General features: G+C 70.9%; 42 protein-coding genes, 1 tRNA gene and 1 rRNA gene. 26 read left to right on the top strand and 18 right to left on the bottom strand.

Annotated features, from left to right (window positions below; all coding sequences use genetic code 11):
- The 3 genes from rrf to ACFV9W_RS34990 all read left to right on the top strand — a co-directional run.
- Positions 1-93: ribosomal RNA gene (gene rrf, locus ACFV9W_RS35000) — 5S ribosomal RNA — on the top strand; the annotation flags it as partial.
- A gap of 118 nt (positions 94-211) precedes the next feature.
- The gene (locus ACFV9W_RS34995) at positions 212-877 is read left to right on the top strand and encodes a DegT/DnrJ/EryC1/StrS family aminotransferase (protein ID WP_385769331.1); all 666 of its coding nucleotides are present in this window, start codon (positions 212-214) and stop codon (positions 875-877) included.
- Positions 878-962: 85 nt separating this feature from the next.
- Positions 963-1035: transfer RNA gene (locus ACFV9W_RS34990), tRNA-Thr, on the top strand.
- 81 nt (positions 1036-1116) lie between these two features.
- Here ACFV9W_RS34990 and ACFV9W_RS34985 read toward each other — a convergent pair.
- Positions 1117-3738: a SpoIIE family protein phosphatase gene (locus ACFV9W_RS34985; protein WP_385769327.1), complete on the bottom strand. Its 2622-nt coding sequence runs from the start codon at positions 3736-3738 to the stop codon at positions 1117-1119.
- Between the two features lie 380 nt (positions 3739-4118).
- On the opposite strand from ACFV9W_RS34985, the gene ACFV9W_RS34980 reads away from it, so the two are divergent.
- From ACFV9W_RS34980 to ACFV9W_RS34935, 10 genes are all read left to right on the top strand, one after another.
- Entirely contained in the window at positions 4119-9683 is a 5565-nt protein-coding gene (locus ACFV9W_RS34980; protein ID WP_385769325.1) for a HAMP domain-containing protein, read from the top strand.
- A gap of 274 nt (positions 9684-9957) precedes the next feature.
- The gene (locus ACFV9W_RS34975; RefSeq protein WP_385769324.1) at positions 9958-10638 is read left to right on the top strand and encodes a two-component system response regulator; all 681 of its coding nucleotides are present in this window, start codon (positions 9958-9960) and stop codon (positions 10636-10638) included.
- Between the two features lie 138 nt (positions 10639-10776).
- Entirely contained in the window at positions 10777-13536 is a 2760-nt protein-coding gene (locus ACFV9W_RS34970; RefSeq protein ID WP_385769322.1) for a DNA translocase FtsK, read from the top strand.
- A 217-nt stretch (positions 13537-13753) separates the two neighbouring features.
- Positions 13754-14605 (top strand): helix-turn-helix domain-containing protein, encoded by an 852-nt coding sequence (locus ACFV9W_RS34965; protein WP_385769320.1) that lies wholly within the window; start codon positions 13754-13756, stop codon positions 14603-14605.
- 76 nt (positions 14606-14681) lie between these two features.
- Positions 14682-16154 carry a 30S ribosomal protein S12 methylthiotransferase RimO gene (gene rimO, locus ACFV9W_RS34960; protein WP_385769318.1) on the top strand — a complete coding sequence of 491 codons (1473 nt, stop codon included), beginning with the start codon at positions 14682-14684 and terminating at the stop codon, positions 16152-16154.
- Complete coding sequence (gene pgsA, locus ACFV9W_RS34955; RefSeq protein ID WP_385769316.1) at positions 16151-16831, top strand: CDP-diacylglycerol--glycerol-3-phosphate 3-phosphatidyltransferase; 681 nt, start codon at positions 16151-16153, stop codon at positions 16829-16831. The genes rimO and pgsA overlap by 4 nt, the downstream gene beginning before the upstream one ends.
- Positions 16828-17397, top strand: coding sequence for a CinA family protein (locus ACFV9W_RS34950; protein WP_385769314.1), 570 nt, complete (start codon positions 16828-16830; stop codon positions 17395-17397). The genes pgsA and ACFV9W_RS34950 overlap by 4 nt, the downstream gene beginning before the upstream one ends.
- Before the next feature lie 109 nt (positions 17398-17506).
- On the top strand, positions 17507-17887 hold the full coding sequence (locus ACFV9W_RS34945; RefSeq protein WP_188336490.1) for a helix-turn-helix domain-containing protein: 381 nt from the start codon (positions 17507-17509) through the stop codon (positions 17885-17887).
- Positions 17888-18117: 230 nt separating this feature from the next.
- Entirely contained in the window at positions 18118-18591 is a 474-nt protein-coding gene (locus ACFV9W_RS34940) for a Dps family protein (RefSeq protein ID WP_385769312.1), read from the top strand.
- Between the two features lie 131 nt (positions 18592-18722).
- Positions 18723-19058 carry a hypothetical protein gene (locus ACFV9W_RS34935; RefSeq protein WP_385769310.1) on the top strand — a complete coding sequence of 112 codons (336 nt, stop codon included), beginning with the start codon at positions 18723-18725 and terminating at the stop codon, positions 19056-19058.
- Here ACFV9W_RS34935 and ACFV9W_RS34930 read toward each other — a convergent pair.
- The 3 genes from ACFV9W_RS34930 to ACFV9W_RS34920 form a co-directional block, all read right to left on the bottom strand.
- Positions 19006-19782 carry an SDR family NAD(P)-dependent oxidoreductase gene (locus ACFV9W_RS34930; protein WP_385769308.1) on the bottom strand — a complete coding sequence of 259 codons (777 nt, stop codon included), beginning with the start codon at positions 19780-19782 and terminating at the stop codon, positions 19006-19008. The two genes, ACFV9W_RS34935 and ACFV9W_RS34930, sit on opposite strands and share 53 nt — an antisense overlap.
- 123 nt (positions 19783-19905) lie before the next feature.
- Positions 19906-20712: an Fpg/Nei family DNA glycosylase gene (locus ACFV9W_RS34925; protein WP_385769306.1), complete on the bottom strand. Its 807-nt coding sequence runs from the start codon at positions 20710-20712 to the stop codon at positions 19906-19908.
- Between the two features lie 127 nt (positions 20713-20839).
- A complete protein-coding gene (locus tag ACFV9W_RS34920; protein ID WP_385769304.1) occupies positions 20840-25672 on the bottom strand; it encodes an ATP-dependent helicase in 4833 nt (1610 codons plus the stop codon).
- An 87-nt stretch (positions 25673-25759) separates the two neighbouring features.
- Between ACFV9W_RS34920 and ACFV9W_RS34915 the strand changes: the two genes are divergently transcribed.
- Genes ACFV9W_RS34915 through ACFV9W_RS34905 form a run of 3 tightly spaced genes read left to right on the top strand, consistent with a single transcriptional unit; the run spans position 25760 to position 27734 of the window.
- Complete coding sequence (locus ACFV9W_RS34915; RefSeq protein ID WP_385769302.1) at positions 25760-26728, top strand: AraC family ligand binding domain-containing protein; 969 nt, start codon at positions 25760-25762, stop codon at positions 26726-26728.
- Positions 26671-27429 (top strand): AzlC family ABC transporter permease, encoded by a 759-nt coding sequence (locus tag ACFV9W_RS34910; RefSeq protein ID WP_385769329.1) that lies wholly within the window; start codon positions 26671-26673, stop codon positions 27427-27429. The genes ACFV9W_RS34915 and ACFV9W_RS34910 overlap by 58 nt, the downstream gene beginning before the upstream one ends.
- On the top strand, positions 27426-27734 hold the full coding sequence (locus ACFV9W_RS34905) for an AzlD domain-containing protein (protein WP_385769300.1): 309 nt from the start codon (positions 27426-27428) through the stop codon (positions 27732-27734). Before ACFV9W_RS34910 ends, ACFV9W_RS34905 begins: the two co-directional genes overlap by 4 nt.
- On the opposite strand, the gene ACFV9W_RS34900 is transcribed toward ACFV9W_RS34905, so the two are convergent.
- Both ACFV9W_RS34900 and ACFV9W_RS34895 read right to left on the bottom strand, forming a co-directional pair.
- Positions 27724-29013 carry an MFS transporter gene (locus tag ACFV9W_RS34900; protein ID WP_385769298.1) on the bottom strand — a complete coding sequence of 430 codons (1290 nt, stop codon included), beginning with the start codon at positions 29011-29013 and terminating at the stop codon, positions 27724-27726. The two genes, ACFV9W_RS34905 and ACFV9W_RS34900, sit on opposite strands and share 11 nt — an antisense overlap.
- Positions 29013-30416, bottom strand: a complete 1404-nt coding sequence (locus ACFV9W_RS34895) for an alkyl sulfatase dimerization domain-containing protein (protein WP_385769296.1) — start codon at positions 30414-30416, stop codon at positions 29013-29015. Before ACFV9W_RS34895 ends, ACFV9W_RS34900 begins: the two co-directional genes overlap by 1 nt.
- A gap of 156 nt (positions 30417-30572) precedes the next feature.
- Here ACFV9W_RS34895 and ACFV9W_RS34890 point away from each other — a divergent pair, with 156 nt between their 5' ends.
- Positions 30573-31751, top strand: coding sequence for a PucR family transcriptional regulator (locus ACFV9W_RS34890; protein ID WP_385769294.1), 1179 nt, complete (start codon positions 30573-30575; stop codon positions 31749-31751).
- A gap of 14 nt (positions 31752-31765) precedes the next feature.
- Here ACFV9W_RS34890 and ACFV9W_RS34885 read toward each other — a convergent pair whose 3' ends face one another.
- Complete coding sequence (locus ACFV9W_RS34885) at positions 31766-32716, bottom strand: hypothetical protein (RefSeq protein ID WP_385769292.1); 951 nt, start codon at positions 32714-32716, stop codon at positions 31766-31768.
- Positions 32717-32795: 79 nt separating this feature from the next.
- Here ACFV9W_RS34885 and ACFV9W_RS34880 point away from each other — a divergent pair, with 79 nt between their 5' ends.
- Positions 32796-32990 (top strand): DUF3046 domain-containing protein, encoded by a 195-nt coding sequence (locus ACFV9W_RS34880; RefSeq protein WP_385769290.1) that lies wholly within the window; start codon positions 32796-32798, stop codon positions 32988-32990.
- Between the two features lie 57 nt (positions 32991-33047).
- Complete coding sequence (locus ACFV9W_RS34875; RefSeq protein ID WP_385769288.1) at positions 33048-34274, top strand: AI-2E family transporter; 1227 nt, start codon at positions 33048-33050, stop codon at positions 34272-34274.
- Between the two features lie 6 nt (positions 34275-34280).
- Here ACFV9W_RS34875 and ACFV9W_RS34870 read toward each other — a convergent pair whose 3' ends face one another.
- Both ACFV9W_RS34870 and ACFV9W_RS34865 read right to left on the bottom strand, forming a co-directional pair.
- Positions 34281-35048 (bottom strand): hypothetical protein, encoded by a 768-nt coding sequence (locus ACFV9W_RS34870; RefSeq protein WP_385769286.1) that lies wholly within the window; start codon positions 35046-35048, stop codon positions 34281-34283.
- 83 nt (positions 35049-35131) lie between these two features.
- On the bottom strand, positions 35132-36052 hold the full coding sequence (locus ACFV9W_RS34865) for an aminoglycoside phosphotransferase family protein (protein WP_385769284.1): 921 nt from the start codon (positions 36050-36052) through the stop codon (positions 35132-35134).
- A 243-nt stretch (positions 36053-36295) separates the two neighbouring features.
- Here ACFV9W_RS34865 and recA point away from each other — a divergent pair, with 243 nt between their 5' ends.
- Both recA and recX read left to right on the top strand, forming a co-directional pair.
- Positions 36296-37417 carry a recombinase RecA gene (gene recA / locus ACFV9W_RS34860; RefSeq protein ID WP_385769282.1) on the top strand — a complete coding sequence of 374 codons (1122 nt, stop codon included), beginning with the start codon at positions 36296-36298 and terminating at the stop codon, positions 37415-37417.
- A gap of 6 nt (positions 37418-37423) precedes the next feature.
- Positions 37424-38203, top strand: coding sequence for a recombination regulator RecX (gene recX, locus ACFV9W_RS34855; RefSeq protein ID WP_385769280.1), 780 nt, complete (start codon positions 37424-37426; stop codon positions 38201-38203).
- Between the two features lie 134 nt (positions 38204-38337).
- Here the strand turns inward: recX and ACFV9W_RS34850 are convergent, their stop codons facing one another.
- From ACFV9W_RS34850 to ACFV9W_RS34815, 8 genes are all read right to left on the bottom strand, one after another.
- Positions 38338-38742: a rhodanese-like domain-containing protein gene (locus ACFV9W_RS34850; RefSeq protein ID WP_385769278.1), complete on the bottom strand. Its 405-nt coding sequence runs from the start codon at positions 38740-38742 to the stop codon at positions 38338-38340.
- Positions 38739-39323, bottom strand: a complete 585-nt coding sequence (locus ACFV9W_RS34845; RefSeq protein WP_385769276.1) for a cysteine dioxygenase — start codon at positions 39321-39323, stop codon at positions 38739-38741. Before ACFV9W_RS34845 ends, ACFV9W_RS34850 begins: the two co-directional genes overlap by 4 nt.
- Before the next feature lie 90 nt (positions 39324-39413).
- A complete protein-coding gene (locus tag ACFV9W_RS34840) occupies positions 39414-39503 on the bottom strand; it encodes a putative leader peptide (protein WP_385769274.1) in 90 nt (29 codons plus the stop codon).
- A gap of 60 nt (positions 39504-39563) precedes the next feature.
- The gene (locus ACFV9W_RS34835) at positions 39564-41267 is read right to left on the bottom strand and encodes an FAD-dependent monooxygenase (RefSeq protein WP_385769272.1); all 1704 of its coding nucleotides are present in this window, start codon (positions 41265-41267) and stop codon (positions 39564-39566) included.
- Positions 41268-41479: 212 nt separating this feature from the next.
- Positions 41480-42490 carry an amino acid ABC transporter permease gene (locus ACFV9W_RS34830; protein WP_385769270.1) on the bottom strand — a complete coding sequence of 337 codons (1011 nt, stop codon included), beginning with the start codon at positions 42488-42490 and terminating at the stop codon, positions 41480-41482.
- On the bottom strand, positions 42487-43134 hold the full coding sequence (locus ACFV9W_RS34825) for an amino acid ABC transporter permease (RefSeq protein ID WP_385769268.1): 648 nt from the start codon (positions 43132-43134) through the stop codon (positions 42487-42489). Before ACFV9W_RS34825 ends, ACFV9W_RS34830 begins: the two co-directional genes overlap by 4 nt.
- Before the next feature lie 143 nt (positions 43135-43277).
- Positions 43278-44198 (bottom strand): glutamate ABC transporter substrate-binding protein, encoded by a 921-nt coding sequence (locus ACFV9W_RS34820; RefSeq protein WP_385769266.1) that lies wholly within the window; start codon positions 44196-44198, stop codon positions 43278-43280.
- 91 nt (positions 44199-44289) lie between these two features.
- A complete protein-coding gene (locus ACFV9W_RS34815; RefSeq protein ID WP_326021164.1) occupies positions 44290-45069 on the bottom strand; it encodes an amino acid ABC transporter ATP-binding protein in 780 nt (259 codons plus the stop codon).
- A 247-nt stretch (positions 45070-45316) separates the two neighbouring features.
- Here ACFV9W_RS34815 and ACFV9W_RS34810 point away from each other — a divergent pair, with 247 nt between their 5' ends.
- Both ACFV9W_RS34810 and ACFV9W_RS34805 read left to right on the top strand, forming a co-directional pair.
- Entirely contained in the window at positions 45317-46003 is a 687-nt protein-coding gene (locus ACFV9W_RS34810; RefSeq protein WP_385769263.1) for a response regulator transcription factor, read from the top strand.
- A 21-nt stretch (positions 46004-46024) separates the two neighbouring features.
- The gene (locus ACFV9W_RS34805; protein WP_385769261.1) at positions 46025-47539 is read left to right on the top strand and encodes a sensor histidine kinase; all 1515 of its coding nucleotides are present in this window, start codon (positions 46025-46027) and stop codon (positions 47537-47539) included.
- Here ACFV9W_RS34805 and ACFV9W_RS34800 read toward each other — a convergent pair.
- Complete coding sequence (locus ACFV9W_RS34800) at positions 47518-48513, bottom strand: TAXI family TRAP transporter solute-binding subunit (protein WP_385769259.1); 996 nt, start codon at positions 48511-48513, stop codon at positions 47518-47520. The genes ACFV9W_RS34805 and ACFV9W_RS34800 overlap by 22 nt on opposite strands.
- A 145-nt stretch (positions 48514-48658) precedes the next feature.
- On the opposite strand from ACFV9W_RS34800, the gene miaB reads away from it, so the two are divergent.
- The 3 genes from miaB to ACFV9W_RS34785 are packed head-to-tail and all read left to right on the top strand — an operon-like array spanning position 48659 to position 51297.
- A complete protein-coding gene (gene miaB, locus ACFV9W_RS34795; RefSeq protein WP_385769257.1) occupies positions 48659-50182 on the top strand; it encodes a tRNA (N6-isopentenyl adenosine(37)-C2)-methylthiotransferase MiaB in 1524 nt (507 codons plus the stop codon).
- A 22-nt stretch (positions 50183-50204) separates the two neighbouring features.
- On the top strand, positions 50205-50600 hold the full coding sequence (locus tag ACFV9W_RS34790) for a hypothetical protein (protein ID WP_385769256.1): 396 nt from the start codon (positions 50205-50207) through the stop codon (positions 50598-50600).
- A 10-nt stretch (positions 50601-50610) separates the two neighbouring features.
- Entirely contained in the window at positions 50611-51297 is a 687-nt protein-coding gene (locus tag ACFV9W_RS34785) for a class III extradiol dioxygenase subunit B-like domain-containing protein (protein WP_385769254.1), read from the top strand.
- The last annotated feature ends 52 nt before the right edge of the window (positions 51298-51349 follow it).

Here is a 51349-nt window from a genome sequence, read left to right as displayed (position 1 = left end):
ACGCCCGGTTACATTCCGAACCCGGAAGCTAAGCCTCACAGCGCCGATGGTACTGCAGGGGGGACCCTGTGGGAGAGTAGGACGCCGCCGAACTAATTTTGATAAAGAGCTGATCCCCGAACCTTTTGGTTCGGGGATCAGCTCTTTTTTGTTGCTCGTCACCTGTCGTTCACGTCGCGTGGGCACGATCCCTGACATGGGCACAGTTGAAATGCTGCGAGCCGCAGGCGTCGGGACCGGGGACGAGGTCATCGTGCCGGCGTTCGGGAACGCCGAGGTGGCCGAGGACGTCGTGCTGGCGGGGGCCATGCCGGTCTTCGCCGACATCCACCCGGAGACGTACTGCATCGATCCCTCCCACGTGGCCGCCTCCGTGAGCACACGGACGGCCGCGGTCGTCGCCGTGCATCGCTTCGGCCACCGAGCCGATCTCGCCGGGCTGCGGGAGCTGGGCCGGCGGCACGGCCTGCTCGTGCTCGAGGAGCCGGGCGAGTCCGAGAAGTCGTACGACGAGGTGGCTCAACGCCGTGTGCGCGCCGCCTATTTGAGTGCGCGGCTCACCGGCGTACGGACGCCTGTCGGGCAGGAGGGGCACACGTATCAGCAGTACGTCGTGCGGGTGCCCGGTAATGGGCGGCCGGACCGGGACGCCTTCGCGCGGGTGTTGCGGGGGAAGGGCGTCGAGTGCCGGGTGCCGGTGAAGACGCCGGTGCACCGGCTGCCGGGTTTCCGGTGCGATGTGGCGCTTCCCGAAACCGAGCTGGCCGCCGACGAGACGCTCGCGCTGCCGATCGAAGCGGCGATGTCGCGGCGGCAGTTGCAGCGCGTCGTGCATGCCTGCAACGCATTGGGCGGATTGCTGCAGCCGGCCTTCTAGAACCGTCCTGGTGGGTGGTTCGGAGGGGCCTCAACATCAGGTAAGCTTAATGTCGTTGCCGAGCGGGAAACCGCGAAAGCGACAGGCCCCTATAGCTCAGTCGGTAGAGCGTCTCCATGGTAAGGAGAAGGTCAGCGGTTCGATTCCGCTTGGGGGCTCGTGAATTGAAGGCCTCCGCCCATCGGGCGGGGGCCTTTTTCGTATCCCCCGCCCCTGCCGCCCCCCCCCGGGGGGGCCTGTCAGTCGTGGTGCAGGCCCGGGACGCGCATCGCGAGGATCGCCATGTCGTCCGACGGGGCGTCCGCGGCGAAGCGCTCCACGGCGCGCATGATGCGGGCGGCGACAGCGCCGGCCGTGAGGCCCGTACAGGTGGACAGGACGTCCGCCAGGCCGTCGTCGCCGAGCATGCGGCTGCCCTCGCGGCGCTCCGTGATGCCGTCCGTGACGCAGAGCAGGACATCGCCCGGGTCGAGCGTCAGCGTCTGCTCGTACAGCTCCAGGTCGTCCATGACGCCGAGCAGCGGCTGGGGCTCCGCGTACGGCTCGACCGTGCCGTCCTGGCGGAGGCGGAGGGGGAGCGGGTGGCCGGCGCAGACCATCTTCACGATCGCCGAGCCGTCCTCCTGCGGCCACAACTCCCCGTAGAGCAGGGTGAGGAAGCGGCTGCGGGCGCCCTCGTCGAGGATCGCCGCGTTCAGGCGCTCCAGGACCGCCGGGCCGCCGAAGCCCTCGCGGGCGAGCAGGCGCAGGGCGTGGCGGGCCAGGCCGGTGACGGCCGCGGCCTCCGGGCCCGTGCCGCAGACGTCGCCGATGGCGAAGCCGTACGCGCCGTCCCGGATGGGGAACAGGTCGTAGAAGTCGCCGCCCACCTCGTTGCCCTCGCCGGCCGCGCGGTAGATGACCTCCACCTCGACGCCGGGGACGTCGGGGAGCTCCGGAGGCAGGAGGCTGCGCTGGAGGGACTGGCTGATCGCCATGCGCTCCGAGTACAGGCGCGCGTTGTCGAGGGCCAGGGCCGCCCTGCGGCTCAAGTCCTCGGCCAGCTCCAGGATTTCCTGGCGGAAGTGTTCGTCCGTCGGCTTGCCGAGGGTCAGCATGCCGATGACGCGGTTGCGGGCGACCAGGGGGAGGACGACGGTCTCGCCGCCGACTGCGGAGGCCGTCTGGAGCGTCGTGCCGATGCCCGAGCTGACGCTCGCCGGTTCGCCGAGGCCCAGGCTCCTCATGGACGTACGCAGCGCCGCTTGATGGGCGGCTTCCGCCGGGGCGGCCCAGACGCGGGCGCCCGGGGTCGGGACCGGGTCCGGGGGCGCGATCTTCGAAAGGAGCGCCTTGAGGCCGTCGATGCGCTCCTCGTCCTCGTGCAGCACATAGGAGAGGTACGGCTCCGATGCCTGGTCGGCGATCGTGTAGACCGCGCACCAGGTGGCGAGGGTCGGGACCGTCATCTGGGCCATGAGCGCCAGGGTTTGGTCCCTGTCGAGCGTGCCCGCCAGAAGGTCGGAGGCCTCGACAAGGAAGCTGAGCGAACCGCGGCGGAGCTTTTCCAGCTCTCCCAGGCGGGCCGATTCCACGGCCAGCGCGATGCGGTCGGCGGCGAACTGCAGGCGCAGCGCCTCTTCGTTCGAGTAGCGGTCCGGGGCCTCCGCCGCGACGCCCAGTGAGCCCGTGAGGCGGCCCTCGACCTTGAGCGGGACCGTGACGACCGAGCGCATGCCCGTGCCGTTCAAGAGCGGGACCGCGCCCGGGACTTGGGTGAGGTCCTCGTGCACGGCGGGCATCCGGGCCGAGCCGTAGCGGTTGGGGCCGACCTCGACGGGCACGCGCGCGAAGCGCTGCCGCGCGGAGGGCAGACCGGTCGAGGCGCGGACCTCGAGCTCCGTCTCGTCGTCCGTGGCGAGCAGCAGGAACGCGGAGTCGCCGTCGAGCATGTCGCGGGCGCGCTCGACGGTGCGCTGGAGCAGCCCGTCGAGGTCGTCGGGCGCCGGCGAGCCGATGAAGACCTCGAACGGGTCGGAGCCCTGGCTCTCGGAGTGCGACGCCGGGTCGGGGGAGGGGAGGCGCAGCGGGGTCTGGAGGACCGCACGCTCGTGGTCGCGCACCAGGAGGCAGACGGTCGACGGGTCGCCGTCGGTGTCGCGGACGCGCAGGTGCGAGGCGTACACGGGCGTCACGCGGCCGTTGGCGGTGCGGATGCCGTAACTGCCCTCCCAGCGCGAGAGTTGGAGGGCGTCGACGATGCCCGTGCTGGTGCCGGGGGTGTGCGGCCAGGCCGCGAAGTCCGTGAGGGGTTTGCCGGTGACCTGCTCGGCCGCGTATCCGAAGAGCTCCTCCGCGTCTTCGTTCCACCCGGTGATCGCGCCGACCCGGTCGATCTGGACGACGGCCACGCGGACCCGCTCGTCCGCGAGCGGGAGGAGGTCGGTGGGGAGGTTGGGGCCCGCGGCGCGGGTGCCCACCGAGCGCTCGGGGAGGTCGAGTTGGAACCAGACCCGCTTGTGCGTGGCCGAATAGTCGACGCCCCAGCGGCCGGCGAGCGCGGCGCAGAGCTGGAGGCCGCGGCCGCCCTCGCGGTCCGGGCTGCCCATGTTCATGGCGGACGCCTGCAACGGAATCTCGCGCTCCGGGTACCGGTCGGAGACCTCGATGCGGACGTGGTCCTCACTTCGCAGGCACAGAACCTCCGCGGATGTGCCCGCGTGAACCACGGCATTTGTCACGAGTTCGCTGGTCAGAACGACGGCGTCGTCGATGATGTCCGCATGGCCCCACCCCTGGAGGGTGTCGCGTACGAAGGAGCGGGCGGTCGCGACGGAGCGTCCGACCGGCTCGAAAGTGGCAGCCGCGCGCGCGGTGATCACAGAACTCCCTGTACGAGTTGTACTCGATGTCCGAGTGTCGAGGCCCAGGTCTCCCGTACCCATGTCTCGGCCGCCCCTCCGATGCCCGCTCGTTTTCCGCCACCGCCCAGGCCGGGCAGACCGGGGTGGGTGGACAGCCGCATGCAAGGTTACTTACCTTCGCCGTCACTGCGGATGCCGGTCGTCTGTGTTTCCGCCCGGAGGGTGTGCGGACGGTGTGCGAAGCTGCCGAACTGTTATGGCCTGGTTCAGCCATGGTGAAACACTGGGCAAGCTTCCATAGAAGAACGCATTGAAGTGCCGATGCGGCGGTAGAAGCGAATCCGAGAAACACCCGAGCAACCCGAGCAGTACAGGTCGATCCCTGCGGGAGGGACACAGTGGAGTCTGGCGCAGCGACGCGAAGCAAGAAGGCGCGCGCAGAAGGCGGACAGTCCCTGACAAAACAGCGCAAAACGCGCGGTGGCAGCGGCACGACGACGGTGGATACCGCGGCGTTGAACCGGCTGCTCGCAGGTCTGGTCGCGATGAGAGACGGAAATTTCCGCAAGCGCCTGACCGTCAGTGGCGACGGGGTGATGTCGGAGATCGCGGCTGTCTTCAATGAGGTGGCCGACCGAAATCTGCACCTTACGGGCGAGATGTCACGGGTGCGCCGCATGGTCGGGCGCGAGGGCAAGCTCACCGAGCGGCTCGAGACGGGCGCCTGTGAGGGCTCCTGGGCCACCGCGATCAATGCGTCCAACGCGCTCGTGGACGACCTCGTACGGCCCGTCTCCGAGGTCGGGAGGGTGCTCTCGGCGGTCGCGGACGGCGACCTGTCGCCCCGTATGGAATTGCGGGCCCAAGTGCCGGAAGGGAAGCCTGAGGGGCACGGGCATCCGCTGCGGGGCGAATTTCTGAAGGTCGGCCGGACCGTCAACAACCTGGTCGATCAGCTCTCCACGTTCACCGACGAGGTCACGCGGGTGGCCAGCGAGGTGGGTACCGAGGGCAAGCTCGGTGGACAGGCACGCGTACGTGGAATGTCCGGTTCGTGGAAGGATCTCACGGATTCGGTCAACACAATGGCGTACCGGCTGACCGCACAGGTACGTGACATTGCTCTCGTCACCACCGCGGTGGCCAAGGGCGACTTGTCCCGGAAGGTCACGGTTCACGTCGCGGGCGAGATGCTCGAGCTGAAGAACACCGTGAACACGATGGTGGACCAGCTGTCGTCGTTCTCGTCCGAGGTCACGCGTGTGGCGCGGGAAGTGGGCACGGAGGGTGAGCTCGGCGGCCAGGCCCAGGTGCCCGGTGTGGCCGGGGTGTGGAAGGACCTCACCGATTCGGTGAACCTCATGGCCGGCAACCTGACCGCGCAGGTGCGTGGAATCGCACAGGTCACGACGGCGGTCGCCAACGGTGATCTGTCGCAGAAGGTCACGGTGTCGGCGCGCGGCGAGGTCGCCCAGTTGGCCGAGACCATCAACCAGATGACGGAGACCCTGCGTACCTTCGCGGACGAGGTCACGCGGGTGGCGAACGAGGTCGGCGCCGAGGGGCAGCTCGGCGGCCAGGCCAATGTGCCGGGAGCCGCCGGCACGTGGAAGGACCTCACCGATTCGGTGAACACGGTTTTCCGGAACCTCACAACTCAGGTTCGGGACATCGCGACCGTCACGACGGCGGTGGCGAACGGTGATCTGTCGCAGAAGGTCACCGTCGACGTCGCGGGCGAGATGCTCGAGCTGAAGAACACCGTGAACACGATGGTGGACCAGCTGTCCGCCTTCGGTTCCGAGGTCACGCGGGTGGCCCGGGAGATCGGTGTCGAGGGTGAGCTCGGTGGTCAGGCGCTCGTGCCCGGCGCGGCCGGTACGTGGAAGGACCTGACCGACTCCGTCAACACCGCGTTCCGCAACCTCACCGGGCAGGTGCGCAACATCGCCCAGGTGACGACGGCGGTGGCGAACGGTGATCTGTCGCAGAAGGTCACCGTCGACGTCTCCGGCGAGATGCTCCAGCTGAAGAACACCGTGAACACGATGGTGGACCAGCTGTCGAGCTTCGCCGACCAGGTGACCCGCATGGCGCGTGACGTGGGCACGGAGGGCCGCCTCGGCGGTCAGGCCCGCGTGGACGGCGTGAGCGGCACGTGGAAGGAGTTGACCGACTCCGTCAACTTCATGGCCGGAAACCTGACTTCACAGGTGCGGCAGATCGCTCAGGTCACGACGGCGGTCGCGCGGGGTGACCTGTCGCAGAAGATCGACGTGGATGCCCGCGGCGAGATCCTGGAGCTGAAGAACACCATCAACACGATGGTCGACCAGCTCTCCGCCTTCGCGGACCAGGTGACCCGCGTGGCCCGTGAGGTGGGCACCGAGGGCCGTCTGGGAGGCCAGGCGCAGGTGCCCGGCGTCGCAGGCGTGTGGCGGGATCTGACGGATTCCGTGAACGGCATGGCCGGCAACCTCACGGCTCAGGTGCGCAACATCGCCCAGGTGGCCACGGCGGTGGCGCGGGGTGACCTGTCGCAGAAGATCGACGTGGATGCCCGCGGCGAGATCCTGGAGCTGAAGAACACCCTCAACACGATGGTGGACCAGCTCTCCGCCTTCGCCGAGCAGGTGACCCGGGTGTCCCGCGAGGTGGGTACGGACGGCATCCTCGGCGGCCAGGCCGAGGTGCAGGGTGTGTCGGGTACGTGGAAGGACCTGACGCAGTCCGTGAACGGCATGGCCAACAACCTGACGCTTCAGGTGCGGAACATCGCCGAAGTGACCACGGCTGTGGCGCGCGGCGACCTCTCCAAGAAGATCACCGTCGACGCCAAGGGCGAGATCCTCGAACTCGTCACCACGGTGAACACGATGGTGGACCAGCTGTCCTCGTTCGCCGAGCAGGTGACGCGGGTGGCCCGTGAGGTGGGCACCGAGGGGCAACTGGGCGGCCAGGCAAGGGTTCCGGGTGTCACGGGCATCTGGAAGGACCTGAGCGACAACGTGAACCTCATGGCCAACAACCTGACCATGCAGGTGCGCAACATCTCCCAGGTCGCCAACGCGGTGGCCAACGGTGACCTGACCCGTCAGGTCACCATCGAGGCGCGCGGCGAGGTCGCGCAGCTCGCCGACACGTTCAACACGATGGTGCGGACCCTGAGTTCGTTCGCCGACCAGGTCACCAAGGTGGCCCGCGAGGTGGGCACGGACGGCATCCTCGGCGGCCAGGCCCGCGTACCCGGAGTGTCCGGTACGTGGAAGGACCTGACCGAATCCGTGAACGGCATGGCCTCGAACCTGACCGGACAGGTGCGCAACATCGCGATGGTCACGACGGCCATCGCCAAGGGCGACCTGACCAAGAAGATCGACATCGACGCGCGCGGTGAGATCCTCGAGCTGAAGACGACGATCAACACGATGGTCGACCAGCTGTCGTCGTTCGCGGAGCAGGTGACCCGGGTGGCCCGTGAGGTGGGCACCGAGGGGCAGCTGGGCGGCCAGGCGCGGGTGCGCGACGTGGACGGCACGTGGCGCGACCTGACCGAGTCCGTGAACGAGATGGCCGGAAACCTGACCCGTCAGGTGCGTGCCATCGCGGCCGTCGCCACCGCGGTGACCCGCGGCGACCTCAACCTCAAGATCGACGTCGACGCCGCGGGCGAGATCCAGGTCCTCCAGGACAACATCAACAAGATGATCTCGAACCTGCGCGACACCACGATCGCCAACGAGGAGCAGGACTGGCTCAAGGGCAACCTGGCCCGCATCTCGGGCCTGATGCAGGGCCGCCGCGACCTCGACGACGTGGCGGGGCTCATCATGAGCGAGCTGACGCCGGTCGTGTCGGCGCAGCACGGCGCGTTCTTCCTGGCCCTGCCGCTGGACGACAGCGCCGACGCGACGGTGGCGGACGAGGACGCGTACGAGCTGCGCATGTGCGGGAGCTACGGCTACTCCATGGGCTCCATGCCCACCGCGTTCCGGCCCGGCGAGACGCTCATCGGGACGGCCGCACAGGAGCGGCGCACGATCCTCGTGGACAACGCGCCCAGCGGCTACCTGAAGATCGCCTCGGGGCTCGGTGAGGCGCCCCCGGCGCAGGTCATCGTGATCCCCGTGCTGTTCGAGGACACCGTGCTCGGTGTGATCGAGCTGGCGTCGTTCACGCCGTTCACGCAGATCCAGAAGGACTTCCTGAACCAGATCGCGGAGATGATCGCGACGAGCGTCAACACGATCTCCGTCAATACGAAGACGGAGGTCCTGCTGCGGCAGTCGCAGGAGTTGACGGAGCAGCTCCGTGAGCGTTCCGCCGAGCTGGAGAACCGGCAGAAGGCCCTCCAGGCGTCCAACGCCGAGCTGGAGGAGAAGGCCGAACTGCTCGCCCAGCAGAACCGGGACATCGAGGTGAAGAACACCGAGATCGAGGACGCGCGGCAGGTCCTGGAGGAGCGCGCCGAGCAGCTCGCCGTCTCGATGCGCTACAAGAGCGAGTTCCTCGCCAACATGTCGCACGAGCTGCGCACGCCGCTCAACTCGCTGCTCATCCTTGCCAAGTTGCTGGCCGACAACGCCGACGCGAACCTCACCCCGAAGCAGGTCGAGTTCGCCGAGACGATCCACGGAGCGGGCTCCGACCTGCTCCAGCTCATCAACGACATCCTCGACCTGTCGAAGGTCGAGGCGGGCAAGATGGACGTCTCGCCGACGCGCATCGCCCTGGTGCAACTTGTCGACTACGTAGAGGCCACGTTCCGGCCGCTGACCGCGGAGAAGCAACTCGACTTCTCCGTAAGGGTGTCGCCGGAACTGCCCACTACGTTGCACACCGACGAGCAGCGGCTCCTTCAGGTGCTGCGCAACCTGCTCTCCAACGCGGTGAAGTTCACCGACTCCGGTGCCGTCGAACTCGTCATCAGGCCGGCGGGCGCCGACGTACCGAACGCGATCCGCGAACAGCTGCTGGAAGCGGGCTCGTTGACGGAGGTGGACGGCGATGTGATCGCCTTCTCGGTCACCGACACCGGCATCGGCATCGCGGCCAGCAAGATGCGCGTCATCTTCGAGGCGTTCAAGCAGGCCGACGGGACGACGAGCCGCAAGTACGGAGGTACGGGCCTCGGCCTGTCCATCAGCCGCGAGATCGCCCGCCTCCTGGGCGGCGAGATCCACGCGCAGAGCGAGCCCGGACGCGGCTCGACCTTCACGCTGTACCTGCCGATGCACCCGAGCGAACTGCCGCCCCAGGGGTACGCGCAGCTCGCGCCGACCATCGAACCGGGGGAGCGGCTCGCCCTCGACGCGGCGCCCGAGCCCGAGCCCGCGGAGGTCGAGACCCCGGCCGAGGTGCGGTCCTACCAGGACACCCAGAACGGGCCGGCGGCGCTGTTCCGGCGCCGCCGCAGGTCGACTCCGACGCCGCCCGAGCGGATGGCGCCGCAGGTCTCGCAGAGCCCGCCGCAGAGCCAGCCACTGCCCGCTCAGGAGCGCGCGGAGGAGCACTGGGACGGCGGCATGGCGGGCGCGACGGGCGCGTCCGAGAAGAGCACGCCCACGCCCCGGCACGGGCTGCTCTTCGGTGGCGAGAAGGTGCTCATCGTCGACGACGACATCCGCAACGTCTTCGCGCTCACCAGCGTCCTGGAGCAGCAGGGTCTCTCGGTCCTGTACGCGGAGAACGGGCGCGAGGGCATCGAGGTGCTCGAACAGCACGACGATGTGACAGTCGTGCTGATGGACATCATGATGCCGGAGATGGACGGCTACGCGACGACGACGGCGATCCGCAGGATGCCGCAGTTCGCCGGGCTGCCGATCATCGCGCTCACCGCGAAGGCGATGAAGGGCGACCGGGAGAAGGCCATCGAGTCGGGCGCTTCCGACTACGTTACGAAGCCGGTCGATCCGGACCACCTGCTCTCTGTGATGGAGCGGTGGATGCATGGTGAGTGACCGGAAACCGGAATGTTCAGGATGAGTTGCTGACTGAGTGTGGTCGAAGCCGTGTAGAGGCGCGGGATTCGGGGAACCTTCTGGTCTCCCACCGCGTTTCTGCTACGTGCACGGTGACATCGCGGTGACAGGGTGTGGCGACAGGCGGGGTGCGGCTACCATGACCGGCACAAGGACGGACGACGCAAGGGAGTCGTCCCCTGGGGTGGCGAAAGGAGCCTCCCCGAGTCCTGCGGACAGGGGCGGCCCCATGCCGGGGCGAGGAGGGCGGGCCATGGTGCAGAAGGCCAAGATCCTCCTGGTCGATGACCGGCCGGAGAATCTGCTGGCGCTGGAGGCCATCCTCTCCGCGCTCGATCAGACACTGGTACGGGCATCGTCCGGGGAGGAAGCGCTGAAGGCGCTGCTCACGGACGATTTCGCGGTCATTCTGCTGGACGTTCAGATGCCGGGAATGGACGGTTTCGAAACCGCGGCGCACATCAAGCGTCGCGAGCGGACACGGGACATCCCGATCATCTTCCTCACCGCGATCAACCACGGACCGCATCACACGTTCCGTGGCTACGCGGCGGGGGCGGTCGATTACATCTCCAAGCCGTTCGACCCCTGGGTGCTGCGCGCCAAGGTCTCGGTGTTCGTCGAGCTGTACATGAAGAACTGCCAGCTCCGGGAGCAGGCGGCGCTGCTGCGGCTCCAGCTGGAGGGCGGCGGCAAGGCCGTCGGGGACGCCAAGGAGCCCGCGGGGCTGCTCGCCGAGCTGTCGGCGCGGCTCGCCGCGGTCGAGGAGCAGGCCGAGGCGCTGTCGAAGCAGCTGGACGACGAGTCCGCGGACGCGGCGGCGGTGGCCACGGCCGCCCACCTGGAGCGCAAACTCACGGGGCTGCGCAGGGCACTCGACGCCCTGGAGCCCGGGACGGGGAGCGGAGCTCCCTCGTTGCCCTCCCAGAACTGAGACGACCGCCCCCGGAATCGTGGGCGGCCGCTCGGGCTTTGAGCGCACGTCAGTTTTCACCCCGTCAGTTCGCGACACGATCGGGTGAAGCGGTAGGCACACGTGTCCAAGGTCGGCTCCCCCGGTAACCTCAGACCCATGGCCTCACGTCCCGCAGCCAAGAAGACGCCCGCGAAGAAGACGGCGGCGCCGACCAAGGCTCCGGCGAAGAAGGCCGCTGCCAAAAAGGCCCCCGCGAAGAAGACCGCGGCGAAGAAGGCACCCGCCAAGAAGGCCCCGGCGAAGAAGCCCGCACCCAAGCAGGCGCCCAATCCGACCGGGGGCCTCTACAAGCTCGTCCGGGCCCTCTGGCTCGGCCTCGCGCACAGTGTGGGGGCGATGTTCCGCGGCATAGGGCGTGGGGCGAAGGGGCTCGACCCGGCGCACCGCAAGGACGGGCTCGCGCTGCTGCTGCTCGGGATCGGGCTGATCTGCGCGGCCGGTACCTGGTCCAACCTGCAGGGCCCGGTCGGCGACCTCGTCGACATGCTGGTGACCGGCGCGTTCGGCCGCCTCGACCTGCTGGTGCCGATCCTGCTCGGGGCCATCGCCGTGCGCTTCATCCGGCACCCCGAGAAGCCCGAGGCCAACGGGCGGATCGTGATCGGCCTCTCCGCGCTCGTCATCGGCGTGCTCGGGCAGGTCCACATCGCGTGCGGCTCACCCGCGCGCGGGGACGGCATGCGCGCCATAAGGGACGCGGGCGGGCTCATCGGCTGGGCCGCCGCGACGCCGCTGAGCTTCACCGTGACCCAGGTGCTCGCGGTCCCGCTGCTGGTCCTGCTGACCGTCTTCGGACTGCTCGTGGTGACCGCGACGCCCGTCAACGCCATCCCGCAGCGCCTGCACCAGCTGGGCGTGAAGCTCGGCGTGGTGCACGAGGAGGCGTCCTTCGCCGACGCGGCCCCGGACGAGTACGACGACGAATGGCGCGAGGCCACCCCCGTGCGCTCGCGCAAGCGTGCCGCGGCCCCGGAGTCGTACGACCCGGACCGGGCCGAGGAGGAGGCGTTCGCCAAGCGGCGCAAGTCCCGGCGGTCGGTGCAGCCCGCGATGGAGCGGCCGATGGACGCGGTCGACGTGGCCGCGGCGGCGGCCGCCGCGCTCGACGGGGCCGTGCTGCACGGCATGCCTCCGTCGCCGCTCGTCGCGGACCTCACGCAGGGCGTCTCGGGCGAGGGCACCGGCGAGAACAGCGGTGAGGCGTCCACAGGGGACCGTTCGGCACCCGTTCCGGGGGCCAGGGCCAAGAAGACCCCGGCGGGCGTCAAGAAGGAGCCTGAGCCGACGCCCACGTCGCTCGGCGTGCCGGACCTCACCAAGTCGGCGCCCGAGTCGCGAGGGGACCTGCCGCCGCGCGCCGAGCAGCTCCAGCTGGCCGGCGACATCACGTACGCGCTGCCCTCCCTCGATCTGCTCACCCGCGGTGGCCCCGGCAAATCGCGCAGCGCCGCCAACGACGCCGTCGTCGAGTCGCTGCAGACCGTCTTCACCGAGTTCAAGGTCGACGCGGGCGTCACGGGCTTCACGCGCGGCCCCACGGTCACGCGGTACGAGATCGAGCTCGGCCCCGCGGTGAAGGTCGAGAAGATCACGGCCCTGGCGAAGAACATCGCCTACGCCGTCGCGTCCCCGGACGTCCGGATCATCTCGCCGATCCCCGGCAAGTCCGCGGTCGGCATCGAGATCCCGAACACCGACCGCGAGATGGTCAACGTGGGCGACGTGCTGCGCCTGGCGGACGCGGCGGAGGACGAGCACCCGATGCTGGTCGCGCTCGGCAAGGACGTCGAGGGCGGCTACGTCATGGCCAACATGGCGAAGATGCCGCACATCCTGGTGGCCGGTGCCACCGGTTCCGGCAAGTCCTCGTGCATCAACTGCCTGATCACCTCGATCATGATGCGGGCGACCCCCGAGGACGTCCGGATGGTCCTCGTCGACCCCAAGCGCGTGGAGCTCACCGCGTACGAGGGGATCCCGCACCTGATCACGCCGATCATCACCAACCCCAAGAAGGCCGCCGAGGCACTGCAGTGGGTCGTGCGGGAGATGGATCTGCGCTACGACGACCTCGCGGCCTTCGGCTACCGGCACATCGACGACTTCAACCAGGCCGTCAAGGACGGCAAGCTCACCACGCCCGAGGGCAGCGAGCGGGAGCTGAAGGCGTACCCGTATCTGCTGGTGATCGTCGATGAGCTCGCGGACCTGATGATGGTCGCGCCGAGGGACGTCGAGGACTCCATCGTCCGGATCACGCAGCTCGCGCGCGCGGCCGGTATCCACCTGGTGCTCGCCACGCAGCGCCCGTCGGTCGACGTCGTCACCGGCCTCATCAAGGCGAACGTGCCCTCACGGCTCGCCTTCGCCACCTCCTCGCTCGCCGACAGCCGCGTCATCCTCGACCAGCCGGGCGCCGAGAAGCTCATCGGCAAGGGCGACGGCCTGTTCCTCCCCATGGGGGCGAACAAGCCGACCCGTATGCAGGGCGCTTTCGTCATAGAAGACGAGATCCACGCGATCGTGCAGCACTGCAAGGACCAGATGGCGCCCGTCTTCAGGGACGACGTCACGGTCGGCACCAAGCAGAAGAAGGAGATCGACGAGGACATCGGCGACGACCTGGACCTGCTGTGCTCGGCCACGGAACTGGTCGTCTCCACACAGTTCGGCTCGACCTCCATGCTGCAGCGCAAGCTGCGCGTGGGCTTCGCCAAGGCCGGACGCCTCATGGATTTGATGGAGTCGAGGAACATCGTCGGACCCAGTGAAGGTTCGAAGGCTCGCGACGTTCTTGTGAAAGCCGATGAACTGGAGGGAGTGCTCGCGGTGATCCGCGGGGAGGCTCAACCGTAAGGTGATCCCCTCGAACGACGTCACCCGTACGGGCATCGGAGCAACCGTTTCCTCATCGGCTACGTCAAGTTGAGGGGGAGACAGCCGTGTACGTCGCCGGCGGGATGGCAGGCCATTCCGATGGCGTACAAAGTCCGACCGCCCGGTTGCCTCACCCATTCACACCCCCCCTACACTGAACCTCCAGCAGGTGGCTACACGCTCGAAAGGCGCCCCCGTGTCCATCGGCAACTCCCCTGAAGACGACCGCCCTTCGGAAGACCGCATCCAGCCCGCGGACGACGACCGGCCGTCGATCGGTCGTGCCCTCCAGCAGGCACGCGTCGACGCGGGTCTGTCCGTCGACGAGGTCAGCCAGTCGACCCGGGTGCGCATCCCCATCGTGCAGGCCATCGAGCAGGACGATTTCTCGCGCTGCGGCGGTGACGTGTACGCACGGGGCCACATTCGTACGCTCGCGCGTGCCGTGGGTCTCGACGCCGAGCCGCTGCTCGAGCAGTACGGCGACGAACACGGCGGACGCCCCGCGCCGACGCCGGCCACGCCGCTGTTCGAGACCGAGCGGATCCGCTCCGAGCCGCGCAGGCCCAACTGGACGGCCGCCATGGTCGCCGCGATCGTCGCGGTCGTCGCCTTCGTCGGCTACACCGCCTTCAGCGGCGGCGACAGCGACAGCAGCCAGCAGCAGGCCGCCGAGGGGTCCACCCCGGCGACCAGCAAGCCCACGACCACGAAGCCGAGCCCCAGCAAGAAGCCCACCGACCCGAAGCCCGATCCGACCGACAGCGCCATCGCCGCGGCCCCGGCGGACAAGGTCACCGTCAAGGTGAACGCGTCGGACGGGCGCAGCTGGATCTCCGCCAAGGACCACAACGGGCGGATCATGTTCGACGGGCTGCTGCAGGACGGCCAGACGAAGACCTTCCAGGACAACCAGAAGATCGACCTCGTCCTCGGTGACGCGGGCGCGATCAAGCTGTATGTGAACGGCAAGCAGATCGAGGACGAGTTCCAGTCCGGCCAGGTCGAGCGGCTGTCGTACACGAAGGGCGACCCCGAGGTCGGCTGAGGCCCGCTGCGGCCGACGATCTTGCGGTAACCCCTCGCGGCTGGGGCTGTCAGTGGGACGAAGTAGTCTTGATGTCATGCCCGAACGCCGTACCGTCGCACTTGTCACCCTTGGCTGCGCCCGTAACGAGGTGGACTCGGAGGAGCTCGCAGGCCGCTTGGAGGCGGACGGCTGGGAGCTCGTCGAGGACGCCGACGCAGCCGATGTCGCCGTCGTGAACACCTGTGGCTTCGTGGAGGCCGCGAAGAAGGACTCCGTCGACGCCCTCCTCGAAGCCAATGACCTCAAGGGTCATGGCAGAACGCAGGCGGTGGTAGCGGTCGGCTGCATGGCCGAGCGCTACGGCAAGGACCTCGCCGAGGCGCTGCCCGAGGCCGACGGCGTGCTCGGTTTCGACGACTACGAGGACATCTCCGGCCGCCTCCAGACGATCCTGGCCGGGGGCAGCGTCGAGGCGCACGCCCCGCGTGACCGCCGCAAGCTGCTGCCGATCAGCCCGGCCGAGCGCCAGGAGGCGGGCTCCGGCATCGCGCTGCCGGGACACGCCCCGGTGGAGCCCCCTGTCGACCTGCCCGAGGGCCTCGCGCCCGCGTCCGGGCCGCGTGCCCCGCTGCGGCGCCGGCTCGGGGGCACCCCTGTGGCGTCCGTGAAGCTGGCGTCCGGCTGCGACCGGCGGTGCTCGTTCTGCGCGATCCCGTCGTTCCGCGGTTCGTTCATCTCGCGCCGCCCCAGCGACGTACTGAACGAGACGCGCTGGCTCGCCGAGCAGGGCGTCAAGGAGATCATGCTGGTCTCCGAGAACAACACGTCGTACGGCAAGGACCTGGGCGACATCCGGCTCCTGGAGTCGCTCCTGCCCGAGCTGGCGGACGTCGACGGGATCGAGCGGGTGCGGGTCAGCTACCTGCAGCCCGCCGAGATGCGTCCCGGCCTGATCGACGTGCTGACGGGGACCGAGAAGATCGCCCCGTACTTCGACCTCTCCTTCCAGCACTCGGCGCCCGGCGTGCTGCGCGCGATGCGGCGCTTCGGTGACACCGACCGCTTCCTGGAGCTGCTCGACACCATTCGGACCAAGGCGCCGCAGGCAGGTGTCCGGTCGAACTTCATCGTGGGCTTCCCCGGCGAGACCGAGGCCGACTACGCGGAGCTGGAGCGCTTCCTGAACGGCGCGCGCCTGGACGCCATCGGTGTCTTCGGCTACTCCGACGAGGAGGGCACGGAAGCGGCCACGTACGAGGACAAGCTCGACGAGGACGTCGTCGCGCAGCGCCTCGCGCGGCTGTCCCGGCTCGCCGAGCAGCTGGTGTCCCAGCGCGCCGAGGAGCGCGTGGGCGAGACCGTGCAGGTGCTCGTCGAGTCCGTCGACGAGGAGGACGGTGTCCTCGGCCGCGGTGCCCACCAGGCACCCGAGACCGACGGGCAGGTGCGCCTCACGAGCGGCGCCGGTCTGACAATCGGCCGTATGGTCGAGGCAAAGGTGGTCGGTACCGAAGGTGTCGACCTCGTGGCCGAGCCGCTGGAGATCGCTGAGGAGGCGGACAGATGACCGGAGTCCCGGCGTCCGCTACGGGCGGGACCGGCAGGCCGTCGTCCGGGAGCAAGCTGGGCACTGCGGCCGTCAACCAGGCGAGCCTGTGGAACATCGCGAACATCCTCACCATGATCCGGCTCCTTCTGGTGCCGGGATTCGTGGCGCTCATGCTGGTCGACGGCGGGTACGACCCCGCCTGGCGGGCCTGGGCGTGGGCGGCTTTCGCCGTTGCCATGATCACGGACGTTTTTGACGGTCATCTGGCGCGTTCGTACAACTTGGTCACCGATTTCGGAAAGATCGCCGACCCGATCGCCGACAAAGCGATCATGGGCGCCGCGCTGATCTGTCTCTCCTCGCTCGGTGATCTTCCGTGGTGGGTGACCGGCGTCATTCTCGGGCGCGAGCTCGGGATCACGCTGCTGCGATTCATCGTCATTCGGTACGGGGTCATTCCGGCCAGCCGCGGCGGCAAGATAAAGACGCTGACGCAGGGCACGGCCGTCGGCATGTACATCCTGGCGCTGACCGGGCCGCTCGCGACGCTGCGCTGGTGGGTGATGGCGGCCGCCGTGGCGCTCACGGTGGTGACCGGCCTTGACTACGTGCGGCAGGCCGTCGTGCTGCGGCGCGCGGGCCTCGCCGAGTCCAGGGCTGCCGCGCAGGCGTCCGCGGAGGCTGCCGAGAAGTGACGTACGAGGCGGTCGAGGCGCTGCGCCTGTTGACGGAGCGGGGGGAGACCCTCGCCGTCGCGGAGTCGCTCACCGGGGGCCTGGTGGCCGCGGAGCTCGTGGCGGTGCCGGGGGCCTCGAAGGCCTTCCGCGGATCGGTCACGGCGTATGCGACGGAGCTCAAGCACCGGGTGCTCGGCGTCGACGCGGATCTGCTTGCCGGGCACGGGCCGGTGCACCCCGAGGTCGCGCTGGCCATGGCGGCGGGCGTGCGGGACGCGCTGGGCGCGGACTGGGGCGTCGCCACGACCGGTGTGGCGGGGCCCGAGCCGCAGGACGGGCAGCCGGTCGGCACCGTCTATGTGGCGGTGGCGGGGCCCGGAACTGATCATTCCCAGGGTGCGGCCGATTTCGCTGGTAGCCACAAAGTGGCCGCTCTGCGATTGAACGGCGATCGGACGGAAATCCGTATGGAGAGTGTACGGAGCGTGCTCGGACTGCTCGTCGAAGAGCTGGTCGGAGTACATTCCGGCGAACGTACTGGGAAAGCGCGGGCACAGGGTACGGAACAGAACGGGGGGTTTTGATGTTTGCAGCCCTGAGTGAACACGACATCGCTCCCCGCACGGCCGCGGCACGAGGCGGTACGGTGGGGCGTGAAGGATGCGGCTACGCGGTCCGAGGAGGGAGCCACCGATGATTCTGCTCCGTCGCCTGCTGGGTGACGTGCTGCGTCGGCAGCGCCAGCGCCAGGGCCGTACTCTGCGCGAAGTCTCCTCGTCCGCCCGAGTTTCGCTCGGCTATCTCTCCGAGGTGGAGCGGGGGCAGAAGGAGGCTTCCTCCGAGCTGCTCTCCGCGATCTGCGACGCGCTTGACGTACGGATGTCCGAGCTGATGCGCGAGGTGAGCGATGAGCTCGCCCTCGCCGAGCTGGCCGAGTCGGCAGCAGCGGTCCCGTCGGAGCCGGTGCCCGCACCGGTTCGTCCGATGCTCAATTCCGTCTCCGTGGCCGGCGTCCCGCCGGAACGCGTGACGATCAAGGCACCTGCGGAGGCTGTGGACGTCGTAGCGGCGTAGCGACGTGTCGTAGCGACGTAGCGCCTGCGCTCAGTGCTCTGAGCCGGCTTGAATCTGGGGAAAGCCCCGGCCGAGAGGGATCGGTCGGGGCTTTCTGCTGTGCGCTTCGGGGTGTGTCGGTTTGTCGGTGGGGGTGTGGGGCGGTGGGGGGCGGTGAGGGACGTGCTCGATGTGTCCGTAATAGGTCACCTGTGCCATTGTTGAGGGTGATTTCGATACGGAGGTGACGTATGTACGTCGTGAAGAGTCCGCTGCCCGATGCCGACCTGAAAACCGTGGGCGAGGCGCTGCAGGGTGCCCTCGTCGACCTGGTGGACCTGTCCCTCGTGGCGAAGCAGGTGCACTGGAACGTGGTCGGTCCGCGGTTCCGGTCGGTGCACCTTCAGCTCGACGAGGTCGTGGACACCGCCCGGCAGCACTCCGACACGGTGGCCGAGCGGGCCTCGACGCTGGGTGTGCCGCCGGACGGCCGTGCGAAGACGGTGGCGGACACCAGTGGCGTCGGAGTGGCCCCCGACGGCTGGGTGAAGGACACGGACGCGGTGGGGACGCTCGTGGACGCGCTCGGCGCGGTGATCGCGCGGATGCGCGCACGGGTGGACGCGACAGGCGAGGCGGATCCTGTCAGCCAGGACATCTTCATCGGGATCACGGCCGACCTGGAGAAGCATCACTGGATGTTCCAGGCGGAGAACCGGGGCTGAGGGTCGGGGTAGGAGGCCGGGGCTGAGGGCCGCTCGAGGGTCCGTCCCGGCGCCCCGGGGCAGATTGACTGTGGTTGATGTGGTCGATGTGGTCGTGGTCCCGGAGGTCGGCGGGCGGAGGTGAGCGGTCGGTGGCATGGGCTGGGTGGCGGGCGCTCCGGTGGGCGCCGGCTGTCGTGTGCGGGGTGCTGTGGTGGTGGGGCGTCCTGCGGCTCACCTTCGCGCCGGGCGCCGGGGCGTTCGAAGGGGCGCTCGTCGCCGGGGGCTGGGGGCTGAGCCTGCTGCCCGTGCACGCGCTGCCGAAGTCCCGCGCGGCCGGCGTGGCGGGGGCGCCCGGACGGCACGGCGCGCGGCGCGTGCGGACGCGGGCCGTGCGCGCCGGGCGTGAGGTCGCGGGCGGGGTGCGGCGCGAGGTCACCAGGGCATGGCGACGCCTCCGTTCGGGCGGAGGATCTGGCCCGTCGTAAATGACGCGGCGTCCGAGGCGAGGTGCAGCACCGCGTGCGCGATGTCCTCCGCCTCGCCGACCCGGCCGAGCGGTGACATGCGCACCATCAGAGCCTCGGTGTGGGCCTGCGCGCTCTCGTCGTGGCGGGTCGTCATCGGCGTACGGATCCAGCCCGGCGCCACCGCGTTGACACGGATGCCGTGCGAGCCGACCTCCGTGGCGAGCGTCTTCGTGAGCTGGACGACGGCGGCCTTCGCCGCGCCGTAGCAGAGCAGCCCGGGGCCGCCGGTGTCGACCGCGCCGGAGGCCATGGTGACGATGCTGCCGCGAGTGCCGGCCGCGATCATGGTGCGGGCCGCCTCCTGGCACGCGTACAGCACGCCCTTGAAGTTGATGGCGAGGACCCGGTCCAGGTCCTCTTCGCGGGTCTCCAGGACCGTGCTGTTGTGCATGACTCCGGCGATGGCGGCCATGATGTCGAGGCCGCCGGAGGTGGTCGTCGCCGTCGCGACGGCCTCCGCGACCTGCGTGCGGTCGGACACGTCGACGGTGTGGGTGTGGGCCGTGCCGCCGCTCTCCTTGATGAGGGCCGCCGTCTCGTGCAGGCCCCGCGCGTCGCGGTCGGCGCAGTGGACGGTGGCTCCCGCCTGCGCGAGGAGCGTCGCCGACGCGCGGCCGATGCCGCTCGCCGCGCCGGTGACGAAGGCGGTGCGTCCGGTGAGGTCGTACGCGGTGACGGGCATGGTGGGACCGTACGAGATTTTCTGACGGAGCGTCAATTGTCGTGCGGGGGTTGTGTTTGGTGTCTGGTGCTGGTGCCGGTGGCTGGTGGCTGGTGGCTGGTGGCGGCGTGGGGGTGGGTTCGGTTATGGCGTGGGGGCCGGGCCCTGTTGGCAGTGCGGGCACCAGTACGTGGGGCGTTCGCGGGAGCCGTCGCCCTGGTCGGCCGTCCGGATGGGGGTGCGGCAGCGCAGGCAGGGGCGGTGGGAGCGGCCGTAGACGTAGAGGCGTTCGTCGGGGCGGGGGCGGCCTGTGGTGACGCGGGCCGGGCGGTCGCGGTTGGCCTCGAGCAGCTTCTTGGCGAGGAGCGGGAGGCGGTCGGCGGTCTCGGCGGGCAGCTCGCCGATCGGGAGCCACGGGGTGACGCGCAGCAGGAAGCAGAGCTCGGACTTGTAGATGTTTCCGATGCCCGCGAGGTTGCGCTGGTCGAGGAGGGCCTCGCCGAGCGGACGGGCGGGGTCGCCGAGGAGGTTGCGCAGTGCGCGGTCCGGGTCCCAGTCCGGGCCGAGGAGGTCCGGGCCCAGGTGGCCGACGGCCTTGGATTCGTCGGTGGTGCGCAGGAGTTCCAGGACGGGGAGGCGATAGCCGACCGCGGTGCGGGTCTCGTTCGCCAGGATCGCGCGGATCTGGTGGGACGGGCCGCCGCGCCAGCGCTCGCCCGGCGCGTAGACCTTCCACGAGCCGTCCATCCGCAGGTGCGAGTGCAGGGTGAGGCCGCCCTCGATCCGGGTCAGCAGATGCTTGCCGCGCGGGGCGACGTCCAGGACCGTGCGCCCGGTGAGGTCCGCTGTGGCGAACCGGGGGACACGCAGGTCGGAGCGGGTCAGCACCTGGCCGGCGAGGGCGCTGTCCAGCCGCTTCGCCGCCTGCGCGACCGTGTCTCCTTCGGGCATGGGGTCCAGAGTAGGTCGGAGTGCGGGGGCGCGCCGCGGGGTGCGGCGCAGGCCGGTGCCTTCGGGAGGCCTCGTGCCTTCGGGAGGCGCGGAGAAGTGAGGCCGCGGTGGGGTGGGGCGGGCGGCCTCACGCGCGCAGGCGCAGGCCGCGCGGCGTCGCGTGGAATCCGGCTCCTTCCAGGAGAGGGGCGTACGGGGAGCTGAGCGCGGGCTCCGCGTTGACCCGCTCGACCGTGATGGTGCCGAGGGCGCCGGAGCGGGCCGCCTCGGCGAGCGCCTGCGCGGCGGCGGGCACGCGGGGGTCCTCCGTGAGCTGGGCGGGGGTGAGGGCGGGGCTCGCGGTGCGCGCGGCGGTCGTGGTGTCGGCGGGGTCGGAGGCCGGGGCGGCGTGGGCCGGGTCGGAAGCGGACCAGGCCAGGAGGGTCTTGCCGCCGCGCTCCATGTAGAGCGTCAGCTCGCCGTCGACCAGGACCACCAGGGAGCCGGCCTTGCGGCCCGGCTTGTGTCCGGGCTTCTGGCCCGCGCCGGTGGGGGGATCGGGCCAGGGCAGAGCGGCCCCGTACGCGTTGGCCGGGTCGGCCGCCGCCAGGACGAGGGCGCGGGGCGCGGTGGTCCTGCCCTTGCCGGTGGGGGCGTCGGCCGGGGCGTACGGGTCCGGGGGCGGGGCGCCGCGCTCCTGTGCGTTCGCCGCAGCGCGCAGGCGGTCCACGGCGCCGTCCATCGCGAACTGGGCCGCGCCGAGCCCCTCCACCACGTAGCCACGCCGTGCCTGTCCGCTCTCCTCGAAGACGGACAGGACCCGGTACGTCGCCGAGAACCCGCCCTCGACGCCTTCGGCGGCCACCGCTCCCCGGGTGACCACTCCGTGCCGGTCGAGGAGTGTGCGGGCCAGGGTGTGGGCGCGCACGGTCGGATCGGGTTCCAGGCCGGGCAGCAGCGACCAGCGCCCCGCGACCGTCGGCGGACCGGTGCGTGACGTGGGCCGGGCGCCGGCGGTGAGGCCTCCGTATCGGCCGCGCGGCACGGCTCTGCGGGCCCGGTGCGCGGTGGAGCCCGCGGTGCGGCCGGAGCCGAGGACGGCGCGCATCGGGGCCAGCGTGTCGTTCGTGAGACGGCCCGACCAGGCCAGCTCCCAGAGCGCGTCGGCCAGTTGGGGGTCGGTGAACTCGAAGGGCGCGCCTCCCTGGCCCTCAAGGCCTTGAGCGAGAGGGGTGGCGCGGACCCGGTCGGCGATCTGGCGGAAGAACAGGCCGTAGCCGCCGGAGAGCGCGTCCAGGACAGCCTGGTGGAGCGGCGTGAGCTCCAAGGGGTGCGGGGGCGGGAGAAGCAGCGGGGCCGTGTCGGCAAGGTAGAGGCTGACCCAGCCGTCCTTGCCGGGCAGCGAGCCCGTGCCGGCCCACAAGACCTCGCCGGACGCCGTGAGTTCGTCGAGCAGTGCGGGCGCGTAGCCGGAGACCCGTGAGGGCAGGACCAGCTTCTCCAGGGCGGAGGCGGGCACCGAGGCCCCCTGGAGCTGTTCGACCGCCCGGACCAGGCCGTCGACCCCGCGCAGGCCGTGCCCTCCCACGTGCTGCCACTGGGGCAGGAACTGGGCGAGCGCCGCGGGCGGCACCGGCTCCAGCTCATGGCGCAGCGCGGCCAGTGAGCGGCGGCGCAGCCTGCGCAGGACCGTGGCATCGCACCACTCCTGGCCGATGCCCGCCGGGTGGAACTCGCCCTGGACGACCCGGCCCTGGGCGGCCAGCCGCTGGAGCGCGCCCTCCGTGACCGCGGCGCCGAGGCCGAAGCGGGCCGCCGCCTGCGTGGAGGTGAACGGGCCGTGCGTTCGGGCGTAGCGGGCCAGGAGGTCGCCGAGCGGGTCCTTGACCGGCTCGGTGAAGGCTTCGGGAACGCCGACCGGCAGTGCCGTGCCGAGGGCGTCGCGCAGGCGGCCCGCGTCCTCGATCGCCGCCCAGTGCTCGGTGCCCGCGATCCGCACACGGATGGCGCGCCGGGTGCCCGACAGGCTCTCGGCCCAGCCGGGCTCGGCGCCGCGCTCGGCCAACTCCTCGCCCGTGAGCGGCCCGAGGAGGCGCAGCAGGTCCGCGACGCCCTCCTCGTCCTTGACGCGACGGTCCTCCGTGCGCCACTGGAGCTCCTGCTCCAGGTCGGCGAGGACCTCCGCGTCGAGCAGCTCGCGCAGCTCGGCCTGGCCGAGGAGCTCGGCGAGCAGCCGGGAGTCCAGGGACAGCGCTGCCGCGCGGCGCTCGGCCAGCGGGGAGTCGCCCTCGTACAGGAACTGCGCCACGTAGCCGAACAGCAGCGAACGGGCGAAGGGGGAGGCCTCCGGGGTGGTGACCTCGACGAGGCGGACCTTGCGGGACTCGATGTCGCCCATCAGCTCGGCGAGGCCCGGTACGTCGAAGACGTCCTGGAGGCACTCGCGGATCGCTTCCAGGACGATGGGGAACGAGCCGAACTCGCTCGCCACCTGGAGCAACTGGGAGGCGCGCTGGCGCTGCTGCCACAGCGGGGTGCGCTTGCCGGGGTTGCGGCGGGGCAGCAGCAGCGCGCGGGCGGCGCACTCGCGAAAACGCGAGGCGAACAGGGCGGAGCCGCCCACCTGGTCGGTGACGATCTGGTCCACGTCACCCTTGTCGAAGGCGACGTCGGCCGCACCGATGGGGGCCTGCTCGTCGTCGTACTCCATGCCCGGCTTGGAAGGTTCCTGGTCGAGGAGGTCCAGGCCCATCAGGTCGGCGTCCGGGAGGCGCAGCACGATGCCGTCGTCGGCGTGCATCACCTGGGCGTCCATGCCGTACTTCTCGCTGAGCCGGGCGCCGAGGGCGAGCGCCCACGGAGCGTGCACCTGGGCGCCGAACGGTGAGTGGACCACGACCCGCCAGTCGCCCAGCTCGTCCCGGAACCGCTCGACCACGATCGTGCGGTCGTCGGGGATGTGGCCGCAGGCCTCGCGCTGCTCCGCGAGGTACGACAGGACGTTGTTCGCCGCCCACTCGTCGAGCCCCGCCGCGGTGAGACGCACGCGCGCGTCGTCGGGCTTCTGGGAGCCGACCTCCCGGAGGAACGCGCCCAGAGCGCGCCCCAGTTCGAGCGGGCGGCCCAGCTGGTCGCCCTTCCAGAAGGGCAGGCGGCCGGGGACTCCCGGGGCGGGCGAGACGAGGACGCGGTCGCGCGTGATGTCCTCGATGCGCCAGGAGCTGGTGCCGAGCGTGAAGACGTCCCCGACCCGCGACTCGTAGACCATCTCCTCGTCGAGCTCGCCGACCCGGCCGCCGCCCTTTTTGGGGTCGGCTCCCGCGAGGAAGACCCCGAAGAGACCGCGGTCGGGGATCGTGCCTCCGGAGGTGACGGCGAGGCGCTGTGCTCCGGGGCGGCCCGTGACCGTGCCGGCCACGCGGTCCCAGACGACGCGGGGGCGCAGCTCGGCGAAGGCGTCGGAGGGGTAGCGGCCCGCCAGCATGTCGAGCACGCCCGTGAACGCCGACTCCGGCAGCGAGGCGAACGGGGCGGCGCGGCGGACCAGCGCCAGCAGGTCGTCGACCTGCCAGGTGTCCAGGGCGGTCATCGCGACCAGCTGCTGAGCGAGCACGTCCAGCGGGTTCGCCGGAAGGCGCAGGGACTCGATGGCACCGGACCGCATCCGCTCCGTCACCACCGCCGACTGCACCAGGTCGCCGCGGTACTTCGGGAAGACGACCCCGGTGGAAACCGCGCCCACCTGGTGGCCCGCACGGCCCACGCGCTGCAGCCCGGACGCGACGGACGGGGGCGACTCCACCTGCACGACGAGGTCGACGGCGCCCATGTCGATGCCCAGCTCCAGGCTCGACGTGGCGACCACGGCGGGCAGCCGGCCCGCCTTCAGGTCCTCCTCGACGAGCGCGCGCTGCTCCTTGGAGACCGAGCCGTGGTGGGCGCGCGCGATGACCGGGGGCGCGCCCTTCGCGGCGCCCGACTCCGCCATCAGCTCCGCCGGGGAGTGGTCCTCGGGAAGAGGTTCGCCGGTGGCACGCTCGTAGGAGATCTCGTTCAGCCGGTTGCACAGGCGCTCGGCCAGGCGGCGGGAGTTGGCGAACACGATCGTCGAGCGGTGGGCCTCGATCAGGTCCGTGATCCGCTCCTCCACGGAGGGCCAGATCGAGGGGCGCTCGGCCCCCTGGTCGGCATCGGCCACCGGGGAGCCGCCGAGCTCGCCCAGATCCTCCACAGGGACGACCACCGACAGGTCGAACTCCTTGCCGGACGGCGGCTGGACGACCTCCACCCGGCGCTGCGGCGAGAGATAGCGCGCCACCTCGTCCACCGGCCGGACCGTCGCGGACAGGCCGATGCGGCGGGCCGGGCGGGGCAGCAGCTCGTCCAGCCGCTCCAGGGAGAGGGCCAGGTGGGCGCCGCGCTTGGTGCCCGCCACCGCGTGCACCTCGTCCAGGATCACCGTGTCGATGCCCGCCAGCGCGTCGCGCGTGGCCGACGTCAGCATCAGGAACAACGACTCGGGCGTGGTGATGAGGATGTCCGGCGGTCGCGTGGCCAGCGCGCGCCGCTCGGCGGGCGGGGTGTCGCCGGAGCGGATGCCGACCTTCACCTCGGGCTCGGGCAGGCCGAGGCGGACGGCCTCCTGGCGGATGCCGGTGAGCGGGCTGCGCAGATTGCGCTCCACGTCCACCGCGAGGGCCTTCAGCGGCGACACGTACAGGACCCGGCAGCGCTTCTTCGGGTCGGCAGGAGGGGGTGACGACGCGAGCTGGTCGAGCGCGGCGAGGAACGCGGCGAGCGTCTTGCCCGAGCCGGTGGGCGCGACGACCAGCACGTCGGAACCCTCGCCGATCGCCTTCCACGCACCGGCCTGCGCGGCCGTGGGCGCGGAGAAGGCCCCCGTGAACCAACCGCGGGTCGCGGGGGAGAAGCCACTGAGGGCCTGCGAGGCGCTGTGGGCCCCTTGCCTGGACCTGACCATGCCCCCATCCTGCACCCCGCCACTGACAATGGCGGTGACCTGCGGAAACGGGTGGTTCGTCGCGAGGGCCTGACGCAGAATGGGGCCATGGCACGGACAGCGGGGAAGCCGGCGGGAAAGGGCGAGTGGGCGCGGCACTGGCGCTATGAGCGGCTGCCGGGACTCGACCTGCTGCGGGCCCGCTACGTCCGGCACACCTTCCCGCGCCACAGCCACGACGGCTTCGTGATCGGCGCGGTCACGCGGGGGATCGAGGCCATCGGCCTGCCCGACGGGACCTTGCACGCGGGCCCCGGGAGCGTCGTCATGCTCAATCCGGAAGTGGCGCACACGGCGCGGGCGGGCGGCCCCGACGGCTGGGCGTACGCCACGCTCTACCCCTCAGCCGAGGTCATCACCGAGATCGCCGCCGAGACCGGTACCGGGCGCGGCACCGCCGTCTTCGGCGAGCAGATCGTCACCGACCCGCAGGCCTCGCAGATGATCAACGAGGTGCACAGGGCGGCGGAGCAGGGCAACGCGCTGGCGGCCGACAGCCTCCTCAGGGTCGTGCTCGCCCGCCTGCTGCGTGCCCACGGAACCTCGCACGCGGCACGACCCCGGCGGTCAGCGGGGGCCACGGCCGCGGACCGCGCACGCGCAATCCTCGAAGAGCGGCTGGCGGACCCGCCGTCCCTGGAAGCCCTCGCGGACGAGCTCGGCACCAGCCCCTTCGCGCTGCTTCGCGCCTTCCGCGACGCGTACGGGATGCCGCCGCACACCTGGCTCACCAACGCGCGCGTACGCGTGGCACGGCGGCTCCTGGAGGCGGGGACAGCGCCCGCAGACACCGCCGTGGCCCTCGGCTTCACCGACCAGCCGCACCTGAACCGGCACTTCACCCGGATCGTCGGGGTGCCGCCGGGCGCGTACCAGCGCGAGCGCAAGAACGTACAAGAACAGGATGCGGCCCTCCTCGTACCGTGCGGGGCGTGGCAGACAAGACGACATCCACAGACATACGCCGAGCAGAAGCCGATCCTCCCGAGCCCGGGTCCGAGCAGGCGGGCGCGGTAGGCAAGCCTGACGCCGCCGTCGTGCGTGACGCGCTCGGCGTCGGCGTCGCGGTGGGGCTTTCCGGATTCGCCTTCGGAGTGACCTCGGCGGGCAGCGGTCTCAGCGTGCTCCAGACCTGCGCGCTCAGCCTCCTGGTCTTCACGGGGGCGTCGCAGTTCGCGCTCGTCGGGGCACTCGCGGCCGGCGGCAATCCGCTCACCGCCGCCGCGGGAGCGTTCTTCCTGGGCGTGCGCAACGCGTTCTACGGGCTGCGCCTGTCCCAGTTGCTCGCTCTCCCGCGCGTGGTGCGGCCGTTCGCCGCGCACTGGGTCATCGACGAGACGTCGGCCGTCGCGCTGGCGCAGCCGACGCGGCGCAGCGTGCGGCTCGGTTTCACCGTCACCGGGCTGACCCTGTACGTGCTGTGGAACCTCACCACGCTGCTCGGCGCCCTGGGCGCCTCGGCCATCGGCGACACCGACGCGTGGGGGCTCGACGCGGCCGGGCCCGCGGTGTTCCTGGCGCTGCTCGCGCCGATGCTGAAGTCCACCATGGAGCGGGCCGTCGCCGGCCTCGCCGTGGTCCTGATGCTCGGCCTGCTTCCCGTGCTGCCGGCCGGGGTGCCGGTGCTCGTGGCCGCCCTCGCGGCCCCCGCCGCGCTCTACGTTGAGGGGCGCCGCCGCGCCGCGGCCTCCAACGCACCACAAGGAGAAGACCGTTGAACGTCTGGATCGCCATCGCGGTCACCGCGGTCGGCTGTTACGCAGTGAAACTGATCGGCCTGCTGGTGCCTGCGGGAGCCCTGGAACGGCCCGTGGTGAAGCGTCTTTCGGCGCTGCTGCCGGTCGCTCTGCTGGCCGCCCTCACGGCCCAGCAGACCTTCGCGGACGGGCGTGTTCTGGTCCTCGACGAGAGGTCGGCCGGGGTCGCCGCGGCCGCCGTCGCTCTCGTGCTGAGGGCGCCGTTCCTGGTGGTGATCGCCGCCGCCGTGGTGGTTACGGCGGGTCTGCGGGCGCTTACGGGGTGACCTGGTGCGCGGGGAGGGCGGCCGGGGTCTCCGGGACGCCGAGCTGCCCCGCCGTGCGCTCGGGGCGGCAGAACACGGCCGCGAGGATGCCGCCCGCCACCAGCAGGCCGGCGGTCAGCAGCCAGCCGTGCTCATAGCCGGCCGACACGGTGGCGGCGCCGTCCACCAAGCGCCCCAGGACGAGCGGCGAGACGATGCCGCCGAGGGCGTACACGCATGTCAATACGCCCAGGACCGTGCCCCGTTGGATCGGGGGTGCGATGCGGGAGCAGGCCGTGGCCGCGACCGTGAGCATCACCATGGCGAGCGCCATCGGCCCCAGCATCATCGGTACCTTCACGGCCTGTGAGTCGGAGAGGCCGAACAGTGCGGTCGCGCAGCCCGAGAGCGCGACAAGGAGGCCCGCGCCCGCGCCCACCGGGAGGCGGGGCGGCGTGCCCTTCAGAGCCGAGCGTCTCGCCAGCAGGCCGTGCGCCAGGAGGATGACTCCGTGAGCGACGGCGCCCGCGCCGACCATGGTGCTCGCCTGGTGCAGGTCCCAGCCCATGACCGTCTCCATGTAGTCCGGAGCCCAGGTCAGCGTCGCGCTCATCGACCAGTACGCGGCGAACGACCCGAAGGCAGCCGTCAGGAACGTGGGCGACAACAGGACGCGGCGCAGCGGCACCGTGAGGCTGTCCTGAGGCGCCCCTCCCGCCTCTTCGCCGACGCTCGGGGCCAGCGGGCCCTCCTTGCCCCACAGGAGCCACAGCGCCGCCCAGACGAGGCCGACAAGACCCACGGCGCCGAACGACCAGCGCCAGCCCCAGTGGGTGATCACCCAGCTCAGCGCGGGCGCCGCGACCGCGACCCCGGCAGCGGCGCCGACGAGCAGCAGCGCGGTCGGCAGCGCACGCTCGCGCTGCGGGAACCAGCCGTGCACGTGATGCATCGCGACCGGGGCCGCCGGCCCCTCGGCGGCGCCCAGAAGGACGCGCGTGGCCACCAGCGTGCCGAAGCCGGCCGCGCCCCACAGCATCGGCAGCTGCGCCGCCGACCACAGCAGGGCGAGCACCAGGAGCAACGGCGTCGTGCGTACCCGCTTCGTGAGCGCCGAGACGCCGAGGGCCGCGACCGAGAACAGCGCGAAGAACGCCGACTGCGCAGTGCCGAACTCCTGGCGGCTGATGCCGAAGTCCACCCGGATCTCGGGGCCCGCGAGCCCCAGGACCGCCTTGTCCGCGAAGTTCACGACCATGAAGGCGAGCAGCAGGCATGTGGTGCGCCATGCGCCGCGCATCAGCAGCAGCCGTCCTCGTCGTCGACCACGCCGACGCTGATCGAGCCCCCGGCCCGCTTGCGGCCCTCCGGAGAGCGCGTCAACTCCGTGGCCACGTCGGTCCCCTCGGCCACCGCGGCGGACTCGGCGGCCGCCCAGGAGAAGACCCCGCGCGCCATGGTCGAGGTCTCCTTGCCCGCCCGCTGCGCGTACACCTCGGCACGCGTGCGTGCCACTTCGGGATCCGTGGGAGCCGCCAGCGCCGCCGTCTCCGCCAGATGCGAGGCGAGCCGGGTGTCGCCCGCGGCGAGCAACTCCCGTGCCCGCCCGGCCAGCGCCGCGGCGCCGCCCGCCGCGCGCGCGTACTCGGCCGCGACGGCCGCCTCCGGGGCGGGCTTGAGGTGGGCCGGGTTCTGGTCGTACCAGCCGCCCCACAGCCGCCACAGGTTCCGCACGACGAACTCCGGCTCGTCGTAGGCGGGGTGGAGGTACGGGCGGGAGAGGAGCTCCTCGGGGACCTTCACCTCGTGGATGACCGTGTCGAGCCGGTGCCCCGCGTTCATCAGCTCCCGCGTCTGCTCGCAGAGCGACTCCAGGAAGCGTGCGGTGTCGTCCAGGGCGCGGTTCACGCGTTCGGCGCCCATGATGGGCACGCCGTGCCCCGGCAGCAGCACCTCCGCGCCGAGCTCCTGCATGGAACGCAGGGCCCGCGCCCACTCCTCGGGGTAGCGCTGCACCTTCTGCGGGTTGCCCGCGTTCGGCGTGTTCCAGATGAACAGGTCACCCGTGCACAGCGCCTTGAGCTCCGGCACCCATACGTAGGTGTGGTCGTCGGTCTCCCCGCGCGCGTGGACGAGTTCGAAGGTCAGCTCGCCGCGGCGGAACGTCAGGCTGTCCCGGTAGACGGTGTCCGGGTAGCGGTACGTGGTGGGCCACTCCAGGGAGGGCACGCCGAACTGCCGCCTGTTGATCCACGAGTTGTATCCGGCGGTCTGGATGTAGCGGTCGAAGCGGGCGGTCACGGCCTCGTGCGCCACCACCTCGGGGCGTGCGGTACCGGTGCTCTCCGCCTCCTTGTCGAAGGGGAACACCCCGAAGACGTGATCCACGTGCCCGTGTGTGTAGACCACGGAGCGCACCGGGCCCGCCCCGAACCCCTTGACCGCCGTGTGCAGTCGCGTCGCCGTACGGAAGTCGCCCGAATCGACGAGCACCGCGCCATCACCGGTGTCGAACACGGTCACGTTGGCGAAGGCGGGGAAGAAGCCCACCCGCGGGCTCAGCCGCACCAGCTCGTCACCCGTGAAGGCGCCTGAGAGGTGCGGGAGCAGCGTCTCCGACCCCTCCCAGACCCGGTCCGCGTAGGCGGCGTAGTCCACCGGCTTCCGCGCGGCCGTCTGCGGTGCGGTGTTGTGCTCGGTCATGGGTGCGGCTCCTCCGGGTGGGGTTCGTTCTCGGGCCGACTCCGAGTCAAGGCGCCCGGGGCGGCCCACAACAGCGCTTGCCGTCACATCTCGACCGTCCCGGTGCTGTGACGCGTCACAATGGGGCGTTCAGTAGCCGATGTCGGTGGAGGACCTGTGCCGTTGTCCCCGGAAGCGCGTTCTCTCGCCGCGCGCTGCGAGCCGCGTGTCAACGAACTGGCGCGGCGCATGGCCAGGGAGGCCTTCGAGGAGCTCCCCGGCTACGCGGAGCTGCCGGACGACGTGAAGGACCTGGAGGTCGCGGCGACCGCGCGGTACGGCGTACGGCTGTTCCTGCGCCACGTCGACGACCCGGACGCGCAACGGCCCGGAAGCCACCGGCTGTTCCGCGAGAGGGCCGCTCAGCGCGCCGAGGAGGGCATGCCGCTGCACCTCCTGCTGCGCACCCACGCGCTCGGCTCCTACGTCCTGTGGCGGTCGCTGCGCGAAGCGGCGGGGCCCGGGGACGAGGCGGCCCTCGTCGAACTCGTGGACCTCCTGCTGCGGGCCCAGCCGGACGTCGTCGGCTCGGTCGCCGAGACGTATCTGGACGAGCGGTCCGCCTTGGAGGCGGAGCGGCACGCGCAGCAGAAGTCGCTGGTGCGAGGGCTGCTCGACGGGATGGTCCCGCCCGGACACGTGCTCCTCGACCAGTTCCGGCTCACGGGGCCCGCCCATGTGCTCGTACTCGGCACGGATGCCGTGGCCCCTGAGGAGCCCGTCGCGGTGCGCCGGCGGCTGCGGCGGCTGCAGAGCGTCCTGGACCGCACCTTCGGCGCGAGCGTGCTCACCCTCCTGGAAGGCGACGGGGGGCGGGTCGTCGTCCCGAAGGACTGCCCTCCGCCCGACGATCTGCCGCACCATCTGAGCCGGGCGAGCGGCCTGCCCGTACGGGTGGCCGCCGTGCGGGCGGACAGCCCCGAGCGCATCCCGGACGCGGCCCGCACCGCAACCGAGGTACTGCGCATCACGCGCGCGTGCGGTCTGCCACCGGGGCTGCACCGTCTCGACGACGTGCTCCTCGAGTACCACCTCTCCCGGCGCAACGAGAGCAGCCACCTCATCGCAGCGCTCCTCGACCCTGTCGCCGAACGGCCGGAGCTCCTGGAGACGCTCCGCACGCACCTGAGCCACCAACAGGACCGCAGGGCCACCGCCGAAGCGCTCGGGCTGCACCCGAACACCGTCGACAACCGGCTGGCGAAGATCGCAGAGTGGACCGGCATCGAACTGACGTCACCGCGTGGCACGGCTCTGGCCATCGCGGCGCTGCTCCTGCGCGACGCCGATCACTGAGCGGGACCGCGGCACTACAGAGGACGTCCGTAGGCGCGCAGCGTGCGCAGTGCGTCGATGGTCACCATGGGGCGTGCCTCCATGGAGATCGTCGGTGCCCACTGCTGCCAGTTGATCGGCCAACCACCGTCCTCCTGCTGCTCGCTCACCAGATGGTCGAGCGAACGGGCCATCTCCTCGTCGGTGAACCAGGAGCGGGCCAGCGACTCGGGCGCCTTGGCGAAGTCGTACGGGAAGTGGTGCTCCTCCGGCGCGTAGCCGGGGGCCACCGGGTAGTCCTCCCTGTGCTCCGGGTCGAGCACCGCGAGCCGCTGCTCGCGCACGAGGCGGCCGAGCCGGTCGGCGGCGACCCGCGCGCGCGGGCGGTCGGGTGCGCTGTCCAGGAAGGCGACCGCGGCCTGGACCTCGTACGGGTGGGACGTCTTCAGGGACTCGACGGCCGACCAGCAGAAGTCGGTGGCCCGGAACAGCCAGGCGTTCCACACCTCGTTGCGGTGCAGCAGGCCGACGACGGGTCCGGTGGCCAACAGCTCGCTCGGCGGATCGTCCACCACCGGGACGAACGGGGCACAGGGGTAGCCGCGTTGGCTGGGATGCACCGCCGGAAGCGCGCCTTCCGGTGTGGATACGGCGGTCAGGTAGCGGCACACACGCTCCACGCGCTGACCCGAGCACCGGCCGATCGAGTCGAGGACGCGCAATGCGTGTCCGGTGTGCAGGGGCTGGCTCACCGGGCCGCGCAGGTCCGGTTCGAGGGCGTGTCCGTAGCCCTCGTCCTCGTTGCGGTACGCGGTGAGTGCCGTCTCGACCGCATCGGCCGCCGCGGGGGAGCCGCCCAGGAAGTGATAGGCGAAGCGGCGCTGCTCAAGGACGCGTGCGGTCAGCCAGATGAATGTCTCGGCACGGGACAGCGGGGAGCGTGCCGGGGGCGACGGGGGGAGTGGGGAAGCTCCGGTTTCGGCCATGCACCGACCGTAGGACGGAAAGCGTTCTCGACAAGCCTCCCGGGCACGGCTGCACTCTCAGGGGCGGGATACTGGACGCATGCGGTTGACGGTCTTCTGGCAGCGAATGACGGATCACTTCGGATCCGGTTACGCCGACACGTTCGCGCGTGATCATGTGATGACGGGGCTCGGTGGGCGAACGGTCCACCAGGCGCTCGACGCGGGCTGGGAGGCCAAGGACGTCTGGCGTGTCGTGTGCGCCTCGATGGACGTACCGGACGAGAAGCGCTGAAGAGTGACAGAACGGGGGCGGCCGCCGATTGTCGGCGGCGTGGGCGAGACTGGCAGCGTGGCACCGACAGACGAGACTCTCCAGGTGGCGGACGACGCCGCGCCGCCCGGCACGACGCCGCCAGAGCGGCCGCCGGGCTCGGCGCCGACCCCGCGCGAGAGGATGCCGCGCTGGCTGCCGCGCGCCATGGTGCTCGCTCTGGCACTCATCGCCTGCTTTCAGCTCGGCTACTGGGCCTTCCACCAGCTGATCGGGCTGTTGATCAACGTACTGATCGCGTTCTTCCTGGCGCTCGCCGTGGAGCCCGCGGTCAGCAGGATGGCGGCGCGCGGGCTGCGCAGGGGCTTCGCCACCTTCCTGATGTTCCTCGCGGTGACGGCCGTGAGCGTGGGCTTCGTCGTGCTCCTCGGGTCGATGCTCGCGGGCCAGATCGTGGACATGTTCGACGACTTCCCGAAGTACCTCGACCAGCTCATCAGCTGGGTCAACGACACATTCCACACGGACCTCAACAGGGTCGAGGTCCAGGACAGCCTGCTGCACTCCGACTGGCTCCAGAAGTACGTCCAGAACAGTGCCACCGGCGTCCTGGACGTCTCCACGCAGGTGCTCGGCGGGCTGTTCCAGCTCCTGACGGTCCTGCTGTTCTCCTTCTACTTCGCCGCCGACGGCCCGCGCCTGCGGCGTGCCCTGTGCTCGGTCCTGCCGCCCGCGAAGCAGGCCGAGGTGCTGCGCGCCTGGGAGATCGCCGTCGACAAGACCGGCGGGTACCTCTACTCGCGCGGCCTCATGGCGCTCATCTCGGGGATCGCGCACTACATCCTGCTCGCGGCGCTCGACGTCCCGTACGCGCCCGTACTCGCCGTGTGGGTGGGGCTCGTCTCGCAGTTCATCCCGACCATCGGCACATATCTGGCGGGCGCCCTGCCGATGCTGATCGCCTTCACCGTGGACCCCTGGTACGCGTTGTGGGTGTTCGGCTTCGTGGTCGTGTACCAGCAGTTCGAGAACTATGTGCTGCAGCCGAAGCTGACCGCGAAGACCGTGGACATCCACCCGGCGGTCGCCTTCGGTTCGGTCATCGCGGGCACCGCGCTGCTGGGGGCTGTCGGCGCCCTGATCTCGATTCCCGCCGTCGCGACGCTGCAGGCGTTCCTGGGGGCGTATGTGAAGCGCTACGACGTCACCGACGACCCGCGCGTGCACGGGCACCGCAGACGAGGGGCATCCGTCTGGGCGCGGATGAGACGCGTCGTGAAGGAGCCGGACTCCGGGGAGCGGTAGCGCGCTTCAGTACGTGCGGGCCGCCCACGCAGCGGCCGCGAGAACGGCGGCCGCGTAGCAGCCGACCGCCGCGTACATGACGCGCAGTCTGCGGCGCTCGCTCCAGGCCGTGCGGGACATCAGCCAGGCCAGAGCCGGGAGCACCAGCACGGCGTGCAGGCTGACGCCGTGCAGTGGCTTGAGCGCGGCAGTCGAGGCGTAGGCCGCCTCCTGGTGGCCGGTCCGCGTCAGGAAGACCCCGCGCGCGATCATCGCCGCGCCGGACGCGAGGGCCACCAGGAGGACGGCGAACCCGCTGCGCACGGCGAGAGCCATCCCCGCAGGGCCGCCCGGGCCGTTCCTGAAGGACGCGACGGCGAAGGTCGTCAGGAGTGCCACCAGGATGCCGCCGCCCACCGCGAGCGACATGGAGACGGCGCTGTCGAACGTGGTCTCCATGTCGAGGTGCGACGGCACCCTGCGCCACGCCTGAAGCGTGATGCCGGCGACCTCCAGGACGCAGTCCGCGGCGAACACCACGAGCAGGGCGGTGCGCAGCCGGGCGCCGACCTTGAGGTACGAGGTCACCCACGTGATGGCCATGAGTGTCAGGCCGAAGGAGAGCCCGAAGGTGATGGGCTTGCGCCACGAGACAGGCCCGTACCAGGGGCCGCCGTCGACTCCGAGGACGACGAGGTGCACGAGGCCGGACGCGACCAGAGCGGCGCCGGTCGCGTAGCAAAGGCGCTCGGCGGCGGGGCGGCTGATCGGGGCTTGGTTCGCGCGGGTGGCCATGGGGACAAGGCTCGCCACATGAGCCCCTGGGGTCGTCGTCCGGCTGAAGACACCCGCCGTACGACGCGGGGAGTACGCCTGTGTCAGTGCGCGGCCGACGCGACGAGGCGGCGCAGTGAGGCGTGTCCGGGCGGCCCCCAGGAGGGCTTGCCGCCGGGGCGGCCGTGGTCTCCGGCGTGCCCGATGAGGATGCAGACCAGGGCCTTCGTCACGGCCCAGCCGCGGGCGCGGCGCAGGGTGGCGGCGTCGGGGGCCGGACGGTAGGCGCTGTGGAAGCGCTCGGTGGCGCCGTCCGGCAGCAGCAGCCAAGCGGCGGCGAGGTCGCAGGCCGGATCGCCCGCGCAGAGATCACCGAAGTCGATCACGCCGCAGAACGCGCCGTCCGCGGTGAGGACGTTGGCCGGATGCAGATCGGCGTGGAGCCACAGCGGCGGCCCCGACCACTCCGGCGCGGCGGCGGCGTCGTCCCAGATCGCGCGGACCGCGTCCGGATCGGGGACCAGGCCGTACTCGGTGGCCTCAGCGAGTTGCTGGGCGAAGCCCTCGGTGTGCTCGGCCAGTGGCCCCCCACGGCCGCGGTCGTGGCCGTTCGGCGCCCCCTCGGGGGCCGGCCGGTGCAGAGCGCTCAGGAAGGCGGCCAAGGCGTCGGCCGATCCGGCGGAGGTGACAGGGGCCCGGTCGGCGGGCGTGCCCGGCACCCAGGTGGTGACGATCCAGGGGCGGGGAAACCGCTCGGAGGGCTCACCGAGGCGCTGGGGGACAGGGACGGCCAGGGGGAGATCCGCGGCGAGAGAGGGCAGCCACGCGTGCTCCTTGCGCAGCAGGGCGTCCGCCGACTCGGTGGCCCAGGGCAGCCGGACGGCGAGGTCGTCGCCGAGCCGCCACAGCTGGTTGTCCCAGCCGCGGGCGCCGAGTCTCACGGGACGGTCGGCCAGGTCGGGGTGCTGTTCGTGGAGCAGCTCTTGGACCAGTTCTGCGGTGATCTCGGTCGCTGTGTGGGTCATGCGGAGCCACGGTAGCCGAGGAGCGCCGACCCGCGTGGCGCGCTTGACACCAAAATCGAACATCCATTCTTATGGAATGTCCAGAGCCACTTTTCCCAGTGTTTCCAAGGGATTCGGGGAGGGTGGCCGGGCGAAGGGCCTCGAGTTATCCACAGGCGAGACAGGCGTCGAGGCCGATTGTCAGTGGCAGGCGTTAGCGTCTTTGGCGTGAAGCGATCGACTCAAGCAAACCGGGTGGAACCCATGGCAGGAACCGACCGCGAGAAGGCGCTCGACGCCGCGCTCGCGCAGATTGAACGGCAATTCGGCAAGGGCGCAGTGATGCGCATGGGCGAGCGGCCGAATGAGCCCATCGAGGTCATCCCCACCGGGTCGACCGCGCTCGACGTCGCGCTCGGCGTCGGCGGCATTCCGCGTGGCCGTGTGGTGGAGGTGTACGGGCCGGAGTCCTCCGGTAAGACGACCCTGACCCTGCACGCCGTGGCCAACGCGCAGAAGGCCGGCGGCCAGGTGGCCTTCGTGGACGCCGAGCACGCGCTCGACCCCGAGTACGCCAAGAAGCTCGGCGTCGACATCGACAACCTGATCCTGTCCCAGCCGGACAACGGCGAGCAGGCTCTCGAGATCGTCGACATGCTGGTCCGCTCCGGCGCCCTCGACCTGATCGTCATCGACTCCGTCGCCGCGCTCGTGCCGCGCGCGGAGATCGAGGGCGAGATGGGTGACTCGCACGTGGGTCTGCAGGCCCGCCTGATGAGCCAGGCGCTCCGGAAGATCACCAGCGCGCTCAACCAGTCCAAGACCACCGCGATCTTCATCAACCAGCTGCGCGAGAAGATCGGCGTCATGTTCGGCTCGCCCGAGACCACGACCGGTGGCCGCGCGCTGAAGTTCTACGCCTCGGTGCGTATCGACATCCGCCGTATCGAGACCCTTAAGGACGGCACGGACGCGGTCGGCAACCGCACCCGCGTCAAGGTCGTCAAGAACAAGGTCGCGCCGCCCTTCAAGCAGGCCGAGTTCGACATCCTCTACGGGCAGGGCATCTCCCGCGAGGGCGGCCTGATCGACATGGGCGTGGAGCACGGCTTCGTCCGCAAGGCCGGCGCCTGGTACACGTACGAGGGCGACCAGCTCGGCCAGGGCAAGGAGAACGCGCGCAACTTCCTGAAGGACAACCCCGACCTGGCCAACGAGATCGAGAAGAAGATCAAGGAGAAGCTGGGCGTCGGCGTCCGTCCGGAGGAGCCGGGCAGCGAGCCGAGCGCGGACGCGGCGGCGGAGGCAGCCCCTGCCGAGGATGCGGCCAAGACGGTGCCCGCGCCCAAGGCGGCCAAGTCCAAGGCCGCGGCGGCCAAGAGCTAGTCCGCCGTGACACGACGAACCGACTGGGCCGATGACGACGTGCGCTTCGCCGTTCCCGAGGACCGGGGGAGCGGGGGCGGCGGGGCGTACGACGACGCGGCGTACGGCGAGGCCGGGGACGACGTAGAAGCGGGAAGCGGCGCGGCGGACGGGCCGCGCCGTGGTGGGCGCAAGCGGGGCGGAGCCGGGCCGCGCGGGCGTCGGCGCCGGGGCGGATTCGGGGATCCGTCCGGCGCCGAGGAGGACGACGGCTCCTCCGGCTCGTCGAGGGCCGAGCGGGGGGCGCCGTCAGGAGACCCGGCTGAGCGGGCGCGGAACATCTGTCTGCGCCTGCTCACCGGGACTCCGCGCACGCGCAAGCAGTTGGCCGACGCGCTGCACAAGCGCGAGATCCCCGACGACGTGGCGGACGAGGTGCTCACCCGGTTCGAAGAGGTGGGGCTGATCAACGACAGCGCCTTCGCGGACGCGTGGGTGGAGTCGCGGCACCACGGCCGGGGGCTTGCCCGCCGGGCGCTCGCCCGTGAGCTGCGGACCAAGGGCGTGGACTCGACGGTGATCGACGAGGCGGTCGGCCAGCTCGACTCCGAGCGGGAGGAGGAGACCGCGCGCGAACTCGTGGCGCGCAAGCTCCGTTCCACGCGGGGCCTCGAGCGGGACAAGAGGCTGCGCCGCCTCGCGGGGATGCTCGCCCGCAAGGGCTATCCGGAGGGCATGGCGCTGCGAGTGGTGCGGCAGGCGCTGGAGGAAGAGGGGGAGGAAACCGAGGACTTGGGGTTCGAGTAACGACTCCGTGGGTGCCGACTCCGCGGGTGCCAGGTGCCAGGTGCCAGGTGCCAGGTGCCAGGTGCCAGGTGCCGGGTGCCGGGTGCCGGGGGCGCGCCGCGCTCTCGCACCCCCGGACCGCCAGGCCCGGCCCTCTACGCCTCCGTGACCGGCAGCCCCGCCGCTCGCCACGCCTGGAAGCCGCCGACCAGGTCCGTCGCGCGGTGCAGGCCCAGTTGGTGCAGGGAGGCGGCGGCGAGAGACGACGCGTAGCCCTCGTTGCAGACGACCACGACACGCAGGTCGTGACCGGTGGCCTCCGGGGCGCGGTGGCTGCCACGGGGGTCGAGGCGCCACTCCAGTTCGTTGCGCTCGACCACGAGCGCGCCGGGGATCAGGCCGTCGCGCTCCCGCAGCGCCGCGTACCGGATGTCGACCAGGAGCGCCTCGCCGTGGGACGCCGCGTCGAACGCGTCCCGCGCCTCGACCCGGTCGAGACCGGAGCGCACCCGCTCCAGGTGGTCGTCGATGCCCACCGGACGTGGGCCGGGCGCGCTCACTGCCAGTCCTCCGGGCGCTCCACCGACTCCAGGCGCAGCACCGGGCCGGTGCGGCTGTAGCGCCGGATCCGGGGCAGTGGCGGGTAGTAGGCGTGGACCGAGACGGCGTGTTCGGTGGGGGACTCGTTGAGGACCTCGTGCACATGGTGCCGGCCGAAGGCGCGTCCCTCACCCGCCGTCAACTTCCGTTCTCTGTCGACGTCTTCGGAGAGCTCCAGGGTCTTCCACCCGTCGGTGGGAAGGCGGGCGGCGAGCGAGTTCTCCGTGAGGGCGCCGCCCGCGGTCAGGAAGGCGCCCACGGACTCGGCATGGTCGTGCCAGCCCGTGCCGGTGCCCGGAGGCCAGCCGATGAGCCAGGCCTCGCTGCCGTCGGGGCCTTCGAGCCGCAGCCAGGTGCGGCCCTCCGGGTCGAGCGGGAGCGAGGCGATCAGGTCGCGGTCCTCGGCGACGCGGCGGACGAATGCGAGAAGGTCGGCCTGCGTGGGCGCGGCCGACGACGTACGGGAGGAAGCCGTAGGAGAGGAGTCCGTACGGGAGTGCGCAGCGGATTGCGCGGGGGCGGATTGCGTGAAACTGGACACCAGTACCGTCCTGAGAGTTCGCGAGCAGCACGCGCCGCCGGAACGCCGGACGGCGGGGGCGCGTGAAAGGAAGGAATGCGAAGTGCGAATTCAGCAGGAGGGGTGACACACGCAGCCCGCGTAGCGGACGAGGTCCATATGGACCCTCCGCCACAGGCGTACATCGGTGTCGACCGTCACGCTCCGGAGTACACCATGGGGGCAGGAGACGGTCAACTCACCGACAGATCAACGAACGGTTCAGCGGCCGGCGCCGCTCTTCACCGGTCCCTTCTCCTCCGCGGGCCTGCCGACGGCCGTGCGCGCGGCTTCGTAGAGCTCCGCCGGGCGTACACCGCTCAGCGCCGTGACCAGATGCCCGTCGGGCCGGATCAGCAGCACCGTGTGCGCCGGGGCCTGCGGGTAACGCTCCGCGACGAGCAGCTCGGCCTCGTGGGGAAGCGCCGCGACGGCTGCCGCGAGCCGTGGCATCAGACCCGCCGACATCCAGTGCTTGCGCTCCCACACCCCGGTCCCGGGGGCGACGAGCACGACGAGCAGCGGCCCGCGGCCGAGCCGGTCCCTCAGGTGCACGAACGAGCCGTCGGGCGCGGTCACTTCGACATCGGCGACCGGCGCGCCGGTCGCCGTGCCCACCTCCACGCGCGACTCCGAGCGCGCGGGCGCGAGTGGTGAGTCGGCGTACGCGCCCGGCGCGCCGAGCGGACCGTGCCCCAAGTGACCATCCGTAAGTAGTGCGTCGTGCCCGCGCGCGGCACCTGGGACGTACGCGCGCAGCCCGCCGCCACCGCGCAGTATCGGCAGCGCCTGGTCGGCGGCGCGCAGCCGCCCGGCCACCACGGCCCGGCGCTCGGCCTGATAGCTGTCGAGCAGCGCGTCGGCGGCGGAGTGCGCCCCGTCGTGCCAGGCCAGCGCGAGCTTCCAGGCGAGGTTGTCGGCGTCGCGCAGCCCCTCGTCAAGGCCCTGCGTGCCGAGCGCGCCCAGCAGGTGCGCCGCGTCCCCCGCGAGGAAGACGCGGCCCACGCGCCAACGGCGGGCGAGCCGGTGGTGGACCGTATGGACTCCGGTGTCGAGCAGTTCGTACGGCGGGGTGGAGCCTGCGCACCAGCCCGCGAGGGTCTCCCGGATGCGAGTGACCAGGGCATCCGGGGTGACCAGGTCGCTGCGGGGCGGCAGCAGCCAGTCCAGGCGCCAGACGCCGTCGGCCAGGGGGCGGCCGACGACCTCCGAGCCCGAGCGGCCCGAGGCCCGCCACGGAGGGCTCCGATGGAGCAACGCCTCACCGGGCCATGGAAGTTCCGCGCGCAGCGCGGCGACCGCGTGTCGTTCGACGGCGGTGCGGCCGGGGAAGCGGATGTCGAGGAGCTTGCGGACCGTGGAACGCGGCCCGTCGCAGCCCACGAGGTAACTGCCGCGCCACCACGTGCCCTTCGGGCCGCGGGTGTGCGCGGTCAGGCCCGTCTTCTCCTCCTCGAGCGAATCGAGGCGGCTGTCGACGGCGACCTTGATGAGCCGCTCGGCGGCGACGGCCTTGCGCAGTGCATCGGTCAGGTCGTGCTGGGCGATGTGCAGCGGAGCGGGCAGCGATTCACCGGGCGCCCCCGGCCCGCCGGGCGACACCGACCCACCGGGTGACCCCGGTCCACCGGATGCACCCCGCTCACTCTCCGCGTTCTGCTCACCGAAGGTGAGCACACCCATCACTTGCTTGCGGCGCATGGAGCGCCAGCCCGTCCAGCGCGCGCCGATCCCCTCGAACGACGTACCCGCCAGCCGCTCGACGAGCGCCGCGGTGTCCTCGCGCAGCACCACCGTGCGAGCGGGCCGCTGTTCGTCCTTGCCGGGACCCTCGTCCAGGAGTACGCAGGGCACGCCCTGCCGGGCGAGGGCGAGGGACAGCGCGAGCCCGACCGGACCCGCGCCGACGACGATCACCGGGTCCACGGCGCGGCCCCTCCCGCCCCGAGAGGCCCGCCGGGAAGTGCCCCGTGCCAGGGCACGGGCGGCGTACTGGACGTACAAAGAGGGGCAGTTGGAGCGGGGTGCGCGTTCACAGAGCGTATGCAACCCATTGCCGGTGCTTGCGTCAAGTGACGGCGGCAGTGGCGATCACGCCACTGCCGCCGTGCAGCTCGGGCCCCGCGCCCGGGGTCGGGTCAACTCCTCGGCGAACCGGGTCCTTCGGATCGGTCATCGGTCGCCGACGGATCAGCGGTCGGCTCGGTGGTCGCCTCGGCAGCCCCGGCGCCGTGGCCGGCCCCGCCGGGCAGGTCCGCGGCGTCCTTCAGGCCACCCTCGCCGACGGGCTCGGCGGCAGCGGCCACCTTGATGCCGGTCTTGGCGCGGCGGCCGCGGCGCTCGATCCAGTTGGCGAGCGCGGACAGGGCCAGACACATCAGGACGTAGATCGTGCCGGTCACGATGAGTACCGGAACGTACGGGTATTCGCCGTCGACCAGCGTGTTGTTGGCCAGCTTGCGGGCCGCGTACAGCAGCTCCGCGTACGTGATGATGTAGCCGAGCGAGGTGTCCTTGAGGGTGACCACGAGCTGGCTGATAATCGTCGGCAGCATCGAGCGGATGGCCTGCGGCAGCAGCAGCATGGTCATCACTTGATACTTGCGCAGGCCCAGCGCGTACGCCGCCTCGACCTGGCCGCGCGGTACGGCCTGGAAGCCGGCCCGCAGCACCTCCGCCTGCACCGAGCTGTTGTAGACCGTCAGGCCGATCACGAGCGCCCAGAAGGCGTTGTTCTCGCCGATGACGCCCAGGTCGCTCTTGTAGGTGAGGAAAAGAACCCACAGGGCGTAAATGGTGATCAGCAGCGGGATGGCGCGGAACAGCTCGATGAAGCCGGTGGCGAACCAGCGGATCGGCCGGTGGTCCGAGTAGCGGGCCACCGCCAGGACGACGCCGAACACCAGGGAGAGCGCGCCCGCGGCGGCGAAGACCTTCAGGGTGGTCAGGATGCCGTCACGGATCGCCGCGCGGACATTGGCGTAGTTGAAGATGTCCCACTTGGCGGTGGCGAACTGGTCCTTGGACGCGAGCTGCGCGATCACGAAGACGATGAGGCCGACGACCGCGAGCGTACCGACGACGGTGTAGATCCGGTTGCGCGTACGGGCCTTGGGGCCCGGGGCGTCGTAGAGAACGCTGGCACTCATCGGGCGACCTCCAGGGTCCTCTCGAGCACCCGGAACAAGATGCTGATGGCGAAGGTGATGACCAGGTAGCCGAGTGCCACCCACAGGAAGACCCAGGCGATCGGGTACCCCTGGTCGCTCAACAGCTTCTGCCAGCCGAACAGTTCGGTGACGCTGAAGGCGCCCGCGATGGCCGAGTTCTTGGTCAGCGCGATGAAGATGGAGCTCAGCGGCGGCAGCACGGTGCGCACCGCCTGCGGCAGGATGATCAGGCCGAGCGTCTGGAAGAACGACATGCCGATCGAGCGCGCCGCCTCGGCCTGCCCGAGCGGCACGGTGCTGATGCCGGAGCGCACGGCCTCGCACACGAACGACGAGGTGTAGCAGCTCAGCACGATCAGGGCCTTGACCCACGGGCTGAAGCCGAAGTCGAGGACCTGGGGCACCGCGAACCAGATGACGAGGAACAGCAGCGTCAGCGGGGTGTTGCGGAACAGCGTGACCCAGGCGGTGCCGAAGTACCGCAGGGGCGGTACGGGCGAGACCCGGAAACCGGCGAGGATCGTGCCCAGCAGCATCGCGAGGAGGCCACTGGCCAGGGTCAGGCCTATGGTGCCGAGGAATCCCTCGCGGAATTCCGAAAGGTGGTCGAGCAGTACATTCACGGGGAGTTCCTCGTGGGGCGGCAGCGGTCGGGCAGGGGGAGCCGCGCCCTGTACGCCGAAGCGGCGTACAGGGACACGGTCAACTCACTGCCTGCGAGAGACAGGCGGCTGGACGCTCAGGAGTGCCGAACGCTCAGCAGCGCTCAGTAGCGCTCCAGGGCCGGCGGCTCGGTGTACTCGGCGCCGGAGAGGCCGAGCGTCGCGTCGTACGCCTTCTTGTAGTCGCCGTTCTTCACGTGCGCCTCCAGGGCGTCGGAGACCGCGTCGCGCAGGGCCTTGTCGTCCTTGCCCATGCCCACGCCGTACGGCTCCTCGGTGAAGGGCTTGCCGACGACCTTGAGCTTCTTCGGGTTCTGCGCGGCGTAGCCCTTCAGGATCGCGTCGTCGGTGGTGACGGCGTCGACCTCGTTGTTGAGCAGCTGCTGCACGCACTCGGAGTACTTCGCCAGCTCGACGGTCTCGGCGCCGTACTTGGGCTTCTTGATCTCCTGCAGCGGGGTCGAACCCTTGATGGAGCAGACCTTCTTGCCCTTCAGGGAGGTCGGGCCCGTGATGCCCTTCTCGTCGCTGCGGATGAGGAGGTCGGCGCCGGCCATCATGTACGGGCCCGCGAAGCCGACCTGCTTCTTGCGCTCGTCGTTGATCGTGTACGTGCCTACGTAGAGGTCGACATCGCCCTTGGAGATGGTGGTCTCGCGGACGCCGGAGTCGATCGTCTTGAACGTGATCTGGTCGGCCTTGAAGCCGAGGTCGGCGGCGACCATCTTGGCGATCTCGATGTCGAAGCCGGAGCGCTTGCCGCTGGAGTCCTGGAAGCCCAGGTACGGCTGGTCGTCCTTGGAACCAATGACGAGCTTGCCGGCCTTCTGGGCCTTCTCCAGGGTCGCGGAGTCGACCTTCACATCGCTCTTCACCGCGTACGTGGGCAGCTTCGGCTGGTTCTTGCCACCCGAAGCCCCGGCGGGCTTGTCACCGGCGTTGCCGGACTCGCCGCCACAGGCGGTGGCGGTCAGCGCGAGCGCGGCGACGGCGGCGGCCGCTGCGGCGGACTTACGGAGCTTCATGGTGAACATCCTTCGTGTCGGCAGATACGGCAGTAGGGATAAGCAACACGCGCGCGCGGGTCGCCAGTTGCGGCCCGCGCGGGGCGCGCGTCTAGTGGTGCAGGATCTTCGACAGGAAGTCCTTGGCCCGGTCGCTGCGCGGATTGCTGAAGAACTGGTCGGGGACGGCCTCCTCGACGATCCGGCCGTCCGCCATGAAGACGACGCGGTTGGCCGCGGAGCGGGCGAAGCCCATCTCGTGCGTGACCACCACCATCGTCATGCCGTCGCGGGCGAGCTGCTGCATCACTTCCAGGACCTCGTTGATCATCTCCGGGTCGAGCGCCGACGTCGGCTCGTCGAAGAGCATCACCTTCGGGTCCATCGCCAACGCACGCGCGATGGCGACGCGTTGCTGCTGGCCGCCGGAGAGCTGCGCGGGGTACTTGTCGGCCTGTGCGGCGACACCGACCCGGTCGAGGAGCGCACGCGCCTTGTCCTCGGCCGCCTTCTTGTCCGCCTTGCGGACCTTGACCTGCCCCAGCGTCACGTTCTCCAGCACCGTCTTGTGCGCGAAGAGGTTGAACGACTGGAAGACCATCCCCACGTCGGCGCGCAGGCGGGCCAGCTCCTTGCCCTCCTGGGGCAGCGGCTTGCCGTCGATCGTGATGTCGCCGGAATCGACGGTCTCCAGGCGGTTGATCGTGCGGCACAGCGTCGACTTGCCGGAGCCCGACGGGCCGATGACGACGACGACCTCGCCTCGCGCGATGGTCAGGTCGATGTCCTGGAGCACGTGCAACGCGCCGAAGTGCTTGTTGACTCGGCTCAGTGCGACCAGTGCGTCGCCCGCAGGGGGAGTGGCGTCCTTGGTCACCGAAACTTCGGTCATCGGGGTCTTGCTCCGTCCTCCTCGGTTGGGAGGACAGTAGTAACCCCGTACGACCAGCGTCATTACATCTGAGGGGAAATTGAGCATAACGATCCGGCCGCAACCGGACACTATGCGTGAAGGGGGCGCGGGCTGCTCATACCGGCTGCATAACGGAACACGGCCGTAACCGGAAGGCTCTTGACGTCGTCCTTACTTTTCGGAGTGGATGCCTTGGTGAACCGCGCGGGACAGGTGAGGGGGCGTAATGAGACTGCTGCTCGTCGAGGACGACGACCACGTGGCCGGTGCCCTTTCGGCGGTCCTGTCCCGGCACGGCTTCGAGGTGCGGCACGCCCGCAGCGGTGAGGAGGCCCTGCAGGCGCTGGTGCCCGAGGCGGACGCCTTCGGCGTCGTACTGCTCGACCTGGGCCTGCCCGATCTGGACGGCTACGAGGTGTGCGGCCGGATCCGCAAGCGCACCACGACGCCCGTGATCATGGTGACCGCGCGTGCGGACGTACGTTCGCGCATCCATGGGCTCAATCTCGGCGCGGACGACTACGTGGTGAAGCCGTACGACATAGGGGAGCTGCTCGCCCGCATCCACGCGGTGAGCCGCCGCACGGTGCAGGAGGAGCCCGCCGCGGCCGTCGACCACGAGGTGCGGTTCGGGGACGTCAGCATCGATCTGCCCACCCGTAAGGTCGCGGTCGGGGGAGAGGCGGTCCAGCTCACCCGCAAGGAGTTCGACCTGCTCGCGCTCCTGGCGCAGCGCCCGGGCGTCGTCTTCCGCAGGGAGCAGATCATCAGCGAGGTGTGGCGGACCAGTTGGGAGGGCACGGGGCGCACCCTGGAGGTGCATGTCGCCTCGCTGCGCTCCAAGCTGCGCATGCCGACCCTCATCGAGACCGTGCGGGGAGTCGGTTACCGGCTCGTCGCCCCGGCCGCGTAACAGAAGCCGTAGAGTCCTGGCGTGCGCGCCCGCCTGCTTCCGCTGCTCATCGTCCTCATGGCGGGTGTGCTGCTCGCGCTCGGCTTTCCGCTGGCCGTGAGCGTCGCCTCCGCCCAGCAGCAGAAGGTGGTCGTCGACCGCATCGACGACACCGCGCGGTTCGCCTCCCTCGCGCAGTTCGTGGCCACGCGCCCGGACAAGGCCGGCAAGGGCGAGAAGGTGGTGAGCGACGAGCGGCAGCAGACGCTGCGCACCGAACTCGCCCGCTACCACGAGGTGTACGGCATCAAGGCCGGTGTCTTCTACCGGGACGAGGAGCCGATGGGCCGCGCGCCCGAGGACTTCACGGTGCCGCCGCCCGGCTCCGAGGGTGTGCTGCGCGCCGCGTTCGACGAGGCCCTGTACTCGCGCGGCAGCCACGATCCGCCGCAGGTGTGGCCGTGGCAGCGGGGCCGGCTCGTGGTCGCCTCGCCCGTCATCCGGGACGGTGACGTCGTCGCGGTCGTGGTCACCGAGTCGCCGACCGGCGCGATGCGCAGCAAGACGCTGCGCGGCTGGCTGGTCATCGGCGCGGGCGAGGTGGCCGCGATGCTGCTCGCCGTGGGTGCCGCGCTGCGGCTGACCGGCTGGGTGCTCAGGCCCGTACGGGTCCTGGACGCGACGACCCACGACATCGCCACGGGGCGCCTGAAGTCGCGGGTCGCGGCGGCCGGCGGCCCGCCGGAACTCCGGCGCCTGGCCCGGTCGTTCAACGAGATGGCCGACAACGTCGAGGACGTGCTCGAACAGCAGCGCGCCTTCGTCGCCGACGCCTCGCACCAACTGCGCAACCCACTCGCCGCCCTGATGCTGCGCATCGACGTACTGGCGCTCGAACTCCCGGAGGGGAACGAGGAGATCGGGTCCGTTAAGGCCGAGGGCAAGCGTCTCGGCCGGGTTCTCGACGACCTCCTCGACCTGGCCCTGGCCGAGCACGCCGCCGCCGACCTCCAGCTCACCGACATCGGCGAGCTGGCCGCCGAGCGGGTGGAGGCCTGGCGCCCACTGGCGGACGAGAAGGGCGTACGGCTCGTGGCCGACTGCCCCGCCGTCACCGGCTGGGCGGATCCGGTCGCGCTGTCCAGCGCCCTGGACGCCGTGGTCGACAACGCCCTGAAGTTCACGCCCGAGGGCGAACAGGTGACCGTCACGGCCAGGGCCACCGGAGACGCGACGGTGATCGAGGTCGCCGACGGCGGCCCCGGCCTGGGCGAAGAGGAACTCGCCCGGATCGGCGACCGGTTCTGGCGCAGCGGCCGGCACCAGAACATCAAGGGCTCGGGTCTCGGCCTGTCCATCTCGCGGGCCCTGCTGACGGCGGGCGGCGGCTCCCTCGGATACGCGCGGCGGGAACCGTACGGCCTGGAGGTGACGCTGCGGGTGCCCAGGACGGCGCCGGTGCCCGCTCAGGGGGCCGCGGAGCAGGTTCGCGAGGCGAAGGGTACGGAGAGCGGTTCGGGCCGGGAGACGGCCGCTCAGGGCTTGACGGAGCGGTAGTAGCGGCGCGCCCCTTCGTGGAGGGTGAGGGGGTCCGTGTAGACGGCCGTCCTGAGGTCGACGAGCTGCGCCGCGTGCACCTTCGCCCCGATGTGGTCACGGCTGTCGATGACCGTACGGGTGACCGCCTCGGTCAGCTCCGGGTCCACCCGGTCGGTCGTCACCAGCAGGTTCGCCACCGCCAACGTGCTGACGGGTTCGCCCCGTTGGGCCGCCGGGTAGGCGTCGGCGGGCATCACGGCGGCCCGGTAGTAGCGCGAGTAGCCGCCCATGGCGTGCAACTTGTCGACCAGCGAGCCGAGTTCGACGAGCCGGATCGGGGCGTCCTCGGACAGCTTCCGTACGTGGTTGGTGGGCAGGCCCCCCGACCAGAAGAACGCGTCGATCTCGCCGGACTCCAGGGCGCGCGGCATGGCGTCTATGCCGATGCCCACCTCGGTGACGTCCTTGCGGACGTCGAGGCCCGCCGCCTTCAGGATCCGCTCGGCGATCAGCCGTACCCCGGAACTCCGGCCGCCCACCGCCACCCTCATGCCGCGCATGTCGGCGACCTTCTTCACGGAGGAGGACCGCTTCACGACGAGCTGCATGTAGTCGTCGTAGAGGCGGGCGCAGCCGCGCAGGCGTTTCGCGCCGGGCCGGCCCTCGGACTGGTATTTGGCGACGGCGTCCGCCGCGGCGATGGTGAAGTCGGCCTCGCCGGTGGCCACCCGCTCCACGTTCTCCCAGGAGCCCTGGCTGCCCTTGAGCGTGACCCCCAGGTCGGGCAGGTCGCGGTCGACGGCCCGCTCCAGGAGCTTGCCGTACCGCTCGTAGACGCCTGTACGCGCGCCGGTGCTGAAGGTCACCTGGCCGCGGGGCGACTGCTCGCCGAGCGGCAGCAGCCACCACAACAGCAGGCCGAACACCACGAGTCCGGCCGTGGCGCCCAGGAGGGCGCTGCGGCGGGTGACGCGGAGGGTCGGCTGCGGCATGGCGTGATCCTGCCAGTTGGGGGCGCGCGGTGACCAGGTTCGGAACGTCCCCTTGCGGTCACGTTCGGTGACGTGCGCGCCACGGCTTCCGCAGGACGAGGAAGGCGCCACAGAAGCACTCCGGGAACCCCATACCCTTGTTGTCATGAGCAGCAGCGACCCGCGTCCGGCCGTGGACGACCGTTCACCGAAGACATACGAAGTACGCACCTACGGGTGTCAGATGAACGTCCACGACTCCGAGCGCTTGTCGGGTCTCCTGGAGGGCGCCGGTTATGTGCGCGCCCCCGAGGGCTCCGAAGGCGACGCCGACGTCGTGGTCTTCAACACGTGCGCGGTGCGGGAGAACGCTGACAACAAGCTCTACGGCAACCTCGGCCACCTCGCCCCCAAGAAGGCGGAGCGTCCGGGGATGCAGATCGCGGTGGGCGGCTGCCTCGCCCAGAAGGACCGCGACACCATCGTGAAGAAGGCGCCCTGGGTGGACGTCGTCTTCGGCACGCACAACATCGGCAAGCTGCCCGTCCTCCTGGAGCGCGCCCGCGTCCAGGAGGACGCCCAGGTCGAGATCGCCGAGTCCCTGGAGGCGTTCCCCTCCACGCTGCCCACCCGCCGCGAGAGCGCGTACGCGGCCTGGGTGTCGATCTCGGTCGGCTGCAACAACACGTGCACCTTCTGCATCGTCCCGGCGCTGCGCGGCAAGGAGAAGGACCGCAGGACGGGCGACATCCTGGCGGAGATCGAGGCACTGGTCGGCGAGGGTGTCTCCGAGATCACGCTGCTCGGCCAGAACGTGAACGCCTACGGGAGCGACATCGGCGACCGCGAGGCCTTCAGCAAGCTGCTGCGCGCCTGCGGCGGCATCGAGGGCCTGGAGCGCGTGCGCTTCACGTCCCCGCACCCGCGCGACTTCACGGACGACGTGATCGCCGCCATGGCCGAGACCCCGAACGTGATGCCGCAGCTGCACATGCCGCTGCAGTCCGGCTCCGACACGGTCCTGAAGGCGATGCGCCGCTCGTACCGCCAGGAGCGGTTCCTGAACATCATCGAGAAGGTCCGCGCGGCCATGCCGCACGCGGCCATCACGACCGACATCATCGTGGGCTTCCCCGGCGAGACCGAGGAGGACTTCGAGCAGACGATGCACGTCGTGCGCGAGGCCCGCTTCGCGCAGGCCTTCACCTTCCAGTACTCCAAGCGCCCCGGAACGCCGGCCGCCACCATGGAGGGCCAGATCCCCAAGGAGGTCGTGCAGGCCCGCTACGAGCGCCTCGTCGCCCTCCAGGAGGAGATCTCCTGGGAGGAGAACAAGAAGCAGATCGGCCGCACCGTGGACCTCATGGTCGCCGAGGGCGAGGGCCGCAAGAACGGCGCCACCCACCGCCTCTCCGGCCGCGCCCCCGACAACCGTCTCGTGCACTTCACCAAGCCCGAGGCCGAGGTGCGCCCCGGTGACGTCGTGACCGTCGAGATCACGTACGCGGCCCCGCACCACCTGCTCGCCGAGGGCGAGGTCCTCAACGTGCGCCGCACGCGCGCGGGTGACGCGTGGGAGAAGCGCAACCAGGAGGAGCAGGACAAGAAGCAGGGCGTGCTGCTCGGCCTCCCGCAGATCGGCGTTCCCGAGCCGCTGCCGGCCGTGACCGGGGGCTGCGCCGTCGACTGACGCGCCACGACGGGGGGATCGGATGACGCGCTGGGTGATCACACTGGAGTACGGCGCGGGTGAGGGGCACGGCTTCAGCCCGCTCACCCGCTTCGAGTCGAGCCGCGACGAGGCCAGGGCCACCCTGTACCGGTACGCGTGCGAGCACCGGCACAGGCCCGGCCTGCGCCAGCGCGGCCGCGAGGTGTTCCGCGAGCACGACGACGCGTACTACGTCCGGGTCACCGGCGCGATGTCCACGCACGACGTGCGGTACCGCCTCGCCGAGCTGGTCTGGAGCACGGACGACGGCCAGGATCCGGGACCGCCCCGGCCCCCGTCCCAGCTGCGGCGGGACGTCTGGGCCCCGCCGCAGGGCGACACCGCGGCGGAGCCGTCCGACGCCACCCCCGACTACTGGCGGCCGCCCGACGAGTAGGCTGCCGATCATGCTTGTCGCCGCTGCCGTCTGCCCGTGTCCGCCCCTGCTCGTGCCCGAGGTCGCCGCCGGTGCGGCCCCGGAGCTGGACGCCGCGCGGGCGGCCTGCGACGAGGCGATCGCGGCGCTGCTCGCGGCGGAGCCCGACGTGGTGTGGGTCATCGGCGAGGGCCCGCGCACGGGCGTTCACGAGCCGGGCGCACGCGGCTCCTTCCGCCCCTTCGGCGTCGACGTCGACGTGCACCTGGGCGCGGCGCCGTCCGACACCGTCGAGGCGACGCTCCCGCCGTCCCTCTCCGTAGGCGCGTGGCTGCTCGCGCGCGCGGGGTGGACCGGTGCGGTGCGCGGCTACGAGACGGCGGGCGACGGCTCGGCGTTCTCCGGCGCCGCCGACGCCGAGCGGGTGGGCTTCCTCGTCATGGGCGACGGCACGGCCTGCCGCACGCTGAAGGCTCCCGGTTACCTGGACGAGCGCGCCGAGGGCGTGGACGCGGCCGTCGCCGCGGCGCTGCGCGACCTCGATGCCGACGGCACGCTCGCGAACCTGGACCCCGATCTCGCCCGCGAACTGAAGATCTCCGGACGCGCCCCGTGGCAGCTGCTCAGCGCCGCCTGGGACAAGCGGGACGGCACGGGCCGCCTTCTGTACGAGGACGCGCCCTACGGGGTGGGCTACTTCGTGGCTTCCTGGACGTAGCGCTCCACGTCCCACAGACGGCGACGGCCGCGAAGCCCGAGGGGCTCGCGGC

Origin of the sequence: Streptomyces sp. NPDC059897, assembly GCF_042730865.1 — a bacterium.
In the GTDB taxonomy this organism is placed as follows: domain Bacteria; phylum Actinomycetota; class Actinomycetes; order Streptomycetales; family Streptomycetaceae; genus Streptomyces.
Note: the sequence above shows the minus strand (reverse complement) of the source record. Positions and strands in the feature narration are given on the sequence as shown.

What these genes read in the sequence shown, in the direction of transcription:
- ACFV9W_RS34995 (WP_385769331.1), top strand. Translation starts at nt 212, where the DNA reads ATGCTGCGAGCCGCAGGCGTCGGGACCGGGGACGAGGTCATCGTGCCG.
- ACFV9W_RS34975 (WP_385769324.1), top strand. Translation starts at nt 9,958, where the DNA reads ATGGTGCAGAAGGCCAAGATCCTCCTGGTCGATGACCGGCCGGAGAAT.
- ACFV9W_RS34970 (WP_385769322.1), top strand. Translation starts at nt 10,777, where the DNA reads ATGGCCTCACGTCCCGCAGCCAAGAAGACGCCCGCGAAGAAGACGGCG.
- rimO (WP_385769318.1), top strand. Translation starts at nt 14,682, where the DNA reads ATGCCCGAACGCCGTACCGTCGCACTTGTCACCCTTGGCTGCGCCCGT.
- pgsA (WP_385769316.1), top strand. Translation starts at nt 16,151, where the DNA reads ATGACCGGAGTCCCGGCGTCCGCTACGGGCGGGACCGGCAGGCCGTCG.
- ACFV9W_RS34945 (WP_188336490.1), top strand. Translation starts at nt 17,507, where the DNA reads ATGATTCTGCTCCGTCGCCTGCTGGGTGACGTGCTGCGTCGGCAGCGC.
- ACFV9W_RS34940 (WP_385769312.1), top strand. Translation starts at nt 18,118, where the DNA reads ATGTACGTCGTGAAGAGTCCGCTGCCCGATGCCGACCTGAAAACCGTG.
- ACFV9W_RS34930 (WP_385769308.1), bottom strand. Translation starts at nt 19,782, where the DNA reads ATGCCCGTCACCGCGTACGACCTCACCGGACGCACCGCCTTCGTCACC.
- ACFV9W_RS34925 (WP_385769306.1), bottom strand. Translation starts at nt 20,712, where the DNA reads ATGCCCGAAGGAGACACGGTCGCGCAGGCGGCGAAGCGGCTGGACAGC.
- ACFV9W_RS34920 (WP_385769304.1), bottom strand. Translation starts at nt 25,672, where the DNA reads ATGGTCAGGTCCAGGCAAGGGGCCCACAGCGCCTCGCAGGCCCTCAGT.
- ACFV9W_RS34915 (WP_385769302.1), top strand. Translation starts at nt 25,760, where the DNA reads ATGGCACGGACAGCGGGGAAGCCGGCGGGAAAGGGCGAGTGGGCGCGG.
- ACFV9W_RS34900 (WP_385769298.1), bottom strand. Translation starts at nt 29,013, where the DNA reads ATGCGCGGCGCATGGCGCACCACATGCCTGCTGCTCGCCTTCATGGTC.
- ACFV9W_RS34895 (WP_385769296.1), bottom strand. Translation starts at nt 30,416, where the DNA reads ATGACCGAGCACAACACCGCACCGCAGACGGCCGCGCGGAAGCCGGTG.
- ACFV9W_RS34885 (WP_385769292.1), bottom strand. Translation starts at nt 32,716, where the DNA reads ATGGCCGAAACCGGAGCTTCCCCACTCCCCCCGTCGCCCCCGGCACGC.
- ACFV9W_RS34880 (WP_385769290.1), top strand. Translation starts at nt 32,796, where the DNA reads ATGCGGTTGACGGTCTTCTGGCAGCGAATGACGGATCACTTCGGATCC.
- ACFV9W_RS34870 (WP_385769286.1), bottom strand. Translation starts at nt 35,048, where the DNA reads ATGGCCACCCGCGCGAACCAAGCCCCGATCAGCCGCCCCGCCGCCGAG.
- ACFV9W_RS34865 (WP_385769284.1), bottom strand. Translation starts at nt 36,052, where the DNA reads ATGACCCACACAGCGACCGAGATCACCGCAGAACTGGTCCAAGAGCTG.
- recA (WP_385769282.1), top strand. Translation starts at nt 36,296, where the DNA reads ATGGCAGGAACCGACCGCGAGAAGGCGCTCGACGCCGCGCTCGCGCAG.
- ACFV9W_RS34830 (WP_385769270.1), bottom strand. Translation starts at nt 42,490, where the DNA reads ATGAGTGCCAGCGTTCTCTACGACGCCCCGGGCCCCAAGGCCCGTACG.
- ACFV9W_RS34820 (WP_385769266.1), bottom strand. Translation starts at nt 44,198, where the DNA reads ATGAAGCTCCGTAAGTCCGCCGCAGCGGCCGCCGCCGTCGCCGCGCTC.
- ACFV9W_RS34815 (WP_326021164.1), bottom strand. Translation starts at nt 45,069, where the DNA reads ATGACCGAAGTTTCGGTGACCAAGGACGCCACTCCCCCTGCGGGCGAC.
- ACFV9W_RS34810 (WP_385769263.1), top strand. Translation starts at nt 45,317, where the DNA reads ATGAGACTGCTGCTCGTCGAGGACGACGACCACGTGGCCGGTGCCCTT.
- ACFV9W_RS34800 (WP_385769259.1), bottom strand. Translation starts at nt 48,513, where the DNA reads ATGCCGCAGCCGACCCTCCGCGTCACCCGCCGCAGCGCCCTCCTGGGC.
- miaB (WP_385769257.1), top strand. Translation starts at nt 48,659, where the DNA reads ATGAGCAGCAGCGACCCGCGTCCGGCCGTGGACGACCGTTCACCGAAG.
- ACFV9W_RS34790 (WP_385769256.1), top strand. Translation starts at nt 50,205, where the DNA reads ATGACGCGCTGGGTGATCACACTGGAGTACGGCGCGGGTGAGGGGCAC.
- ACFV9W_RS34785 (WP_385769254.1), top strand. Translation starts at nt 50,611, where the DNA reads ATGCTTGTCGCCGCTGCCGTCTGCCCGTGTCCGCCCCTGCTCGTGCCC.